The sequence below is a fragment of the Sphingomonas larreae genome, from assembly GCF_051400595.1.
Taxonomy (GTDB): Bacteria; Pseudomonadota; Alphaproteobacteria; order Sphingomonadales; family Sphingomonadaceae; genus Sphingomonas.
This window is the reverse complement of record NZ_JBLFFI010000008.1, coordinates 1-57671: the sequence shown is the minus strand read 5'-3', so window position 1 is coordinate 57671 and position 57671 is coordinate 1. Positions and strand designations below refer to the sequence as shown.

Below are 57671 nucleotides of genomic sequence, written 5' to 3'. Positions count from 1 at the left end.
CGCGGCATCGACCACCGGGCGCGTGTCGTCCGTCGCGGGCTCGCCACCGTCCGCGACACCGGCATCGGTAAAGGCTCCCCAAAGCCGACCGCGATCCTTCGAACGCTGTGCCCGATCTTCGACCTCGTCGGTCGCGCGGGAGGCGCGACCAAGCCTCCAGCTCCAGTCTATGTCGCGCTCCTGCCAATAGCCGGCGACGGTCGGTAGGTCGTGCGTGCCGGTCATCGCGGCGGCATCGGTCGACCACTTTGCGGGCGGAATCACGTCGCCGTTCTCATCGCGCTCGAACCACAGCACGCGCATGCCGAGCACGCCCTTCTCGTCCATCGCAGAACGAAATCCCTCTGGCACGGTGCCGAGATCCTCGCCGATCACCACCGCCTTCGCTCGCTGCGATTCGATCGCGAGCACTCGCAGCATGTCGTCCAACGGCATCGTCAGGTACGCGCCGTCCTTGGCTGAGGCGCCTTCGGGCACGACCCACAGGCGGCTTAGGCCAAGCGCATGGTCAATGCGAATGCCGCCCGCATGGTCGAGCGCAGCGCGCAGGGTGGCGATGAACGGTTCAAATCCGGTGCGGCGAAGCGCCTGGGGCGCAAAGCTGGTGATGCCCCAGCTTTGCCCGTCTGGTCTGAGCAGGTCGGGTGGCGCGCCGATCGACAGGTCGGTCAGCAGGTTCTCGGGCCGGCTCCAGGCGTGACTGCCGCCCGGATCCATGCCAACTGCCAGATCGGCGATTAGCCCCAACGCCATGCCGCCATCCTTCGCGGTGCGCTGCGCGGCGTCGAGGCTCTGCTTCGCCAGCCATTGCAGGAAGAGATAAAAGTTGACCTCGTCTGCGTACTCGGCGGCAAAGCGAGACGCCGCCACGCCGGCAGGGTTGTGGAGCTCCGCCGGCCAGCCCTGCCACCCGGTGATTCCGGCAGCGGCGAAGAAGTGCGCGTGAAGCGCGTCGAAGCGGGCGTGGCGCTTAAGCTCCTCGCCGCCCTGTTCGGCGTAGGTTGCGAAAGCGGCGGAAACGGATTCGCTGCGGGCGTCATACGCCTGCCGGAGAAGGCGCAGGCGTTCCGGGATCGCCTCGGGCCAGGCGATCAACTCGCCGAGCGGCTGTGTGGGAACAGGAAAGCCGGCTAGCGCCGGGTCGGCGTACAGGACGTTGAGAAATAACCGACTGGACGGCGCATAGGGGCTATATCGACTGGGATCGGCTGGGAACAGGGCGTGAACCGGGCTGATCGCTAGCGCGTCGGCACCGCGCTGCGCAAAGGCGCGCGCCGTGTCGGCTAACGTGCTGAAGTCGCCAAAGGCGGTGGCGCGGCCATCCTTAAGCGCGGCGATCTGCACCGCGGGGCCCCAGATGCGCTTGCCCTGTGCCGCGTCGCCGACCCCGAAGCAGCGCCGCGGCGCTATGGCGAGGCGAATCTCCCGATTGGCCAAGATCAAGCGGTGGTAGCCGACCGTATCTATCGGGGGCAGAGTGAGGCCATGGGCTGAGGCAGTCAGCGCGAGTTGCCGTTGGCCGCCGTCTTCGAGGATCAGTTCAGCAACGTCCACCGTTCCGAAAACGGGCGGCAGAGCGATAAACTGGCCGAGCTCGGCGGACACGAAGGCGCAATCGCCCGCGTCACGCGCGAGCGTCTCTCGGCTCGCGGCGATCGCATCCTTGCTGTCGGCGGGCAGCCCAAGCGCGGCGAGGATCGAGACGAGCGCATCGTCTTCGACCCGCTGTTGCTCGCCCAGCGCGTCTTCCCACTTCACGTGAAGGCCCGCCGCGATGGCGAGGTCGTGCAGGTCGGTCATAGATCGGCCCAGACGGCAGCGCTGACGGAAGCAGCCGCATCGCCTTCAGCGGAGCGGAAGCGGCAGAAACGCCGCAAGGCGAGCGCGTCAGACCTCAGATTGATCGGGATCGTCAGCCGCGCGCCATCGCCCGCCGACCAGCGCGCCACAACGGCGACTCCGCCGATCGGCTCCGCGCCTTTGCTGAGCTTAGCCTCAAGTCGTGGCATGTGGGTCTCGCGGCCGAGCCCGAGCAGTTGCTCATAGGTTCGCGGCAAAGAGTTCAACGCCCGCGCCCCTGGTATCGCAGTATCACTGCGCCGAGCGGCGGCAGGACGACCTCGGCGCTGGCCGGCTGGCCATGCGTCGGTGCCGCGTTCGCGTTAACCATTCCGGCGTTACCGATATTCCCGCCACCGTAGATACTGGCATCACTGTTAAAAATTTCCTTCCAGGCACCTAGCCGGGGGAGGCCGACGGTGTAGCCGTAATGCGGCTCGGGGCTCATGTTCAGGCACACCACACAGGGCACGCCGTTGCCGCCGTGGCGCGCATAGACGAACACGCTGCGGGCTGCGTCGTCTCCGACGATCCACTCAAAACCGCGCGGGTCGGCATCTCCCGCGTGAAGCGCAGGCTCGGCCGCGTAGAGGTGGTTAAGGTCGCGCACCAGGCGTTGGATCGCAGCATGCTCGGGTCGGCTCAGCAGGTCCCACGCGACCTGGCCGTCATGGTCCCACTCCCGTTCCTGCGCGATCTCGCAACCCATGAAGAGCAGCTTCTTGCCTGGATGCGTCCACATGAAGCTGTAGTAGGCGCGCAGGGTGGCGAACTTCCGCCAAGCGTCGCCCGGCATTTTGTCGAGCAGCGAACCTTTACCGTGTACTACTTCGTCGTGGCTGAGCGGAAGGACAAATTTTTCCGACCAAGCGTAGACGAGGCCAAAGGTCAGCTCGCCATGATGCCAGCTTCGATACATGGGATCGCGTTCGCAATACTGGAGCGTGTCGTGCATCCAGCCCATGTTCCATTTATAGTTGAAGCCGAGGCCGCCTTGAACCACCGGCGCAGTGACGCCTGGCCAGGCCGTTGATTCCTCCGCCAGCGTAATCGCTCCGGGGCAACGTTCCGCCACGACGGCGTTCAGGCGCTTCAAAAACTCGACGGACTCGAGATTTTCGCGGCCGCCGTGCACGTTCGGCAGCCACTCGCCCGCATTGCGGCTATAGTCGCGGTAGAGCATCGAGGCGACGGCATCGACGCGCAAGCCGTCGACGTGGAAGGACTCCAGCCACCACAGCGCGGACGCGACGAGGAAGCCCGCCACTTCACGCCGTCCGAGATTGAAGATCAGCGTGTTCCAGTCCTGATGGAATCCCTCCCGCGGGTCGGCGTGTTCGTAGAGGTGCGTGCCGTCAAAATGCGCGAGCCCGTGCGGGTCGGTTGGGAAGTGCGCGGGCACCCAGTCGAGGATGACGCCGATCCCAGAACGGTGGCACTGGTCGACGAAGCGGGCGAACTCCTCCGGGCTGCCATAACGGGCGGATGGCGCGAACTGGGATAGCGGTTGATAGCCCCAGGATCCGCCGAAGGGATGCTCCATGATCGGTAGCAACTCGACATGGGTGAAGCCCATTTCGACCACGTAGGGGATCAGCCGATCAGCGAGCCCATACCAATCAAGCGTGCCGACGCCGTCACCCTCCGGGCGAAGCCATGAGCCGGCGTGAACCTCGTAGATCGATATCGCTGCATCGGCGCGGTGGCGCGCTTTCCGCTCGGCCATCCAATCGTCATCGGTCCAGCGGAAATCGGGTGCTGCGGCCACGACGGAGCAGGTCGCTGGCGGGCGCTGGGTCTGGCGAGCGAGCGGATCCGCCTTCTGGACGACGCTGCCGTCGGCGCCCAGCACCTCATATTTATAAAGCGTACCGGCACCAAGGCGCGGCACGAACAGCTCCCACACTCCCGCCTCGTGATGCCGACGCATAGGGTGACGTCGGCCATCCCAGCCGTTGAAGTCGCCGATCACCGAGACCCGGCGCGCGTTGGGCGCCCAAACGGCGAAGGAAACGCCTTCGACGCCTTCAACGGTCCGTGGTTGCGCACCGAACACGCGAGCAAGGTCCCAATGTCGCCCCTCATTGAAAAGGTGCAGGTCGAGGTCGCCGAGTACAGGACCGAAGACATATGGGTCCTCCGTCTCCTGTATCACCTCACCGGGCCATGTAATGCGCAACAGGTAGGGCACGTTCTGCGACAGCGCCCCGACGAACAATCCTTCGCCCTGCTCCTCAAGCCGGGCGAGCTCGCGACCATCGTCACGGGCGACCAGTGCCACCCGCTCCGCCCCCGGCTGAAAGCTCCTGACCACTCGGTTGCCGCCGTCGGAATGGATGCCGAGGAGTGCGAAGGGATCATCAAGCCGGCCGTCGAGAAGGGCAGCGGCAAGGCTGTGCATGTTCCGCTCGCTCACGCGGCATCCTCCTCGAGCAGGCGTTTGGCCGCGCTCGCGAGCCCCGCTAGCGGTACAGCCACCCATCCCGGCCGATTGGCAGCCTCATAGGCGATCTCGTATGCTGCCTTTTCGAGCACGAAGAGGTCAAGCAACGGCTCGACGCCGACGTCCTCCGCACCCGCATAGCCATCCAGGAACGCGCGAACAGCACTGTCGCGGAACGCCGCATAGCGTTCGCTGGCGCGATCCTGATCGGTTTCGGAGGAGGCTGGTAGGTTCTGCCTCCCGACAACTGCGGCATAGTCAAATGAGCGCAGCACACCGGCGACATCGCGCATCGGCAGGTCCTTGCTCCGCCGCTCGGCAAGCGGTTTCGCGGGTTCGCCTTCGAAGTCAATGATCATCACGTCGCTGCCGGTCACCAGCACCTGGCCAAGGTGAAGATCGCCGTGAATGCGGGTCCGGGTGCGACCTTTGGCGCCACGCGCGACGGCGCGAACCCGATCCATCAGTTGCTGACGATGCTCATGCAGGAAGGTTGCATGTTCACGCGCCTCCTCACCGTCGAGCGTCGCGCCGGCGAGCAGACCCAATGCCTTGTCGAGTTGGCCCTCGATCCGGCCCGAAAGCTGGTTCGCGTCGATCGAGGTCATCGACTCGGGAGCGAAGGCAGCGTTATCGCTCGGCTGAGCAAGGATCGCGTGCATCTCTGCAAGCCGTCGGCCAAAGTTATTGGCGAAGTTCTCGTAGTTGGAGAAGCTGGACTCGTCGTCGGTCGCCAGTCGCTCCAGGATGCCCAGCGTCCAGGCCCACCCGTCGCCCTGATTGTACACGAAGCGCTGGACGAGCATCATCAAGCTCGTCTCGTCGCCCTGATGAAGCTGGACTTCACCAAGAATCGCCGGAGTGTTCGCAAACCCGTGACCGGTCAGATAGCGGACCATCTCCGCATCTGGATGGATCCCTGGCTCGATCTTGCGCAGCAGCTTCAGCACCGCCGACTGGCCAAGAACCAGCGAACTGTTCGACTGCTCGGCGGATAGCCACTCGGGACTAGCATTCGCTTCGATGTCCAGCGCTGCCGTGGCCGCGAAGCGCAGCTCCCCGCCGTCGACCGCCACGACTTCCTGGTCGCGCATGGCACTGATCACGGAAGCGGCGAAGCCGCCTAGCGTGAAGCCGTCGGTGAGAAGGCCAACGGTGCGGCCCCGCCGGATGCGGGCGATCGCCAGGTTCGACGCAAAGGGGCCGTGCGGCTCACCTTCCCATGCGATGCCGAGCGGTAGCATGTACGTCGCCGTGCCGGTCGCGGTGGAAACTTCCACCTGCGTCAGCAACAGGTCTTCGGCACCCGGCATCGCGAGCATTCGGGACAAGCGGACGCCCGTGATCGCCTCGTCTTTTGCGGCAAACCAACGGCGCTGCGCAACGTAGTCGGGCAGAATATCTCGCTCGAAGACGTCTCTGTTTTGACCTTGGGCGACGTCCGACAGGGCAGGGCGAAGCACAAATGTATGGCGTTCAACGTCGGCCCCCGGTGCTCCGCTGGACCAGCTGGGCGAAGCATCGGCTGTCGACAGGCAGAACCATGAGAAGCCATAGGGCGGCAGCGTGAGCAGATAGGGTAGCTGGCCGATCTTGGGGAAAGACGTGCCCCCCGTAAGCTCCACGGGCGTTCGACCTTCGAACTCGTGAAGGTCCAGCTCAACCGCCTGCGCGGTGCGACCGAGATTGGCAACGCACAGCATCGTCTCGTCGCCATGTTCGCGGAGGTAGGCGAGGATCTTGCGATTGGCGGGGCGCAGGAAACGCTGGGTCCCGCGGCCGAAAGCCTGGTGCTCGCGTCGCACCGCTAGCATCCGCTTCACCGTGTTCAGCAACGAATGGCGGTCGCGCTCCTGCGCCTCCACGTTCACCGCCTGAAATCCGTAGAGCGGATCCTGGATCGCGGGCAGGGTAAGGCTGGCGGGATCGGCGCGCGAGAAGCCGCCGTTGCGATCGGGCGACCATTGCATTGGCGTGCGCACGCCGTCGCGGTCGCCGAGGAAGATATTGTCCCCCATGCCGATCTCGTCGCCATAATAAAGGACCGGCGTGCCCGGCATGGTCAGCAGCAGCGCGTTCATCAGTTCCACCCGCCGCCGGTCCCGCTCCATCAGCGGTGTCAGACGGCGACGGATGCCAAGGTTGATGCGCGCCCGCTTGTCAGCGGCATAGGTATTCCAAAGGTAATCGCGTTCGGCGTCGGTTACCATCTCGAGGGTCAGCTCGTCATGGTTGCGCAGGAAGATCGCCCACTGATTTTCCGGTGCGATCTCGGGCGTCTGGCGCATAATGTCGGTGACGGGGAACCGGTCCTCCTGCGCAACGGCCATGTACATCCGCGGCATCAGTGGAAAGTGGAACGCCATGTGGCATTCCGGCCCTTCTTCGCCGAAATACTGCTGAGTATCCTCCGGCCACATGTTCGCTTCAGCGAGCAGCATGCGATCGGGATAATGCGCGTCTAGATCAGCCCTGATCTTGCGCAAAACCTCGTGCGTCTCGGGCAGGTTCTCATTGGAGGTACCGTCTCGTTCGATCAGATAAGGAATGGCATCGAGACGCAATCCGTCCACCCCGAGATCGAGCCAGAAGTGCATCACCGCGAGCACGGCTTCGAGCACCTTGGGATTGTCGAAATTAAGATCTGGCTGATGTGAGTAGAAACGGTGCCAAAAGTAGGCTCCCGCTTCCTCGTCCCACGTCCAGTTAGACTTTTCTGTGTCAAGAAAGATGATGCGCGTGCCGGAATACAGCTTGTCATTGTCCGACCATACATAGAAGTCGCGCTCGGGACTTCCCGCCGGCGCCTTTCGAGCGGCTTGGAACCAGGGGTGCTGGTCTGACGTGTGATTGATGACCAGCTCGGTGATGACGCGGATGCCGCGCGCATGGGCGGCGTCGATGAAGGCACGCGCGTCGTCCATGGTGCCATAGTCAGGGCTGACGTCGAGGTATTCCGCGATGTCGTAGCCGTCGTCGCGTCGGGGGGAGGGGTAGAAGGGCAGCAACCAGATCGCCGTCACGCCGAGATCGGCTATATAGTCGAGCTTCTCCATCAGCCCGGCGAAATCGCCGATGCCGTCATTGTCCTTGTCAAAAAAGGATTTGACGTGAAGCTGGTAGATTACGGCGTCCTTGTACCACAGCGGGTCCCGGTCGGTCGGGGTCATGCGAAATCTCCAGGCGCGATGCGCCAGATGCGGTAGGGTTCGTCAGGGGCGAGGTGGATGTGCTGCGTCTTTCCCTGCCAATGGAAGCGATAGCCGCCGGCTAGGTCCTCCACCGCGATGCTGTCATGGTCGCTGAGGCCAAACTCCCAGAGCGGCACCTCAAAGTCGCATTCCTGAGCGGCGTGCGGGTCGAGGTTGACCATGACCAAGATCATGTCGGTCCCATCGTGCGCAGGCTTCGCGTAATAGATGATGTTGTCGTTGTAAGCCGGATAAAACCGAGTGTTCAGATGCGTCTGCAACGCTGGATGCGCGCGGCGTAGGTTATTCAGCAGAGTGATGTCGGCGATGATGTTGCCTGGCGCCTGCCAGTCGCGCGGCTTTACGACGTACTTCTCGGAATCGAGGTACTCCTCTTTACCGGGGACGGGCGCTGCTTCGCACAGCTCGAACCCCGAGTAGACCCCAAACAGGCCTGATAAGGTCGCCGCCAATACCGCGCGGATACGGAAACCAGGTCGGCCCGAGGTCTGCAAGAACACCGGATTGATGTCCGGCGTGTTTACAAAGAAGTGCGGGCGGTAGAACTCCTTCGGCGCCGTGGTGGTGAGCTCGGTGATGTACTCGATCAGCTCGTCCTTGCGGTCTCGCCAAGTGAAATAGGTGTACGACTGCGAAAAGCCGATCTTAGCCAGCCGGTACATCATCGACGGACGGGTGAACGCCTCGGCCAGGAAGATCACCTCCGGATGAGCCGCGCGCACTTCGCCGATCATCCACTCCCAGAACGGCAGTGGCTTGGTGTGGGGATTGTCGACCCGGAAAGTCTTGACGCCCTGACCGATCCACAACAGGATGACGTCACGAAGCGCCAGCCACAGGTCCGGCACCGCTTCCGACCCGTAAAAGTCGACGTTGACGATGTCCTGGTATTTCTTGGGCGGGTTCTCCGCATATTTCATCGAGCCGTCGGGGCGCCACGAGAACCATCCGGGGTGCTCGGTCAGCCAGGGATGATCCGGCGACGCCTGGATCGCGAAGTCGAGCGCGATCTCTAGTCCGTGGTCGGCTGCGGCGGCGACCAGCCGGCCGAAATCCTCAAAGCTGCCCAGCTCGGGATGAATCGCGTCGTGGCCACCGTCCTTGCTCCCGATTGCATAAGGACTGCCGGGATCGTCCGGACCCGCTATTAGCGTGTTGTTCGGCCCCTTGCGGTGAGTGCGCCCGATCGGGTGGATGGGCGGAAAGTAGAGCGTGTCAAAACCCATTTCGCGGATCGCGGGCAGGCGATCGAGCACATCGATGAACGTGCCGTGCCTGGCCGGATCGTCGGTGATCGATCGAGGGAACAGCTCGTACCAGCTCGAGAAGCGAGCCTGCAGCCGCTCGGCATCTACCGGTTGAACATTGGAGCGAATGCGATGCGGGCGATCATCCGCCGCGTCCATTGCTGCTGCCAGCTCGGGCGACAGCAGCAGGCTGGCGCTCTCGTCGCCGTCGCCCGCGGCAGCAAGGCGGGCCGGCCAGTCGCCGAGGTTAGCGCCGCGCGCGACAGCGGCGTCGACCAGGACGCGCCCTTCGGCGTGGTCAACGGCTTGCGCGACTCCTGCGTCGAGCTTTTTTCGGAAATCGCGGCGAAAGCCGCCGAAGCGATCCAGCCAGCCCTCGACCGCGAATTCATGCCTCCCGAGCCGCGCAAGCGGGAAAGCGGCACGCCAGCCGTCGTTTGGCAGTTGCTCCATACGCACCGCGTTCCACGTCTGCGCGCCCGCCTCGCGCCATAACAGCTCGGCGGCGAGTTGCTCGTGCCCGTCGGCGAAGACCGTTGCGTCGACAGCGACGCTTTCGCCCACGACGCGCTTAACAGGGAAGTTGCCGTCGATCCCGGGCCGCACATCCTCGACCACAAGCCGGTTCGCCGAACCTGCGGCAAGGGCGCTGTCACTAGGCTCGATAATGGAAAGCGTAATCGACTGGCTACGAGCGGCCGTCAGCGCACGCACTTCGCCGCCCCTCATTTGGGCGAACGCATCAGACGATCCGTCCACCCTCTCGAAAGAAGCGAATGCAGCACCCGCGCCCGGAAGCAGCAGCGCAGGGTCTGGGGCGGGCTGCGGCTGCGCGTCGGTGTTGATAAGGATTAGTAGCGCCTCTGCGGCGTCGCGCACGTCCGCCTTGTCCGCGCGCAGCAGCGCCGTGACGCCGGCAGCGGACCCGCTCAAGCGCCGCATTTCTCCGGCGAAGTGGCTCACCGTCCCCGTGAGTTCGAGCACGCGTCGCACCGCTTCTCGCGCTTCATCGCCCGTGCCGAGAAGCGTTGCGGGCAAGATCACGCCGTCGCCGACCGCGGCCGCGGCCGCGAGCCGCTGCTGCAGGAGCGCCGGATCGTCGGCTCGCGTCAGCGTATCCGGTCGGATCTCGGACAAGAGGGGGGCGATCGGGCGGAGCGCGCGATACTCCTCCACAAGCCAGGGCGCGCGCAGATCCCACCAGTTGAACGACGACACCACCGCGTCCAGTCCAGCGTGAGCCAGCGCCAGTGTCCGGGCACGGGAAAGGTCAGGCGTTCCGGCGATGAACATCACGTCAGGGGCCCGCTGTCGCACGGTATCGATCAGCTCGCCCACAAACGATGGCAAGTTCCGATCGGCACCGATGAGACGGAAACCGCCCGCACCACGATCCACCAACCCAGTCAGCGCATCTGTGAGCGGCTGGCGGAGCAAGGCGACCGTTTCTGGCGAACGCAGCCGCGCCCTGGCTTCGCCGGCGATTACTAAGCGCGCGCGCGGATCGACAGGACTTTCGAGCGTTCCCGAGCGCCGGACCGCAAACGCATCGGGGTAACTCGCCACAAGCGAGTGACCGAGCGAAAAACGGCTTAGGTCCACCTCCAAAATGGGACGCAGCCGCGCGTCCCTGCATCGTGTCAGTAAGGCATCAGGGACCGGGTCGATGTCGAGCAGCGGCCGATCGATCCGCCATATCGCCGCATCGAACCCCGCCGCGGCAGCCGTGGAGAACGTCTCCTCGGCCGCGTCGCTGGGCGCCGAAACCAGATCAGTATGCAAAGAAACAATGCGGAGATCGGAGCGTGGCAAGGATACCTCCAGTCGTCGACGAGAGGGTGAACCGCTGCTGCGAGGCATCGTTCCGATCGCGCCGCGAACGTCCAACGTAGGTAAGTGGCGGAAAGCGGGCACCTTTGGCCCGGACGAGGGTTCTACCTTAACAAATCGTCAGGAAGAGGACCCATGGGCAGGCTGTTGGTAGTGTCGAATAGAGTCGCGCAAGTCGAGGGGCGCGGTCAGGCATCCAAGGGTGGGCTCGCCATGGCGCTATCCGCTGCGCTTCGCGAGCACGGTGGCCTGTGGTTCGGGTGGAGCGGCAAGGCGGCAGACAAACCGACAGCGGCGGCCAGCGTGCGGCATCACGACGGCATCGACATCGCCACAATCGACCTCGCTCCGCAGGATGTGGAGGAGTATTACGACGGCTTCGCTAATCGGACCTTGTGGCCGCTTTGCCACTATCGAACCGACCTGATTGTTCATGAGCGCTCGTTCGCGACGGCATACCGACGAGTTAATGAGCGTTTCGCTGATGCGCTGATCCCGCTGCTGCAAAACGACGACACGCTGTGGGTGCATGACTACCACCTCATTCCGCTCGCTCGTGCGTTGCGTGAGCGCGGCGCGCGCAATCGCATCGGCTTCTTCCTCCACATTCCGTGGCCGGCCCGACAGGTTCTTTCCACTCTGCCGCGCCATCACGAGCTAGTGCAGTCGATGTTCGACTATGACCTGCTGGGGTTCCAGACTGAGAGCTTCCTGGCCGCGTTCCAAGACTATGTCACCGACGAACTGAAGGGCGAGGTGAGGGACGATGGTTTGGTCACGGCGCTCGGCCGTGAAGTCCGGGCCAGCGCGTATCCGATCGGCCTCGACCTCGACGAGATGCGCGTTCTCGTCGCGTCAAAGGCAGCCCGCAATACTTGCGTCACAATGAAGGGAGTTGGGGATCGTAAGCTGCTGATCGGTGTTGACCGGATCGACTATTCCAAGGGTTTGCCCCAGAAGTTCGCCGCCTACGAACAATTCCTAATCGATCACCCTGAATGGCGCGATAGGTTAACACTGCTTCAGATCGGTCAGCCGAGCCGAACGGATGTCGACGCCTATCAGGCGCTGAACGACAGCCTGCTGTCAGAGGCCGGCCGGATCAACGGGGCGTTTGGAACATTGGATTGGAGCCCGCTCCGATATCGCGCCCAGTCAATGCCCCGGGACGTGCTGACCGGCGCTTATCGTGCGGCTTCGGTAGCGCTGGTCACTCCGCTTCAAGACGGAATGAATTTGGTGGCAAAAGAATATGTCGCCGCACAGGATGCGGAAGACCCGGGCGTTCTCATCCTCTCACGCTTCGCGGGGGCCGCGGCGCAGATGCGTGAAGCGTTGCTGGTGAATCCGAACAGCCGCGAGGATCTGGCCGACGCTATCTGCCGCGCGCTGGAGATGCCGCGGGCCGAACGGATTGCACGCTGGAAGGCGCTCTATGCGGGCGTGATCCGCGACGATCTGACGGCTTGGCGCGAGAGTTTCCTTAACGACCTGCTTCAGCAGAAGCCGACCGACCGAAAGGGTCGGGCGCGCGCGCCTGCGCTCGCTTGCTGAGGGGAAGCACCGCTAGGCGCAGCCGCTGATGCCTTAAGGACAGCGCCGTCTGACAAGCGCTGATCGAGGCCGCACAGGGGAACGCCGCGGCAGGCTGAGCGGGACGCCGGAGGCAGACAACATCGCTAGACTGACAACAACATTCGACCTGCACACAGGCTGGAGGGAACGTCCGCTTCAGGTACAGCTGAACGGAGCCGCTATGGAGCGTACAGTCTCAGCGATCTCGCTGGTGCGGGGCAGTCGCGCTAAGGCTGGTTCGCTGGCGCTGCGCGGCGTTCATCGCCTCGGTCCCGGTCAGGTCGATGACATGAACCGTCATGTTGCCGTGCCGTTGCTTGATCCGGCTGCCCGGGACGGAGCCAAATTCGTCGCGCACCGTGAAGCGGTCGATCCGGTACAGGCCGGGATCGCTGGCCGCGACATCAATGGGAACGTAGCGGCGTTGCCTCACCTGGCGCAGAATGCCGATCTCCCATTGCCCGAGCCCGGAGGTGCGCAGCACCTCTACTTCGGCGGTCCGGCCATTGGGGCGGATCCAGTAGCCGACGTCGGCGAACCGCACCGGATCGCTGTTGCCGCGATCGGAGGGGCTGGGAGTCGGATTGATGTCCTCGATCGCTGGCGCGAACAGCAGGGCCGGAGTCCGCGTCGCGGACTGACGCAGCCGCGCGGCGAGCGCATCCACCGCGCCACTATCGCCGCGCCTCACGGCGATGCGCGCGAGCAGGATGTCTCGTAAGTCGGCGACGTCACCCGGATCGCGGCCGGCCAGCGCGACCGCATTGGCGATCAGCCGCTCGGCGTCCCTCGTTCGATCGCGCGCCAACGCCAGCCACGCGCGGCGGAAGACCGCACCTACTGCGATAGCGCGGTGCCCGCCAGCGGTGGCAAGGCGTTCGACCTTGCGGTAGAGGCCGTCGGCGACCCCGGGCATACGCAACCCAATCATGTCGTCGGCAAGCTGGAGTTCCTCAATCAGCGTAGTTGGGTTGTCGATCCCGAGATGCGTTCGCAGCACCTCGACATCGCTACGCGCGGCGTTCCTCCACAATGTGGTGTTGCCATTGTGTTCGGCGACCGTCGCCAGCGTCGCGTAGAGGCTAGACACCGGACCGGGCATTGTCGCGGCATAGCCACGATTGCGGTGAATGGCGCGTTGCAGCGTTCGTCGTGCATCATCGTAGCGCCCGCCCGTGAACTGCTCAACTGATGCCTGCAGCGCGGCCTCGACCTCCTGCGCGGGCGGGCAGTGCCGCGCCAGGCACTCGGCCAGATCGCTCTCCGCCTGCCGTCCAATGACGACGACCTCGCGCGAGCCCTTAGGTGGGGCGGCGGAGGGAGTAGCCTGCGTCAGCACGAGCAGGATTGGGACAAGCATAAGGGAAAGGTCACGCCGAAAAAGGAACCTGTCAAGCGATGGATCTCTTCGCTGATGAGAGGATCCAACTCAGGACCGGATGCACTCGGGGAAGGCGCTCGAACACGCCGGTGGGCTGTGCGGTGCGCGCGGGCTCGTCGTTGTTGCGCTTGGCGTGGTGCGGTCGAGCCCGCTGGATGGTGCGAGTCAGCGCCAGCGCGGCGCCGGTTGCTCGGGCGTCCTCGCTTGCGCGACACCAAGCCGGGCTCGAGCTTACTGTTCCGGCCAAGCCTGATGAACTAAGCGCGATGGAACACGTCGTTTCTTCTAGAACGTGACATCAGGCGGATCGTTGATGCAGGACCTCGAACCACTTTTGATCTTCACGCGGGTCGCGGACATGGGCAGCTTCACCCGCGCCGCCGACAGTCTGGGCATCTCCAAGGGACGTGCCTCCACCGTGGTCCGCGACTTGGAGTTGGCTGTTGGCGCCAGGCTGCTGCACCGAACGACGCGCAGCGTGCAATTGACGGAGGACGGGCGAGCCTTTCACGGCCGGGCCCGGGACCTGCTGGCCGAAGCCGATGATCTGCATTCGATGTTTGCAGGGGACCACGCCGGCTTGCGCGGTCGCCTCCGGGTCGACCTGCCAACGGAAGTAGCGCGCACGGCGATTTTACCAGTCCTGCCGACGTTCATGACAGCTTACCCCGATCTCGAACTGGAGCTGTCGAGCACCGATCGGCAAGTCGATTTGGTGCAGGAGGGCTTCGACTGTGTCCTGCGGATCGGCCCAATCGGCGACGAGAGGCTGGTAGCGCGCCCACTCGGCAAGCTTCTCATGGTCAATGCGGCAAGTCCCGCTTACCTCGCAAGCCTCGGGATTCCACAGTCGATTGCAGACCTTACGCGGCAGGAACACCGGACGATCCACTACAGCCGCACGCTTGGCGCCAAGCGCTATGGTTGGGAATATCCGGACGGCAATGGCGGCTACGCGACGGTGCCTCTGCCCGGCGCGTTGCACGTCAACAGCGTGCAAACCTATGAAGCTGCCGGTCTCGCGGGCCTCGGCTTGATCCAGGCCGCGCTGCTGGGCGTGCGTCACCACCTCGAGAGCGGAGCGCTGGTCGAGGTTCTGCCCGACCTTCGCCCCGAGCCGCTCGACATGACGCTCGTGGTCGCTCACCGGGGCAACCTCTCGCGCCGTGTCCGCACCTTTATCACTTGGGCGGCGACGGTCCTGTCACCCTATTTAGCCTGACGCACAACAAGCGAGAGGCTCCTATCGAGCTAATGCAATTCGCGGGTCGTGCTCCCTGCCTTTCACTACGAGGCTGCATGCAAACCGACTTTGGGTCCTCCGTCCCGAGGGTGGCAAGCGCCGCAACCATATAGAGTCGTTTAACTACCGTGGCGATCAGCCGCTCGCGTTGCGAGCGGCTGATCGCCTTGCATTAGTGCTCGGACTAGAAGCGCAGTTGCGCGCCGGCGTAGAAGCGGCGCCCGACCGGATCATAGATGTCAGCTGCGGTGGTGGTGCCGGTTATGGTGCCGTAGTAGACCGTGTCCTCCAGCTTCGGAGGCTTGCGGTCGAACAGGTTGTTCACGCCAACGAAGAACTCCATTGACGAAGTTTCGCCAGCGCGCGCGCGCACCTGCACGTCGTGGTAGAAGTACGATTTAATACGATTGTGCCCACGGATGTCGTCGGCAAGCTCGATTGAGTCGGCATATTCCGCGAACTCGTCGCTTACCGTGTCGAGCATGGGGCTGAGATAAGTCGTGGTCCAATTGATGCTGTAAGGGCCTGCGCTGTACGTGGCCGTCGCGTTTACCTTATTGCGGAAGACGCCGCCGTACTCGAGGTTGCTCACGCCACTGTAGCGCGGCGCCGACGGGTCGGACTGCGTCTCATAGCTCAAGGTATGCGTGTAGAGCACGTTTAGGTCGAGCCGGTCCTCCGCAGCCAGGCCGAGCGCCCGGCCATAGGCGAAGTTCACGTCGATGCCGCGGGTCTTGGTCGCGGCCACGTTGATGTTCTGGGCGTTGACCGTCTGGATTCGACCGGTGTTGTTGCGGAGGACGTTGTCGCAGAACTGCGGCAGCCCGCTCAACAGGCACTGCTGGATCGACGTCGAGCGCGGTACGATGTCGATGGCATTCTCGAGCCGGATGTCGAAATAGTCCACGGTCAGGCTAAGGCCGCGGATCTGATCCGGCGCGATCACGGCGCCCAGCGTCAGGGTCTTGCCCTTTTCCTCGCTAAGGTTGCGATTGCCGCCGTTGAAGCCGTTGATGCTTTGGATGTCCGCCAGCGAGTAGGAGAAGGTCCCGCCGTTCTGCACCGCCGTGGCGATTGCCGGGATGGCACGGCACGCGGCTGCGTAGGTGCCGGTCGACGTTGCCGTCGTGCCGTCGCAGGGATCCTGCACCGACGGGAAGGTCTCAGAGGCTGACGAGAAGAGCTCTCCGATGTTAGGCGCACGGTTGGCGATGGCATAGAGGCCGCGGAAGCGCAGCCCGCGAACGGGCGAGTACTCGCCGCCCGCGTTCCAGCTGAAGACGTGTCCGATGGTCGAGTAATCAGAGTAGCGGGCTGCGCCTTGGATCGAAAGGGATTCCGCAAACGGCAGCCCCTTCAAGATCGGAATGTTGAGTTCGCCGAACGCTTCCTTGACGTTGAAGCTGCCAATCGTGTCCGGCGTCTGATTGCCAGAGTTCTGCCCGGCGTTGGTCAGCGCATCCCAGTCCTCGGTGCTCTTCTCGCGACGGTATTCCCCACCGACCGACACCTGCACGTCACCGTAGGGCAGGGTGAAAAGCGAACCGCTGACGTTTCCGGTGACCACGAACTGAGTGTTCTTGATGCGCACGGCGCGGGGCTCCGCCGCGAGGACGTACGCCGAAGCCTCAGGAGTCGCAGTGTTGTAGCCGAACAGGTTGATCGGTACGCAGCCGGCAGCCCGCGCCGCGGGATCGGCGCAGACGATGTTGCCGCTGCCGTCAGTGATCGCATTGACCGCTTGAGCATATCGGGTGATGTCGATGTCCTGACTGCTCGTGCGGTCACGCAGTTGGCCATAGACGGCGCTCAGCTCGTAGTTCCACTTCTCCGAGAGGTCCCCGCGCACGCCTCCGGCGATGCGGAACGTGTCGCGGTCGTTGCGATTGCTCCGGCTGAAGACCTCGTTCTGACGGCGGCGGAAGGCAATCGATGTCACGTCGTTGCTGGCGATGCCGTCGCTGTTGCGTGCGATGATCTGCTGCCTGATCGCGGCGGGCAGCAACGGATTGTCGATGTTATAGCCCGTACCAACGCCATCATTGATTGAGTCCAACGCCAGCGCCTCGATCTGCGAACTCGAACGCGTCTTAGCGTAGGTGCTCTCAAGGAAAAGCGTCGCACTATCAGCGACTTCATACTGCGCATTGAGCGAGCCGATGATCCGCTCGACCGGTGTGGTTATCCGCCGCACAGCGTTTCGATTGAAGCCGTATCCGGTTGGAAAACCAAGCTGTAGGCTGTTGTCAGGGTTGAAGGTGAAAAGGTTGCTGCCGAATCCGCCCGCGTTGGTCGACGCTGAAGCGCCATTGCGGAGTTCGAAACGGCCCTGCGGCGCATAGCTGCTGTATGACTGCGGGCCGCAGCCTGCTGCCGAGCAGTCCTCCGCTGAAATCGCGCGATTGCGCGAGAGCAGCCCTTCTTCCTTCGAGTAGGTGACGTTGGCCATGATCGAGCCGCGGCCGTCCGCCCCGAACTTCGTGCCGCCGCTAAGGCTTGCATTGTAAGTCGCGTTGTCGCCGCGATCTGTTATGCCGTATTGACCTCGAGCGATGATGCCGTCGATGTCCGTCCGCAGGATGTAGTTGACCACGCCCGCTATCGCGTCGGACCCATATACCGCCGAGGCGCCGCCGGTGACGACCTCAAACCGCTCGATGAAGTCTGCGGGGATGTTGTTGATGTCGACGATCGACGTGCCGGCGACGCCCGGCACGAAGCGACGACCGTTCACCAAGACGAGAGTCCGTGAATCACCCAGATTGCGCAGGTTGATCGTCGCGATGCCATTGCCGCTAGTTAGAAAATTGCTGTTTGCGCGGCTGAGACCAGGAATGCCGACCTGCGGCAGCTTCTGTAGCAAGTCCTGCGTGTTAACGATGCCCTGCGATTGGATCTGCTGCTGTCCGATCACGGCCACCGGAGAAGCCGACTCCAGATCGGGACGGCGAATGCGCGAGCCGGTGACGACGACGTCACCGGTGGGCTCCTCTGCACCGTTCGCATCAGTCTGTGCTGGTGCTGCGTCACCGCTCGCGGCGGTTTGCGCGGCCGCCAAGCCCGGAAGCGACACCATCGCCCCCATCAGTGCAGTGGCGGTGAGGAAGCGCGACAATCTCATGATCTTGGACCCCTTTTCATATTGCCGTCATGAAACCGGTCGCCGGCAGCCATTTCAAGCGCGCGCTGGCGATCCAGATGCCGAAAACAGGTCTTTTGATCACGACTGTGTCGTCAAAGGCACAGTTTTATGCATAAAAGACCCCGCTTCGCGCAACATTCGTTTCCCCGTGTTGGTCCACTCCAGCGCCCTTGTATGGGGTGTGTTGCTCGGCTAAGGCGCCGGGACGCGTGCGATCTTGCACGGGCGCTCACATCGAGCGCCAGTCGAGCTGCTATGTATGCGAGGGCGCTTAAACCATGAGTGCAGTGTACGGCTACATAAGCTCCATGCTGAGCCGCCAAGCAGTTGAACATGAAATTGTGTCGCTTGAGAGAGCTGGCGCTTCGGTTGTGTATTCTGAGTCCTCGTTTGAGGAATTTAATCTGAGGCCGGCGCTTGCTGACCTTATTAGCGACTGCACCTCGGACGACCTAGTGATAGTGATGCACCTAAATCGGCTTGGGTCTAAGACAGACCTTATAATTGAGACCGTTAGTTCAATTCTAAGCGCAGGCGCTCATCTTATTTCCCTTGGTGATGGCCTTGATACCAGGAAGGATAAAGGCATCGGAATGGCGTTTGCAGCATTAAATAGTGCCAGAGATCAGCTCATTGGCAAAGGTGAGCCTGGCTTGGCAGAGGCCTCTGCCAGGTCGCGCCGTCCGGTGGGAAGACCATCGGTCTCAAGCGCCAGGCTTCAATACGCTCTGAGCTTGGTTGCTAGAGGAGGGTCGTTCTCGGAGGCGGCAAGCCGAGTTGGATGCTCGGTCTCTACTATACATAGGTTCCACGCCGCAGCAAAACAAAGCTGAAGCGCAGAAGCGTGGTGTTTTGGTGGACCAGAGGAACAACGGAGAAAACAACGATAGCCGCTCGATATATTCGACAGAAAGCGTCAAAGCTTATGACTTAAAAGCACATCCGCCGGTGGCTGAATGCCTCCGCGAGGTTGGCAGGGGATGACCGCGACTGGTGGGGCGGCGATGCGAGCGTCGCCGACCGGCGGCTTGACGTGCCCCGCAAGTGGTTTCAGTCTCGCCGCAGGGCACAGGGAGTGCGGCAGATGAGCTTGAGGTATTTCGGTGCGCCGATAATCCTGCTGCTAACGGTCCCTGTGGCGCCCGCCCAGACGGTGCCCGCACAAAGCTTGCCGCCGTCGCGGCTGGTTGAAAATGTGGGTTTCTCCGGGTCGGAATGCGCGCGCTATGATGATCGAGCCGACGAATACCTGGTGGCCAATATGGGGCCGGCTCAAGGGCAGGGCTTCATCTCGCGCGTCTCCCCCAACGGGCAAGTGACCAATCTCAAATGGATCGAGGGAGGGCGCGATGGTGCCGTACTGGCTCGCCCCCTGGGACTCTTCATCAAGGGTGACATTGTCTATGTCGCCGATCCTACGGCGGTGCACATGTTCGACCGGCGGACGGGCGCGCCACGGGGGACAATCGCGGTCTCCGGTAGCGAGCGACTGAACGACCTGACCGTGGACGATGACGGTACCATCTACGTCACCGATTCCGGCAGTGATGCGGTGAGCGGCGCGCTTTGGGTGATCCGCGGCGGCCGTACAGCGCCGTGGGTCGCTCGTGACGATGCGCTCGAGCGTCCCAACGGAATCGCCCTGACGCATGCCGGTGAGATCGTTCACGGAGGCCGAGGTGTGAATCTGGTGTTCCGCGACAAGAACGGCAGGATCCGGCGCGAACGATCGCTGCCGGTCGGACGGATCGACGGCATCGTGCCGTTGGCCGACGGCAGCCTGCTTGTTGCGAGCCAAGACGGGCACGCCGTCTACCATGTTCCACCCACCGGACCGGCCAGGGCCGTTGCGAGCGACATCGCCGTACCGGCGGCGATCGGTTATGATCCGAAGCGCCATCGTCTGCTGGTGCCGCAGATCCGGCTCGCGTCGCTCGCGTTCTACAATCTACCCCGCTGAGAGGCAGATCCCTCCCGCTATCGGCCGCAATTCTACGGAACCCGCCTTTCGCACGGACGTCTCTGGGCATGGCTATGAACGAGACGGGTCTGGCAGCTTTCGACCGGGTGTGCGCCATGTTGTTGTTTGCCCTGCTTCCCAGCCCGGCGGCCGCCTGCACTCTCTGTCATTCGGCGCCGGCGATCTCGGTTCGAGAGCGCTTGCTGAGCCCTGATCTAGCGTCGAACCTGGCAGCCATCCTGCTGCCCGTCACCGCGCTGCTGGCGATCGTCGCGCTGGTCGCCCGTGACCCAGAAAGACCAACCTCGCTATGACCTCACGATCCCGCCCACTACTCGCGGCTGGCCTCGCGCTCGGGATCGGCATGGGCGGGTTTGTTGATGGCATCGTGTTTCACCAGATCCTGCAGCTGCACAACATGATGTCGGGTCGGATCGCGAACACCGACTACGTGGGCGCGAAAGTGAATATGGTCTGGGACGGTATCTTCCATGCCGGCGTCTGGACAATCACGGCCGCCGGCATTCTTCTGCTGTGGCGGGCCGGCAGGACCACGGGCGCGAACATGTCGGGGCGTCTTCTCGCTGGCTCGCTCCTGGCGGGATGGGGCCTGTTCAATCTCGTCGAGGGCGTGATCGATCACCACCTTCTTCAGCTCCATCACGTTTACGAGCCCCTAGGCCTTTCCATTTGGGACTATTTGTTCCTGCTGTGGGGCGCTGCGATGCTGGTGGGAGGAGGGATGCTTGCCCGTTCGCCGCGATAGCAGCTGACGGGCGCTCTTAATCATCACTCCGCCCGCCTCGTGGAGACGCCGGCGTACCGCTAGCCGGCTTTGCTGTAGGGCGGCGCTGTTACCCGCGATCGGCAGGCTTGGCCACGGCACCGGTGACCCAAGCGACAGCTCGCTTAGCAGTAAGTAGTGAGCGACGCCGGGCTCGTCCTGCGCCGCGACCATCAGCGTGCCCCTTCCTTGCCATATCGGAGATCGCCAAGCGGATTGACGCGCCGGCTATCGCGCAGCCTGACAAGGCGACGGGCGGATAGTGAACGAATGGCCGGTCCTGAAAAGCGCCGTAGTGCCGCGGAATGGCAGGAACTGGGTCGAACCGAGGGGCGACGCCTGGTGAGAAGGCGTCTGCTAGTTTTCGGCTACACGCATACGAAAGCGCACCGCCCTATTTGAAGGGTTGCTGTCGAGCGTTATCTGCTTGCCCGTCGCAATCTCAAGCGGTCGCTGCTTGGCAACCGCCTCTTACACCTGCCGCGGTGCGGGAAGGTCCGCGAAGGAAGGGAAGCTGCGCCGTCACAATTTCATGCCGGGGAGAGTGGTTCCTTGGCGTATGCGACGCCAAATTGAGGGCGTGGCGCACCGCCGCCTCTTGGTTCTCGGTTAGGCGTGCCATCGCGACGCTGCGCGGCGTCGCGGCGATCGCCGGCGGTCTGATCGGCCAGATGGTGCTCCGAAATGCCGTGCTGGTTCGCCAGCTCGTGCATGCGGTCGCGGATCTCGGGTATCCTCGTGCCTACCGCTCCGACGAACTCGGACCCGAGAGATCGTCCGGCGCGTTCGCTCTTCGAGCTTCACGCTCGAGGAGTTCGCCATGACCGATGATGATTGGAAACGCGCCACAGACTTCTACGGCCCGCGCGACGCGTATGCCCAAGCCAACGCTCTCGCCGACTCTGTCAGAAAATTTGCGGCCCTTACAGGCGAAGACCGCGAAGACGTGGTTGTGGAGGTTTCTGGTGACCTCGTCGATTTTCCCTACATCGGAAGAAAGCGACGTCTCTACTCCGCTGATTTGGAGGCTTTGGTGGCGATCAACCCCGAGCACCAAGATTAAGTCGTGGGCTCGAGACCAAGCTTGACGGTGGGCCACGCGATTGAAGTGTGGCGCAGTCACGCCGCCGGCGGTACCGCGAGCTTCACGCGCCCGACCTCCTGAGGGATGTAAGGATCCCCCGAATTTTGTTCAAAACAAAAGGCACGACGGCCGTACGCTGATCTCAGCATTTTGCCATACGGGCGGAGGTGCTGGTTGGGCTCGGACCCCCGCTGAAGGCGAGGAGTTGTGATCGACGAGGTTCAAGCTATCCTCGACGGCGACGGAGGCCACCTTGAGCAAGAAGACCATGCAGGAGAGTGCCGGCGCTATGGCGGCACCTGCAACCGCCGTCAGCAGCAGCGACCCGGACGTCGCCGACCTGGACGCGGAATACGAGCTGAAGCTCGACGTCGACCCGGCCCAACTCGACCCGCTTCTCGCTGCAGCACCGCTGAACAGCGACAGCGCGCTCGATCGCGAACAGCAATCGGTCTACTTCGACACGCCCAGCCAAGCGCTGCACAAGGCCGGCTTTTCGCTGCGCGTTCGCACGGTCGGTGAAAGACGGATCCAAACCATCAAGGCCGAGAGCGAGGCTGCGGCAGGCCTGTTCGTCCGACCGGAGTGGGAGCGCGAGGTCAGTAGTGATCAGCCAGTACTCGACGATGATGACGGTCCGCTTCGGCGCATGATCCCAGACGCCGATCTCGCACGCATTGAGCCTCTCTTCCGCGTCGTGGTGACCCGCAGGACCGTTCTGGTCGAGCGGACCGAGGCGGCCATTGAAGTCGTGCTCGACCGCGGAGAGGTACGTGCGGCGGAGCGCTCGGAGCCGGTCTGTGAGGTTGAACTGGAACTCAAAGGCGGCGACCCCGCTGCGCTGTTCGCCATCGCTCGGGAGCTGGACCGATCAGCTCCGGTACGGCTCGGTGTTCTTACCAAGTCGGAGCGCGGCTACAGGTTGGCCGCTGCTAATATGGACAAGCCGGTCAAGACTGGGCCGCTGCAGCTGCAATCAGGGATTTCGGCTGCGGCCGGCTTTCGCGCGATTGTGGGAACCTGTCTGCGTCAGTTCCGCCTCAACGAAGCAATCCTTACGCGAAGCGGGGATGCCCGCGCGCTCCACCAGGCACGGGTCGCCCTACGCCGGCTGCGCTCCGCCTTGTCGACTTTCAAGACCGTCGTTGCGGACGACCGGTACGATCATCTCCGTACCGAACTGCGCTGGATCGCAGGCGAGCTTGGTCATGCCCGCAACCTGGATGTCATGCTCGAGCGGCTCTCAGGTCGCGAGATCGTCGAGCCACTACGGGCGGCTCGCAAGGATGCGTATGCTGCCGTACAGATAGCCTTGGCGTCGACACGGGCACGCGCGCTGATGCTCGACTTGGCCGAATGGACAGCGATCGGTGCTTGGGCTTCGGACACCACTGATGCGGTGCGTGAGCGATCAATCGAATCGTTCGCCGCCGAGGCGCTCGAGAAGCACCGCCGGCGGCTCAAGCGGCTTGGGCGCGGGCTCGAGTTGGTGAGCGACGACCGGCGGCACGAAGCCCGCATCGAGGCAAAGAAGCTCCGTTATGCGACCGAGTTCTTCGCAAATCTGTTTCCCGGCAAGAAGCCGACGCGCCGGCACCAAGCGTTCCTCGCGGCCTTGGAGGCGCTGCAATCAGTTCTTGGCGATCTGAATGACCTAGCGACCGCTCCGATGGTGATCGCGAACCTGGCTCTGAATGGCACGCCAACCGCAAAGGCCCTTGAGCCCGATCTGTCGCGACGTCGTCCTTTGCTTGAGGAAGCGGCAAATTCCTATGCCGCATTGATGGACAGCAAGCGCTTCTGGCGCTGAGCAGCGTTAGCGGCCGTCCCTGGCGAGTGTCGTGCCGAGAATGCACGCGCGATCGGCAGCGCTCCTCACGGGTGAAATAGTCCCGCATTGGAGGACTCCTCCGCCGCGATTAGGGGCGCAATCGGGGCGGAGATCACGTCGTCTCTGGCAAGCCGGCCGAAAGGCCGATACGCCCGGAATTGATGGTCGACTGGCGGTGCAGGCGAACCGCTTCCTGCTCAACCTGGGCTCGGGCCGGCTTGTGGCGACCGACGAGTATCGCAACGCAAGCAGAACGTCGACTGCGCACAGGCGATGCGCCGATCGGGCTGGAACGTTCTTACGATCCACTATCGTGGCGCATGGAGTGGTCCCGGCAGCTTCAGCTTCGCGCATTGTCTCGACGATGCCGAGGCGGCGCTCGCGTGGCTTCAGCAGAAAGGGCGTGAGGGCAGACTACGTATCGATCCGGCTAGAATCGCTCTGGTGGGCCACAGCATGGGTGGGTTCGTCGCGGCAAACGTGGCGTCCTCTCATCCGGAGGTTCTCGGCGCTGCGCTTCTGTCTGGCGTTGATCTAGGCGAGGCGTTTGGACAGGGAGCAGCCGCGACATCGGCGCGATCGACGCGAACGTCGGGGTCGGCGCCGGACTGCATATCCTTGCCGGCACCTCGCCGGGATCGCTAGCGCGAGAGGCGCGGGATCGCGCGAGCGACTGGGCGCTCAACTCCTATGCAGCGGCACTGCAAGCCCGGCCAGTCCTCCTGATCAGCTCCGACGATGGCTTCGCGCACGGAAGCGATGCGCTTGCCGGCGTAATCGAGGAACGCGGCGGCGCCCTGTTGCGATGCGCGCATATAGCCGACGATCACAGCTACTCGAACTCCGGGATCGTGCTTCAGGAGACGCTGCTTGATTGGCTTGGAGCATTCGAGAGTCGGCGTTAGCTCTCGTGCGCTGCAGCTTGGCCGCGTTAGAGGCGCCTCATCGGGAGCGTTCGGACCCCGCATAATCATCCTTGCCGCGGGTCGTAGCATTTGCCGTCGTGCCGCCGTTATCGCCGGCCTGCTCGCCACCATGGTACCCGATGTCGGTCTGCCCACCATGCCCCATGAAGCCACTGTTCGTCCCCGCCTTGCCAGACTTGGGATTGGGGTAGGCTCCGCCGCCACTCTCGCCGCCAGCTGATCGCCCCTGGATGTTGGCGCCCTCGGACCCGCTGGGTGACGCGGAGACACCGTCCGGCGCGCCCTTGTTGGTGCCGTAACCGCTGGCCTGGACAGTCGACTTGTTGGCGCCGGGGCTCGTGCCGCGGCGGTTCTTGTCAGCGTCCTTCGGTTGAGAGAACGTGGAGCGGAAGAATCGAGAAAGGAGTGCTCGTGCCGCCTCCATCGCCATCAGTCAGCGCCCGCATCAGGGTCGATGTCGCGGCCTGCCTTGGTCAGCTTCTCAGTTTTGTTTGGATCGTCATCATCGACCGCGTCCGCACCGGATTGCTGTCGATCTAAGGGCTTTCGATCGCCGTGGAGGTGCCGCTCGTCACCGTCCTGCGATGTACTAGCTTCGTCCTCCCCACCATCGGGATTGAAGGGCCGTGCTGCTGAAGCGGCGCCGCTTGGAGCTCGAGCGTCTGAATTGTCGATTGGCATGTCGGTTCTCCAATGATCATCAACGCGAATTATCCAGGTTTTGCTGCCAGAAAAAACATAGATCATGGCAAAACAGAAAAGCATGGCGGCAGATCAATGACCGGCTATTCACCTAAACAGACTTATTTGCTCATTTGCAATCTGGCGAAAGCTATCGGCTTCTCGCGCAAATTAAAGTTTACATCGGCGGCCACTTATCGAGCCGGGGCCGACCGACACGGGCTTCGGCGCAGCTTTGGATCGTGCGCCGGAAAGCGAGGTGTATGACGCCACGCCTGCGGGTGAGGTTCGACGTGCGATCGCCAGCGGCGACTTCACCTTGACCGGCGACGCCGATCGCACCGTGGCGGCGATGATCGAGGCTGGTGACATCGCGCAGCCAACAGCTCGGGTGACGCTTGGCGGTACCGCGTACATCAGTATCGAGAGGGCTCTCACGTCGCGGTTAGACGCGCTTCGTGCGCAGCGGGATGTTGCGTTCGCTGCAGACCGGTCGTGATGACCGCGCGCGCGACGGCGCTTGCGCTGACGCTTGCCGCCTCTGGGGGTTGCGCGGGCCAGGGTGCGAGTTCGTCAAACGAGCCGGTCGGCACGTGGCGGATGATCTCGGCGACCTTGGAAGAGGATGGACGCGAGACGCGGCCCTACGGACTTCAGCCGGCCGGGATGCTGATCTTTACCCCGGATATGCACTTCGTGGAGGTCCTGACGAACTCGGAGACGCGGCGTTTCGCGTCGGGGCGGCGCGGCGAAGGTACCGACAGCGAGAACCGGGAGGCGATGGCAACGGAATTGGCTTCTATGGCGCTTACTCCGTCCACGGAAACGGGACATTCTCCGGCAACGTAGTGGAGGGCGCGACCTTTCCGAATTGGGTCGGAAGCGTGCGGACGACCCATGAGCTCTTACTTGAGGTTCGGAGCTCCCGGCTGACCGAGACGTTCACGCGGCCAGGTGGTGGCGTGCTGCGCGCCGCGTTCGTCCGGGTAAGAGCGCCTGCTGGTGCGCGGAACACCTGAAAGGCTCGAGCGCCAAGATGAACGGGCGGTGGAAGTTGGGCGCGAGCAGATGGCTTTGAATGACCGCAACTGGGTCATCCAACGCGGGTACTCAGTTATGGCTTCGTCGAGAAAGGTCTAAGCGGAGCGACCCGGCGCTGCTGCTCCGAGGACCCGGGGAGGAAGGATGACTGTCTTGCTCGAAGAACGGCCTCGTTTTTCCTTGGTTGAGGCGCCGACGCCGGTCCAGCGCTTGAGGCGGCTTGAGGAGGCTCTGGGACGTCGGGATTGCCCGCCAATCTACGTCAAACGCGACGACCTGATGGGCCTTGGCGTGGGCGGCAACAAGCTCCGGAAGCTCGAGTTCCTGATCGGCGAGGCGCTGGAACAGGACTGCGACACCTTCATCACCACGGGTGCCCGGCAATCGAACCACGCGCGGCTGAGCGCGGCCGCCGCAGCGCGCGCGGGTTTGGCTTGCGAGCTGGTGCTGACCGATACCGTCGCGCGGGATGACGAGGCCTACCGGCGCAACGGAAATGTGCTGCTCGACGACCTGTTCGGCGCGATCGTCCATCGAAGGTCAGGCGGTGTCGACGCCCTTGAGATTGCCCGGGAGCGCGCCGCACAGCTCGCGGCGGCCGGGCGCCGCGCCTATGTCGTGGGTGCGGGCGGGTCGTCGCCGCTCGGCTGCCTCGGCTATGCGGTGTGCGCGCAGGAAATCATCGCACAGGAACAAGCGGCCGGGCTCCGTTTCTCTCGCATCGTGGTGCCGAACGGCAGCTCCGGCACTCACGCGGGGCTTGCCGCCGGGCTCAAGGCCGCAGGCGACGAGGCATCGCGAGTACAATCCTTCACCGTCCTCGCCCAAATCCGAGAGGCAAGGGAGACCACTGCCCGGTTGGCGACCGGGACGTTGGCGTTGCTTGATCCGGCAAGCGTTTTCGCCGAAGGCGAGATCGCCGTCGCAGACGGCCAGCTTGGCGACGGCTATGGCGTGCCCACTGCTGGCATGTTCGAAGCCGTACGACTCGTCGCACGCACGGAAGGGCTTCTGCTCGACCCAGTCTATGGCGGAAAGGCGTTCGCAGGCCTGATCGCCGCTATACGTGGCGGTGCGTGGACTGGCGGCCCCGTATTGTTCATCATGACGGGCGGCCTACCCGGCCTGTTCGCCTATGAGACGGCCTTCAGAACTGCTGATGTCCAACCTGCCTGACCGCATACCCAGCATACATGGACGAGTGGCCGATGTCGGTGCGCGGAACGGCCGCAACTGAGTCTCCTCTCGGGGAGACACGCGTCTAACCGGGAACAGCCTGTGCGATAGCCATGCCGGCGAGGCGGGCGGTTGCCAGCAGTTGATCTAATCCGTGTCCGGCACGGGCTTTAGCGGAGAGCCCGGACATGGTCGTGCTGACGAAATCGGTCAACTGCTCAGCTTTGTCAGGACAGCGAGCCGCAACATAGTCTCGGATCACCCCTTCGGCAGCTAGATTGTACGCTAGCGCCGCCTCGCGGGCTTGCTGGTCATCGCAGCGCACGCCTTCGAGAACGAGGCACCCGGCCGCATCCGGATCAGCGGCATAGTTCCTTGCGGCTTCCTCCAGAACGGCGGCAAGGCAGTCCTTAACCGGGCGATCGTCGCGCAGCAAGGCGGCCAGCGGGACGGCACTGCCGCTGTTATAACGTGTGAGCACGCGGGCATAGAGGCCGGCCTTGCTACCGAAAGCGGCGTAGAAGCTCGGCGGATTGATTCCGAGCGCAGCGGTCACGTCAGCGACGCTGACCGCATCGTAGCCGCGGGCGTGGAACAGCCTTTGGGCCGTAGCGACCGCCTCCGCTGGATCGAAGCGGCGCGGGCGACCCCGGCTCCGCTGCTTATCTGTAGTCACTCGTACAGAAATCCTTGACGATGCTGATTGGCTATTTATGTAGCGTATCGTAAAGTGAACCTCAAGGATGACGACATGGCTGCGTTTCAGGGAAAATCTGTTCTGGTTCTTGGCGGAAGCCGGGGAATCGGAGCGGCTATCGTGCGGCGTTTCGCCACGGCTGGCGCCCAAGTGACCTTCACCTACGCCGGCTCGCGTGAGGCGGCCGAGCGGCTGGCCGCCGAGACGGGCAGCACGGCAGTGCAGACTGATAGCGCCGATCGTGACGCCGTGATCGCGAGGGTCCGGGACAGCGGTCCGCTAGACGTGCTGGTCGTGAACTCTGGCTTTGCACTCTTCGGCGATGCGCTCGAGCAAGATCCGGACGAGGTCGATCGCCTGTTCAGGGTCAACGTGCACGCCCCCTACCATGCCTCGGTCGAGGCAGCCCGGCAGATGCCTGAAGGCGGGCGGATCATCGTGATCGGGTCGGTGAACGGCGACAGGATGCCCGTACCTGGCATGGCGTCCTACGCGCTCAGTAAGTCGGCGTTGCAGGGCATGGCCCGCGGTTTGGCGCGTGATTTTGGGCCTCGCGGGATTACGATCAACGTCGTGCAACCCGGCCCGATCGATACCGACGCGAACCCGGAGAACGGGCCAATGAAGGATCTGATGCACGGCTTTATGGCGATCAAGCGCCACGGTCGGCCCGAGGAGATCGCAGGCATGGTGGCGTGGCTGGCCGGGCCAGAAGCTAGCTTCGTCACTGGCGCAATGCACACCATCGACGGTGCGTTCGGAGCCTGAGATCGCGTGGCCACCATCGGCATCATCGGCGCAGGCGAGGTGGGCAGCCACATCGCCCGCGCCGCGATCGCAAGCGGCTATTCGGTCGTGATTGCGAATTCGCGAGGACCGGAGACTTTGACGGATCTGATCGAACGACTGGGCCCGGCTGCGCGGGCAGCGACTGCAGCGGAGGCTGCAGCCGCGGGCGACTTCGTGATTGTCGCCGTGCCACTCAAGCCGGTCAACGACATGCCGGATCAGGCGTTGGCCGGAAAGGTCGTGATCGACACCAACAACTACATGCCTTGGCGCGACGGGGATTATCCCATCGTGGACTCGGGCGAGAAGACGGAGCACGAGCTCCGCCAAGAACAGTTGCCCGCCTCTATGGTGGTCAAGGCGTTCACGCACATCCAGGCACCGCGCATTCTGACTTGGGGACGGGCACCCGGATCGCCCGACCGACTGGCGCTGTCTGCGTCAAGCGACTTCCCCGAGGCCATAGCCGTCGTGGCGCGCCTTTACGATCAGTTCGGTTTCGACATCGTCGACAACAGCCCGCTCAGCGAGTCTTGGCGCACACGCCCTGGCCAGCCCGCATGGAAGGAGAGTGCGCAGACCCGCTCCGAGCTCTTCGCCAACCTGGCAAGTGCCCGCCGTGAACCAGGGTAAGCACGCGTGTGCTGTGGCTTCGGATGGCATCTGGATCATGCTCGTCGTCAAAGTGCGCGTAGGGAGAGGTCAACTGTGTACTACGCCCGAGAAGGCGACCAATCGAGGGCAAGGTTTCCTTTCTCATGGCCGCGTGGCTGGCGTTCGGTGTGCTGCCAATTCGCCACATGGTACGCACTTATCTGGTCCGCATATCATGCTTCGACGGCGACCTGATTATCCCTTTTCTGCAGGGACTTAGGCGCGCGGGACAGCGCGCCTAAACACCCTCCTGTTCGCTCATCAAAGCGGCACGTTCTCCGTTTGCCCCGCTTTGGGGACCAAATAGCGATCACAGGAAGCCGAACCGTGCGCGATTGCGTCAGGCGATTGAAGCCCGAATTGCCGGGCTTTTGCTGCCGCCGCGACGAGGCAAATCCAGAGCCTTTCGACGCTTTCAGGAAGCGACTGACACACTGCTGGGAAGCTAGCACCTAGGAGCCACTCGGAGGGCGAGAGCACCACGCCCGAACGGCGCTTTCTCAAGCCGGCTTTGTCGCGACAAGCGACGCTATTCGGACCCTGGCTGCCGACCGCAATTCGCGATTGACGACGTTTGCGAAACCCGGATCTAGCGTCGCGCGGTTCCAAGCTCAATGATCCTCAAAGTCCGGTGCTGCGTTACTTTCACCTGCGGTAAGCAGCACGTGCCGGGGATGGGGAACCGTCTCCAGCGTCGTATCGCGATCGATCTCCATCAGCGGTTTGATGCGGCCGTCACGAATGTCGTAGACCCAGCCGTGCAACCACAAATCCTGCTTCTGGGCAAATGCCCTCTGCACGATGGCAGTGCGCGCGAGATTGACAAGTTGGTCCCGCACGTTGAACTCAACCAGCCGATTAATCTTGGCTTCGGGCGTCGCCTGCCTTCCCAACTCTTCCCAGTGATCACTCGCAACGTTGCGCGCGGTTTGGAGCCAAGTGTCGACAAAACCACTTGTGCCGCCCTGGACTGCTGCCTTTACGCCGCCGCAGCCATAGTGCCCGCAGACGATTAGATGCTTAACGCCCAGCACGTCAACGCCATATTGCAGCACCGACATCAAATTGAGGTCGTCCTCGTTGACTAGATTGGCGATATTGCGGTGGAGGAACATACCACCCGGTGGTGACATCGTCATCTGTTCCGGGCTGACACGGCTGTCGGAGCAGCCGATCCACAGGAACTCGGGCTTCTGGCCGTGTGCCTGGCGCTCGAAAAAATCGGATTTCTCCTCCACCAGTTCAAGCGCCCAAGCTCGGTTTGCTAGCAGTAGCTGCTTGTAGTTCCTCACGCGAAACGGACCTCCGAAATAGGCGCATTGATCAACGGCGCGCTGCGCTCCGCGATATCGCCACGAACTGTAACGCTGATGTCGCGGTATTTGGCGCCTTCAATAAAGGCATTGATTACCTCAACATTGTCGAGGTCCACATAATTTGTGGATGACAGATCAATTAGCAAGTTAGCGCTCGTGGGAACCTTGTCCAGCTTACTTTGAAGCTCGTATTTGTGTATAAAGTAGAGGTTGCGCCTGGCTCGGATCAGACAATCGGCCTCGTCGCACACGTAGGTGATCGCAGGCCGAAAGTTGCGCGCCACAACGAAGATGAAGCCCACCACCAGTCCGATCACGATCCCGATCAGTAGATCGGTGAACAGAATAGCCGCGCTTGTAATCACAAAAGGAAGGAATTGTGTCCAGCCCTGCCTATAGCGATCGATAAATAGCTTAGGCTTCGTTAATTTGTATCCTGTCGCGATCAGCACTGCGGCTAGTGCGGCGAGTGGTATAAAGTTCAGCAGGACGGGAATCAGCGCAACGCTCAGCAGCAGCCACAGGCCGTGAAGCATCGTTGAGGTTTTGCTTTGTCCGCCGGCATCGACGTTCGCGGACGAGCGGACGATCACCGATGTGATTGGCAATCCACCGATCAGGCCGGAGATGATGTTTCCGCCGCCCTGCGCCATGAGCTCCCAATTCTTCGGAGTGGTACGGCGCTTGGGGTCTAGAGCGTCGACGGCCTTTACGCTGAGCAAGGACTCTAGGCTGGCCACAATTGCCAGCGTGAGCGCAGTCGTCCAAACCGCGCCGTTATCGATCTGCGAGAAATCAGGCGTCGTAAAGAACGATGCAAACTTACCGGGCGTGGCGGCAACGGGAACCTGGACGAGGTGCGCGGCGCCTAGCTGCCAGCTCGGTCTCAATATGCCGAGCAGCGCATTGCCTCCCACCCCAATCAAAACCACAACAAGCGGGCCAGGCACGAAGCGCAACGGGCCACTCGTCGGACGCGCATTGTCCCACCAAAAAAGGAATGCGAGGCTGACCAGCGCGATCAGCATGGCACCCGGCGAGAGATGCTGACGAATGGCGGTAATGATCGCGGTGAACGTGTTACTCCCGTCGGCTTGGAAAAACTCGAAGCTGCCGTCGAAATCCCCTTGGTATCCAAGCGCGTGAGGCACCTGCTTGAGAATAAGGATTAAGCCTATCGCCGCCAGCATACCGGTGATTACTGAGAAGGGAACGAACTCAGCCGCGATACCTGAGCGGGTCGCAGCCAAAGCAATCTGCAGCACGCCAGCCAGCATCACGGCCAGCAGGAATGCCTCAAAGGATGGCAATCGCTCGATTGCGGCAAGAACGATAACGGTCAATCCCGCCGCAGGGCCGCTGACTGATAGGTGTGACCTCGATAGCGCGCCGACAACGATTCCGCCGACAATGCCGGCGATCACGCCCGAAAAGAGCGGCGCTCCGGACGCGAGTGCAATGCCAAGGCATAATGGCAGAGCCACTAGAAACACGACGATTGATGAAGGGAGATCGGCGCGCAGCGCCTGTAAGCGACGTAAAGCCAAGGCCAGACCTCGAGTCGGTGGCACGGCCGGAAAGGCTGGCTAACACCACACCTTAGCGACATTTGAGATCGAAATGTTGACTATTTGGCATAGCAATGTTTCATTACAGAAAGCGCCATCTGCAGTAATCGAGGCTTTCGGAAATTGTGCTATCCCGCTACTTAACGCACCTCCTCGCAGCCAACCAAGGAGCGGTTTGGCCCGGCGCAAACTATCCGCAAGCGTCCGTCGCGGTCGACGAGGGGACGGTGCTGGCCGAGGCTGAAGCGGCGGCGCGGCACGGCTTCAAGGTGATGATCGTCGATGACGGCTGGCAGACCGGCGACACCAACCGCGGCTACGCGCATGCCGGCGACTGGCGCCCCGAGCGGCTGCGGCGCATGCGAGTCGTCACCGACGCGCTGCACGCGCGCGGGATGAAGGGGGTGCTGTGGTTCTCGGTGCCGCTGGTCGGCGAGGAGGCCGCGGTGCTGCCGCGCTTCCGCGGCAAGATCCTGCGACGCTGGGCGGAGCAGCGCACCAACGGGCTCTGTCAAACCAGACGCACCGGCTCCCCGAGCGCCTGAAGGCTTGCGCATCGCTGGGTGCTTCAGCTACGATCCTAAGGCTGTCAGTACCGCGAACTCTCTCGAGTTGGTTTCGAGATTGCCTTTGTTTGCCTGCCATCGAGCAAGCGAACGGGGTAGAAGATCGCCAATGTCGGGCCAGGTGCGGTTGCTTTGACAACACCTCCAAAGCCGATGAGGGCGCGCATGTCGATGCGCGTGCCCAGAAGGTGCGCGCGCAGCTCGATCTGATTGCCGCGTCCTGGCAGCGGCAAAACGCGCGCTTCCGGCAGGCCTGCTGGCCGCGGTGACTGTATATTGATCACGGCTCATAGCTCCGTCGTCACGAGATAGAAGGCTATTGCTCGATCAAGGCGTTCGTTCGATCCACGTGTCGCCTGTCCGGCTCCATGCCCAAGCGATAACAAGCTGATCTAGCTTAGGTCGATTGTTTATGATCGTGGAGCGATGTCGTCGTGTGCGCGCTTACACAGGAGCGATCGCCAACGAAGCGGCGCATTTTCGTGTCCCGGCGTTCGCGCCGCCTGCTCGCGCCGGGTCATATCCTCAATCATGTCGTTACGCATGTCCGCGGATTACGCCTGACTTGCCGCGGCTGGAAAGGCGCCGATGCCCCAATACCAATTCGCCATCCACGATCGCTCCGCTGAGATCGGAAGCAAAATCGAGGAACTGCCTGGCCCAGGAGAAGCGAAGGTATTGGCGGTCGAAACCGCTGGTCAGGTGCTCAAGATCGTCGACGGCTCTTTTTGGGCAGACGGGCTTCTGAAGGTGGTGGTGACCGATCAAGCGGGCTCGCTGATCTGCGCTATCCTCATCAACGGTATCGACACGCCCGCGATCGGCACGTCGCAGCAGCAAGCGGACGGAGCGAAGAACACTGCCGACACCGGGTAGGGCGGAGTCATCAAAGCCTAGCACGACTGGTGGGAGACATCGATCGTCGGCCATCTTATTGATCGTTCCCGCTTAAGCGGGTCCCCTGATCGCTATCGCTCAGCGCGCAGGTATGTCATTCCAACCCGCGACGCCTCGTCAGATATTTAGGAGCAATGCCACCTTCCAGGGCGGAGCACCCACGGGCAGTGGCAACCGTCGATCCGCCGGTCACCGACATAATCGACGGTAGTCAGCGGACGTCAACTCCGCAGTGAGTAGATCAGTGACTAGACGTCGTTTGCCTAACGTAGGGCGTGTATATTTGGTGGCGAATGGCCGGAACCTGCATCTGGTGATCCGGTATAGGCAGAGCTATTCCATGAGGCTCTCCAATCGCCATGCATCCTCGTTATCACAGGAGAGCTCCCAATGAAGGTCTACCTACTCGTTCTTATGGTCAGCGGCGCGACCCCGAACCTCGACCTAAGCGTAAGTAAAGCGGTCACAGTCATTGATAACATCGCGAGCAAGGCCGACTGCGAAGGGCTGAAAGCGGCTGTTTTCGCCGCTGCAAGCGTTGAGGCCGGCCCGAAAATAGACGCCGCTTGCCTCAGTGTGGAAAAGGCCGCCCTTTGACGTCGAAGCAACAGAGGGATGGACATGCGTCGGTTTATCGGGCGCGGTGATCGGTCGGATTGACTTCGATGGCCCACTTTAGCATCCAACCCCCAGTAGAGCATCAGCGACACTGTGCCGAGCCAAAGAAGCGAGCGCTCATCGGCCCGCGTTTGCTACGCGTCCTCCCTAGAGAGCGGTGTTCGCAGCTTAGCGGGTCGGCCTCATGCCAGCTCTTCGCATCCCAGCCACGGGCTTGAGTCCCTAGTTGTAACCAAGCACAGAGGAACCAAGGGATCCACCGGCTCTCATAGCTTCGTTCCGGACCCGGCCAATTTCAAAGCCCTCCTGCCACGCTATGCGCTGCAAGGACTCGCTGTGCCCATGCGGGCACTCAGCGACCCAAGGCGGCGGGTTGGCTCCTGCGGTCTCGCCGGTCGCCCGTGCCAGTCTCAATTCGATTTCGCTTACCATGTCAGCTCCTTTTTGCGCCACGTCGACGCGGTGTGTACGCAAGCTCGATGCCGTGCGGCGCTCCTTCAGATACGTCGCGGCGATCATCGCCGTCTCTGGCTCGGCGCTAACCGCTGCAAGCTCTTCATCATCGGCGTGGGCACGCCTGCCCCACGACAACGCTTCCGGCGGATGTGCATTGTTTAGTGTAACCCGCAGCCCCGAGGTGCATCCCGCGAGCGCAGCCCGCTGTGGCTGACAAAGACACTGCCGCTTTACACTTCGCGGCCGTGGACCACGGCTCGCCGTGGCCCTTAGAAGAGCGGCCACAGGCACCCCCTTTGCACGTCCGACCGCCAGACAGGCCGCTCATCCCAGCCTCCTCACGAAGCTCGACCATCGACCTCAAGGGTGACGTTTGACCGGATAACAACCTTTTTTGACGCCTCTCTGGCCGCATCATGCGCGCCCCTATTGAGGGCACTTCTGGTCGCCTGTATCAGCTCGTCGATCAATGCATTCGCCTCTTCATATCGAGCCGCACAGATTGTGGTGAGCCGTCCCCGCGGTAGTTAAACAGCACCTTGTTAGGTTCGAAGGTGATGTCGTAAACGCTTGGATAGATCATTTTTAGCCCTTTCTATAGCGTATCGGATTGAAGGATTGGACGATGAAGGGGTGCGCAGAGCCACCAAAGGGTGTCTGGCGCAAAATGCCAAATGTTCCGCGTGATAGATCGTTGCATAATACGCTCCATAACATCGTCGCGGCCGTTCGCTTGCCATTGAGCAAGCTCGCCTGTGGCGCGATCCGCAAGAGTGCCGAGGCTGCGCCTCATCGCACAATTTCGCGCCTATCGTTTTTCAGCCAAAAACAATCGCACTGGTAATGACGCTCAGAACGCCTATGTGATCATTCATCAATTATCCTGCGAGTCGACAAGGCTGACCTCAAGCCAGCAAAAAATGATAGACCGCTTATGATAGGATTCGAGTACTAGGTAAAAGTCGATTAGATTAGGCCTGGCTATGATGAACTGGTATCATGTAGCTGGATGTGCGTTGATCGTCTTGACCATCGAGATCACCCTTTTTGGTGCGTTTACAGCGGCGTCGAAGCGGCGCGTTGTGGTGCTCTCGAAAGTAGGCTTGTCGCATCTAAAGGACTGAGGCACGGCCTTCGTAAACGGAAACGAGTGGACTGCCATATGAAATTGCCCCGAGGTGGCGGGCTCAACCCCTAGTCTGCTTCTTCACGGTTGAGACTGGACTGAAGCGCGTTCCAGCATCGGCGAAGTCGCAGTGCTGACGCCTTACGGCTTATCGGGAATTCCCGGCGGTGACGCTTCAAGGCAGGCGGGCGATTTATATTCCGGATCTCCCGGAGTTCGGGCCTTGAGCGGCCACGAGCACTAGTCGCCACGCCTGATTACCAGGATAATAGCCCGGCGTAATCTTAAAAACATATTGGAAGGTGAAATATAATGATCGAGCAAGTACCTTCGCAGACGCCCTCATTCGTGGAAAAAAAGGAATCCAGGAAAATTGGAGCTCTGGACATCGCTGGTCTTCTTGGAGTATCGCTGTTCTTTTGTTTGATCGTATATTTATGTGTCCCGTAGATTGATGTTCTACTTCGTTCCACTAGGTTAATTTGTGGTCTGTGAACCTCGCTGGCATGGTTCATTTGTGAGCAAGTTTGAAAAACCTGATCTCGGATCGGAGGCAACATGTCTCGGAAAAGCGCAACCTCGACCTATGCACCACCTGAGCCGCTTGTGACCTGGACTGATCAGGAGCTGCTTTTTCACCAAGCGATCGGAACGTGGGGATCGGGTGGTTGGCGAGCTGACACGCTATCGGCTGAGATCAAGCGACGCGGCCTAAACGGCTAAGATCGTTACCCCTTCCTAATCGGCCTGCCTTCCATGAAGACCTCTTCCGGCAGTGTGGCCTCTGTCAAAGCTAGTGCACCTGGCGCGCTCGCCGGGTTAGGGGAGTGGCATGCCTCGCCCGCGCAAGCCAGCCTCGCCGTTCCGCTACTTCAACTCCTCGCCGGAGGTGATCCGGCTGGTGGTGCTGATGTACGTGCGCTTCCCGCTGTCGCTTCGGAACGTGGAAGACCTGCTGTTCGAGCGCGGCATCGACATCTGCCATGGGACGGTAAGGCTGTGGTGGAACAGGTTCGGCCCACTCTTCGCGGGTGAGATGCGGCGCCAGCGGGTGAGCCGATGAAAAAGCGTCTCTTTAGATCTAATCAGCTCGGATCCCGCGTCGGAATAATATCTGGTTCGTAGCCGATCCGGGTGACAACGACCGTCACTTTCACATCGTCACCACTTCGAACACCTAACCCCTCGATCGACTCGCCACCATCCATCTTGACGTCGAGCGATCCCGCTAAGCTCACTTCTGTGAGCGCGGAAGCGATAACGGCCGTCACGTCCTTGATGTCGGCCATGCCAAATTCCTAATTTAGTCAAGCCGCTTGTTTGGCGGCCGCTTAGTTCTAGCGCATCCGGCGCAAGATTGCTCCGACATCATCAACAATTTCGATGTAAGCGCTCAGGGGCAAATCATCTTCGGTAGAGCGATGCCGAAGACGATGTGGCGCCTTGTATTCCGGAGTGTCATATCCATATAGCATGTACCTTGCGCTCTATCCGGGCTTCGCACGGCTGAGAGACCCTGCGCTCCCGCTCTGGTGGGAGACGACCGTGGATCTCAACTACATCCTCGCCCGTGAGCAGGTGTCCCTTTACAACGCCAGCATCGCCTCCAGTGGTCCGGCACGAATTGCACATGAAGGCCTAGCGGCGGCTTACGGTCGACTTCTTGCGGGCCAAGCCTTCCCGAACCGCAAGCTGATGATTGAACCTGACCACCTGCCGATTGTCGTTAGGATCGAGCCTATCTTGAGCGACCGCGCATCTGGTGAAGTTAAGTGAGTCGCGCCGTCAACGTCAACCTGACGGAAGCCGCCGTGCGAGAGCTGGCAGCCGATCAGCAGGCGCAAATAAGCTCTATAGAGGCGCTGCCGGATGGCGGAACGCGAGTGGTATTCACTCGAGCGGCCGCCGCAGACCAGATGCGGGGTGTCTTCTCAGGCGAACTTATACGAGGCGAGATCCCGCGAACCAGGTGGGCAAGTCATGGTCGGTGAAGCTGATGTCTCTCCTCATCGCCGGCGATGGACGCAGACAGACATCACAGCGCTGAGAGAGCTAGTGCGGCAGGGAGCATCGCTTCTTGACATAAGCGCTCGACTAAACCGGCAGTTAGCGGACGTGGAGCGCATGGCGGAACGCCTGCGGCTAGTTCGCATCCATTCGGACTCTCCTAGCCGAACACTGCGTTCTTGGGAGTGGGCTCAATCGTGAGGCGCCGATTGCATCTGCGGACAGGCAAGCGGGTGTCGAGCCGGCACCGACGCCACACGGCTGGCTCGCGGTTTGTCCGATTATTGCAGCGCCGCGCTGAGACTGATCAGCGAACCATTCGTTAGCGTATCATGCTTCGACGCCTGATATACATTAGCCAATCGCTGGTCGGGGTCGACCCTGAGCCCTTGGACGCTATCCTGACATCATCTGTCCGGTGGAACGCCGAATACGACGTAACAGGGGTGCTCTGGGCGCATCCGATCAGCTTCGCACAGGTGTTAGAGGGCACCCCGGACGACGTTGAGAAAACGATGGAGCGCATTCGGGGCGATCCTCGACATCGCGACCTTGAAGAGCTGTTTGATCGTGCCGTGCTGTCTCGCCAATATGGAGACTGGTCGATGCGACTGGCAGCGGATGATGCAGCAACCTCCCACGCGACAGCGTTCATGATCGGCTTTGCGATGGGACAGCGCAGCGCCTCTGCGAAGCGCTTGTACGATATTGTCTTAGAGAGTGGAGGACAGGGGGCGTAAGTCAAAGAACGTTCGCGCCTGAGCGGCAAGCGTAAGCCGATCGTCATCTGGCGGCGCGCGGCAACCCAGGCGTACAGCTTCCGTCGTGCACCTTTGGCACCATGTCGACGGCTCCCGCGGGCAGGCGACATTCTGACGGGCTATGTCGAGGTGCTCTCGCCCACGTCGCCTTAGGTAGGCTTGCGGATGAGGGGCTGGTTGCGCCCACATCCGCTCGCTCCCTTGCGTAAGGAATTAGGCGAAGTCGCCCAGAAACTTCCTCTCCGCGTCAGCCACACCAGAAGTCTCACCCTCGGAGCGACTGTCGCCCTCAAGGTCTTTAGCGGTAAGGTCTTCCTGCTTCTTGCCCAGGATGTCGTGATCTTCGCCATTCTCTCCTGGGCTGTTTGTGCCACCCTGCTTCGGATCGTCGTGCTCGGTCTGCTGCGTCATGTGGGTATCCTCGGCGCTGTCAAAGCTAATGCACCTGCGGCGCTCGCCGGGGTAGGAGAGAAGTATGCCTCGCCCGCGCAAGCCAGCCAGTCCGTTCCGCTACTTCAACTCGTCGCCCGAGGTGATCCGGTTGGTGGTGCTGATGTACGTGCGCTTCCCGCTGTCGCTGCGGAACGTGGAGGACCTGCTGTTCGAGCGTGGAATCGACATCTGCCACGAGACGGTGAGGCTGTGGTGGAACAGGTTCGGTCCGCTGTTCGCGGGCGAGGTGCGGCGCCAGCGGGTGAGCCGGATGCGCGGCTTCCGCCATTGGCGCTGGCACCTGGACGAAATGTACGTGAAGTTGAACGGCGAGATGGTCTACCTGTGGCGTGCAGTCGATCACGAAGGTGAGATCCTCGAGAGCTACGTCACCAAAACCCGCGACAAGGGGGCAGCGCTCGCCTTCATGAAGAAGGCGCTCAAGCGCCACGGCTCGCCTGAGGCGATCACCACCGATGGTCTGCGCTCCTACGGTGCTGCTCTGACCGAACTCGGCAGCCGCGAGAAGCAGAAGGTGGGGCGCTGGGCCAACAACCGAGTGGAGAACTCGCACCTGCCGTTCCGGCGACGAGAGCGGGCGATGCTGAGATTCCGGCAGATGCGAACCTTACAGAAGTTCGCCTCTGTTCACGCCAACGTCCACAACCACTTCAACCACGAACGTCACCTCGTCGATAGGCAAACCTAAAAGCAGCGCCGCTCCGCGGCGCTGGCTGAGTGGCAGGCGCTCGCCAGCTGATCCATCGCGAGCCGGGGGCGAGGTGCATCGTGTAGAGACGAGTTCGCATTAGACTGACAGCACCCGGCCGCGTCACCGCGGGCGATGGCACCCTCTAATCGGGTGTTGAGAGCCAGCACCTGCGCAACCGCCAACGGATGCTCTTGGGCGGCGACCGCGGTCGAAATGAGGGAGACGGCAAAGGCGAGCATGTGGCGCATGGCGGCGAACTCCGAAATGCTACACGGATCTAACATAAGGGAGCGCTCGTGTCCGCTTTCCTCCCCGATTTCAGACGTTCAAGGTGCATCCGGTCGGCGACTTGGGTGGATGGTCGAGATTGGGAGGGAAGCGGAAGCTTCGGATCCCTGTCGGCGCGATCGGCTGGGCCACGTTCCCGCTTAGGCTTCGTTTCAGGGGACGCTAGAACGTCCGATCGCCGGCGCATACGGTGCGCTCGCCCGCAGCGCGGCAAGATCGGCCTGTTTTCCGAAGAGGCCCCAATTTCGCTCCGCAATCTCGTGAATGACGACGTACACCGGGGCGACCGTTGTGCCGTCCGGCCGTCTATCAAGAATGGCGGTTGCGCCTTCAATGAGCCGGCGCTTGCCGGCAGCATCCAGTCCACCGGCCAGCACGTATATCTGGAGCGTCACGACGGGCAGCCGAGCGGGTTCGTCGCCCATGAACACGGCATCTGCCGCATAATCCGCGAAGTAGGTCCATACGGTGCTACGCACCATTGGCGAGGGCGGTAGTGCTTCGCAGGCTAGGCCCAACGCTGTCAGGTCGCCAGCGACACGCTGGCGATCGGCTGCATCGAACGTGCCGGCAGGCGAGTGGATGATGAGCTTCGGCATGGTAGCGCCTTTGACCAGGGGAGCGGGTGCCGCATCGCGACACCCGCATGAGGCGTCAGATCGTCTGGCCGCCCGACACCTCGATGCGCTGGCCGTTGACCCAGCGGTTGTCGGGACCGAGCAGGCTCGCGACCATCGGCCCGATATCGTCGGGCAGGCCGACGCGGCCGAGCGCGGTCATGCCTGCGAAAGCGGTGTTGTAGTCGGGAATGTCGCGGACCGCACCGCCCAGAAAGTCGGTTTCGATCGCGCCGGGGGCGATTGTGTTGGCGGTGATGCCACGCGCGCCCAACTCCTTTGCCATGTAGACGGTCAGCACCTCGATCGCGCCCTTGGCGGCCGAATAGGCTGAGAATCCGGGGAACGACACGCGGGTCAGTCCCGATGAGAAGTTCACGATCCGCCCGCCATCGGCCAGCACGGGAAGCAGTGCTTGCGTCAGGAAGAACACGCCCTTCACATGGACGCTGAACAGCTTGTCGAACTGCTCCTCTGTGGTAGCGGCGAACTCCGCCATTTCGCCGTGGCCGGCATTGTTGACAAGGTGGTCGATCGTGTCGCGCCCGAAGGTGCCGGTCAGTGCTCTGCGCAGCGTCTTCACGAAGGACGGAAAGGTCGAGACGTTGCCGGTGTCGAGCTGCAACGCGGCCGCCTTGCGGCCTAGCGCCTCGATCTCGGCAACGACGGCATCGACGTTGTCCTTGCCGCTATGATAGGTAAGGATCACGTCGCCGCCGTGGCGGGCGATGCTGATTGCGGTGTTGCGGCCAAGGCCACGGCTGCCGCCGGTCACGAGGGAGATGGTGGTCATGCAAGCCTCCGGTTGGTGTTGCCAACCTTATGCATCCGACCGCCACGCCGTTGTTGCGCGATCAGCCCGAAAACTTGCCTGATTGTCCTGACTCGTTGCCGAATCCAATCGCGTGCCGTACCCAGGCGCCCATGACAGGTCTCCTTCTCGACTATGCACGGCGCTATGCCGACGCCCACGTTGACCGTGCTGGCGTCGCGGCGACCCCGGTGGACGGGCTGGTCATCCTGCGCGAAATGGCGCCGACTTTGCTGCAATACGCCGTGTCAAAGCCCTTGGTGGCGCTGGTGCTGCAAGGGAGCAAGCGTGTGACGATGGGCAGCGCCACCTTCGACTTCGGCGGGGGCCAATCCCTGCTTATCACCACCGATGTGCCTACCGTGAGCCAGATCACGACGGCGAGCCGTGCCTTGCCTTATTATTCTCTCGTTCTCGAGCTCGATCCCGCCATCATCGCGGACTTGGTAGGCGAGATCGGCGCGGCGCCGTTCGAGGCGAACGAGCCGGTCAGGGTCGATCTCACTGAGGCCGAGGTCGCGGACGCGGCCTTGCGACTGCTGCGCCTGCTCGATCGCCCCGCCACGCTGACGGTGTTGGGACCGCAGCTCAAGCGCGAGCTGCACTACTGGTTGCTCAGCGGTCGGCATGGCGGCGCGATCCGGGCGTTGGGAGTAATCGACAGCCACGCACAGCGTATCGCGCGCGCTGTCGCCATCCTCCGCACGCACTATGCCGAAGCGGTGAAGGTCGAGGCACTGGCCGAGGCGGCAGGGATGAGCCTGTCCGCCTTCCACGTTCATTTCCGCAGCATCACGTCCCTGTCTCCGTTACAGTTCCAGAAGCAGCTGCGGCTCATCGAGGCTCGGCGCCGAATGCTCTCACTGGGCGAGGCGGTCAGCGATGCCGCCTACGGCGTGGGATACGAGAGCGTTCCGCAGTTCACGCGTGAATATGGCCGCATGTTTGGCCTCCCCCCCGGCCGCGATGTTCGACAGGCGCGGACTCAGATGAGCACTGCTGCGTAAGTGGTTCGATCCTGCCAAATCGTGGTCAGACGAGTTCCGGAAGGCGGTTGGCTTTCCCGTTTCTCGATCGTTATCGGGAAGCCGGCGGGGTCAGCCAACGTCGGCTATGCGCGCTCACTCGCCCGAACGCGGACCGTCCGCAAACTTCCCAGGTAAGGCCAGCCGAACAGCTGCGCAGAACGCCTGGAAGGCTTGAGCACCAGCATGAACGAATGGCTGAAATTGAACGGCCGGCAGGTGACCCTGAATGACCGGTGTTGGGTCGGAGCTAACGCCAGGTACAATGAACGGCCATCTTACTTGATGCTTGTAAGCACCGACTGCCAGTATACGAGTTCGCGGCCAAAGGCGCGAAGCGGGATCCGCTCGTCCGTGCCGTGCGCGCGGCTGTCCTCGGGCAGCACCAAGCCTAGGCTGCCCGCGCCCCACGTGGGGATGCCGGCGCGGCGATACTCTCTACCCTCCGTGCCGCCGGACGACATCATCGGATTCAGCGTCGCACCAGGGTAAGTGGCAGACAGCCCAGCCTGCAGCAGCGCTGTGACGTCCGCCTGCGGCTCTGACACGGGGCTTTCGACGGCCTCGCCGACGAGGGTCACATTCGTCTCCGGTCCAGCCGCGGCAGCCAACTCGCCGCGAACACGCTCGACACCGATCCCCGGTAGGATGCGGCAATTCACGGTTGCACTCGCATTCTGCGCCAGCGCATTAGGTGCATTACCCGCATCAAGCATCGTGGCGACGCAGGTCGTCCACAGAATGTTCGAAATATCGGGATAGCGTCGTACGATCGCTAACGACTTTGGATCGTCCGGCGAGGTTGTCAGTCGCGTCAGAGCTTCCCCCAGCGCGCCCCCGCGCTCTGCCGCAAGCCGCGTCACCATTCCGAACGTCACGCTGTTGAGCTGGACGGGGAAGCGGAGCGCCTCAACGCGCGTCAGCGCACGGGCAAGCTGATAGATTGCGTTGTCATCGCGCGGCACCGAACTGTGTCCCCCGCGGTTCTTCACCGAGAGATTGAAGGTGGCGTTGGTCTTTTCCGCAGACTGCATGCCGAAGGCGATCGGGCGCCCGTCCGCCGTCACCGACCCGCCGCCCGCGTCCGAGTTGAGCGCATAGGCTGCGCGCGCCACCCAAGGATGCGCGATAACCGCGCGGGTCGATAGCATCCCGGTCTCCTCGTCGCCCGAGAAAGCGAGCAGGAGATCGCGGTGCGGGCGCCACCCCGCCCGCCGTAACCGTGCGAACGTCTCCACCAGCACCGCGACGCCGAATTTATTGTCCTGCGTTCCGCGGCCGTAAAGATAACCGTCCTTCTCCACCGGGCGATACGGATCGGTCGCCCAATTGGCTGCGACCGCATCCACCACGTCCATGTGCGCCAAGAGAGCCACGGGTTGGAGCGACGCGTCGCGTCCCGCGTAGCGGACGATCAAACCCATCGTCTGTTCGCCGTCTATCGTCACCGGACGACGCACGATTTCGTCGGCCATGAAGCCCGCCTCGGTCAGACGGGTCGCGATCAGATCCACCAGCTCGGGAACGCGGCCGCGCCCCTTCGCCGTGGGGATCGCCACGAGCCGCTTCAACAGGTCGACAGCGGCGGTGCGATCCGCTTCGGTCGGCGCGGGCGGTGGTACGGTGGCTGCGGCGGCGGGGGACGCCAGGAGGCACAGGGTGAGGGCGATCCGCAGCATCTTCAGCTCCATGCTAGGTTAATCGGCGTGGAAGGCTCGCTCCCGCCCGCACTGGATCGTCAGAAGCGCAACGAGGCGCTGGTGAACAGATAGCGGCCGGCGGCGTCGTAGAATTGCGGATAGGTGTTGCCGTTGCCGCCATCCTCGATCGCCGCGGTGGTGGTCAGCGGCGGCTGCTTGTCGAACAGGTTGTTCATGCCGAGCGTGAAGCGGATGTTCTCCTTCGCATCGAAGGTGAAGGCGAGGTCGAAGTAGCTGCGGCTGTTGAGGCGTTCGTTGAGCGCCGCATAGCTGCCGGCGAGCGCGGGCTGGTCGCTGGTCTGCGCGATTTTGACCGCGGAGATGTAGCGCCACGTCAGGTTCACCCCGACGCCGCCGGGCGAGCTCCAGGTCCCCAGCATGCGATGGCGCCACTCGGGCCGCGGCCGCCCGCACAGGCCGCCGTACAGACCCTTGCAGTCATAGACGTCCGAGGCCGGCGAGCCGGGCAGGGGCACGGTCTCATATTCCGCCAGATAGGTGCCGGCGAGATTGAGCGCGAAGGTGCCGAGCCGATCGGTCGGCACGCGATAGTCCAGCGCGACGTCGATCCCGCTCGTGCTGAGCGAGCCGGTATTGACGTTGAAGCGGCGGAAATAGCCCGTGTCGTTGAGGAACAGGGTGCCGCCGGCGCCGCGGTTGATGAGCCCGCAGAAGAAGGGATCCCCCAACGACAGGCAGTTGGTCATCGCCAGATTGGGGTTCACGCTGCCGACCAGGTTCTTCACCCGGATGTCGAAATAGTCCACCGACAGCGATAGGCGTGGCACGAACGCGGGCTCCAGCACAATGCCCGCGGACCAGGTGTCGGCCTTCTCCGGGTCGAGATCGGGGTTGCCGCCGATCAGCGAGTTGAACTGACCGGCCGGGTTGTCGATGATCCGCCCGTATTGCGCCGCGGTCACGCCGGTGCGCGCGCATTGCTCCGCGGTGGCGAAGGGCGTCTCGCCGGCACAAGGATCGTAGAGGCCGTTGGCGAGCTCGGTCAGTTCGACCTCGAACAGCGACTGCGAGGAGAAGAGCTCGACGACATTGGGCGCGCGCACCGCGCGCTGGTAGCTGCCGCGGAACCGCGCCGACCGGATCGGGGCCCAGTTCAGCCCCAGCTTGTAGGTGTGGGTCTTGAAGCCGGTGTCATAGTCGGAATAGCGGTAGGCGCCCTCGAACGACAGCAGGTGGAAGAACGGCCGCGACTCGATGAAGGGCACGTTGAGCTCGCCGAAGACCTCCTTCGCGGTGGTCGAGCCGCGTACCGGGAACTCGGGCGACACTGAGTTCTGATAGACCTCGTCGGGCAGCAGCTCGAGCGTGTTCTTGCGGTATTCGAGCCCGAAGGCGACGCCGATCCCGCTCTCCGCCCAGGGCAGGATCACACCATATTTGCCCAGGTCGCCGTTGAGCGAGGCGACGATGTTGGTCAGCCCGGTGTCGCCCACGATCCCCTTGGACTCGGAAATGTAGTTCACCGCCGCGGCGCTGGCGGGCTGGCCGCTGAAATAATCGAGCGGCGCGCAATTGGGATCGTCGTTGCCCGACACCGCGTCGGCGTTGATGGCGCACACCGCCTGGCCGGCGGTGGCGGAGCCGGTGCGTCGGTCGATCACCGCGTTCAATGCGTTGGCGACGCGCTGAACGTTGGCGTCGCCAGTGAAGCGGCTGCGATATTCGACGCGCGCGTAGCTGGCATAGACGTCGTAGCTGAACGCGGGGTCGAGCTGGCCGCGCAGCCCGCCGACGAGGCGGAAGGTGGAGTGCCGGATATCGTCCTGGCGGTTGCCTCCCTCGACATTGCGTCGGCTGAGCAGGATGCCCGGCGCGATCGCCCCCGACCCGACATAAGCGCCGGCCGCGTCGTAATTGCCCGCGGTCGACAGGCCGGCCGCGCCGCAGACGAACTGGCGCTGTTGCGCGCTCAGGAAGGCGTTGTCGCAGTTGAGCCCGCCGCCGCTGCCGAGCACGCCGCCCGATACCGTTCCCGGCGCGATCTGCGCGGTCGATCGGTCGTTCATGTAGCTGAGCTCGAAATAAGGGATGAGCCGCTCGCTCAGCTCGATATGGCCGATCGCACCGAGCGTGTAGCGCTCGTCGGGGCGCTGGTAGTAATTGGACGGTGCGAAATTATAGGTGCGGCGGCCGGAGACGAACTGGCCGTTGTCGACGCGGAACTGCGTCGGCACGTTGGCGACCGCCGCCGTATTGGCGATATTGGCGGGATCGTTGAAGCCCGAGCCGCTGCACGAATAGGTGTCGCCGCCGGTTCCCGTCGTGCCCAGAGCGCAGGCGCTGTAATCGTAATCGGCCTGCAGGATCGGGCGGATCTTGCGATAGGTGGCGTAAGCGGTGATGTTGCCGCGCCCATCGGCCATGTTAGTGCCGAGCACCGCGGAATAATCCTGCGTGAAACCGTTCCAGACCGAGGTGTCGGGCTTGGGATAGGCGCCCGGCACCAGCCGGTCGTTCGCGTCCAGCAGGTCGCGGAAGCCGCGGTTGCCGTTGCTGTGCTGATAGATGCTGAGCCCGGCGTTGAGCTTCACGCCCTCGAAATTGTCGATCAGGTTGAAGTTGACCACGCCCGCGATCGCGTCCGAGCCATAGACCGCGGAGGCGCCGCCGGTCAGCACCTCGACGTTGCGCACCAGCGCGGCGGGCACCTGGTTGAGATCGGACGGGACCGACTTGGGGCTGCCGTAGGGAAGCCGCTTGCCGTTTACCAGCACGAGCGTCCGCACCGGCGTGAGGCCGCGCAGGTCGACCTGCGCGGTGCCGGTCGCTTCGTTGGAATTGGCCGAACCCTGCGCGGCGAACACCTGGGGCAGCTGGTTCACCAGGTCCTCGCTGCGGGTCGCGCCGCGCGTGACGAACTCCTCGCCGGTCACCTGGATCACCGGGCTGATGCTGGTGGCATTGGCCGAGCGGATGCGCGATCCGGTGACGACGATGGTGGCGCCCTCCGCCTCTGCGGCGGCCTGGGCGGGGTCGGCGGCGGGAGGGGCGACCGAGGCGGTCGCCGGCGCGTCCTGCGCCGCGGCGGGAAGCGCGACCGCGCCCCAGATGATGGTGGTGGCCAGCAGGGCCGAGCGATGCCTGATGTTCACGTCCCTTGTCTCCCTCTTGGGCGCGCATCGTCGCGAGCGACGGGCACGCGTCTGTCCGCGCCGCGCCGCCCCGCGCGGACGGGCGCCTGTTCCTCCGGTGGTCGCGGCCGTTGTCGGCCGTCGTCAGTGGGTGTTCAGTATCGCCAGCTGGTGAGGTCGGCGCCCTTGGGGGCGCTAGCCTCGATCCGCTTCAGGATCTTGGGCAAGTAGAAGCTATTGTAGCGCAATCGGCCGATCGCGTTGGACGTGGCATGGTCGCCGTTCCAGCAATGTTCGCGACGATCGCCATAATCCACCTCGCCGCCATAGGCCGGCTTCGTCGTCTTGAGGAAATCCTCCATCAGGTAGACGGCATTGTTGAGGTAGAAATTGTCCATGTCGCCGACATAGATGTGGATCTTGCCCTGAAGCTTCGGGGCCAGCGTCTTCCAGTCGCGTTGAAGGATGTAGCGCAAGTCGTAATGCTCGCGCCAGTAAGCGGCGACCTCCTTGTCGATGACGCCGGTGCGCTTGTCCCAGATGCGCTTCGGATAGCCGTCGGCACCCTGCGGCGAGTAGACGGCTTCCCAGATGTCCCATTGACCGCCCGAACGCGACTTGTCACCGAGCACGAGCTCGAGCCGGTTCTCCTGCTCGATGGTGTAAGGGACATGGCCGAGCCAGTCGCGCTTGCCCGGATGCTCGACGCTGCCGAACGGCCCTTCGTAGCGATAGGCGTTGGCGTCGCGGTAGATGTCCACCGTCATGGTCTGGCGGAAGTCGATCGGGTCCGGGCAGGCGGCGAAGGCGCCGTTATACTGGTCAGGGTATTTGACCTGCACGCCCAGCGCCTCCCACCCGCCGGTCGACCCGCCGTAGAGGAACCGCGCCCAGCCCGCGCCGAGGCCGCGATAGCGGCGCTCCAGCTCGGGAATGAAGTCATAGGTGATGGCGTCGCCATACGGCCCGAGATTGGCCGAGTTCACCGCATAGCTGTCGTCGTAATAGGGGTTGGAATGGTCGATCTCGACGACGAGGTAGCGCGGGAACTTGTCCGACACCCATTTCCTGTAGAAGTCGTAGGCCTCCTGCTGTTCCTCGCGATTGTAGCAGGGAAGGCCGAAGCGCTCGCTCGGCTCGCACTTGAGGTTCGGATCGGGCGGCGTGGTGCGGAAGCCGCCGAAATCGTCCGGGAAATGCCCGTGGAAGATCATCAATGGGTAATGCGCTTCGGGATGCCGGTCGAAATCGCGCGGGACCAGCACGTGGCCGCGGATGTAGATGTCGCGACCCCAGAATTTGGACAAGCGCTCGCTGCGCACCTTGAAGTGGCGGACGAACTCGGTGTCCTTCGGCTCGGCGATCGGCGGGTTCACGCGGTCCAGCTCGAGCGCGATGGTCGCGCTCCCGGCGGGATCAAAGTCGATCTCGCGCGGGGTGCCGACGAGATTGCCCGGCTCCAGCCGCCAGTTCTGACCTGCCCCGCGCGGGGCGGGAAGCTTGACGGTGCGGCCGTTGGCCAGCTTGTACGTGTCGTAGCGGTGCAGCACCGGCTGCGCCCAGTAGCGCCCCTTGGGGACCTGCGCGGTGCTGAGCGCGGGGAAGCCGAGCACGTCGGCGCCGACGGTGGCGGACTGGCCGCGCCGCAACCCGTCGACGGTGACGCCGAACACCTGCGCGCCAACATAATCGGGGCGGACCTGAAAGCGCGGCTCGGTCTGCTTGTCCTTCGTCAGGATCACCAGCACGCGGCCGTCGACCTGGTCGGCCGTGGCGCTCGCCGGCAAGGTGACGCGAAAATCATCCGCCAACGCCGGCGCGGTCGTCGCCAGCAACATCGCCCATCCCGCCGCCCACCGCTTCGCCATCCGCCGTCCCCCTCTTCAAGCCTGCCCGCGTCCCCCGGTCACTCCGATGGGATCAGCGTGATCTCGGTCTGTCGCCCGTCGATGAAGCGCACCCGCCGCCCGTCGTAGAAGGCGTTCTCCTCCGCGCGGAACTGCACCTCCTGTCCGCCCCACTCGGGGACCGGGGCATAGGCCGCGAGTTCGATCGACCAGGCGGTGTCGGCGTGGATCGGATATTCACCGCGCTCGTCGCCGCTCTGCTTGTCCCAGAAACCGATCGCCGTGCCGGCGGCATGGCCGTGATAGCCGAGGGGATGCGTGTAGATGCTCGGCTTCAGCCCGGCGGCGATTGCCTTGGCGCGGGCCGCGGCCAGTACCTGGTTGCCGCTCTTGCCGACCTCGAAGGAGGAGAGCAGCGCGTCCTGCACCCCGTTGGCCGCCTTCAGCCCCGCGGCCAGACCCGCGGGTACCGCGGTCTCGCCGGGCTTGAGAACATAGGCGAGATGCTGCGTGTCGGTGTTGAGACGGAGATAGGTGATGCCGAAGTCGGTCCACAGCAGGTCGCCCGGCCGGATCACGGTGTCGCCCTCCAGCATGGTGGGCGAGCCCTGCCGGATGATGCCGACCGAGGGCTGGAACCAGGTGGCGAGCCCGAGATCGGAGACACGCTGACGATACCACCACACGACGTCGTCGCTCGTCGTCCGCCCCGGCGTGATCGCCTTGCGCGAGAAGGCCTCGCCGATGATCCCGTGCGCGAGCCGCAGGATGCCGGGGTAGATCCGCGTCTCCGCGGGGATGCGCGTCTCCAGCCAGCCGATCGCCAGCCGGTCGCCGGGCACGATCCGCTCGCGCAGGTCGGGGCGGAGCGCCGCCTTCATCTCGTCATATTGGCTCAGCGTCATCCCGTCGGCGAAGGCGGAGACGGCCGAGGTGTTGATCGCGATCTTGCGCGGGTCGCGCGCGGCGATCAGCTCGGCCACGGCCTTCCATTGGTCGGGCTGCTTGTCGGGGTCCCAGGCCGGGCTGAACAGGCCGCCGAGGCCGTAGCGGCTCACCGTCAGCCGCTCGATCGGCTTGCCCGCTCCGGGATCGAAGAAGATCAGGATGGTGCGGCGGCGCGCGTGCAGGCTTTCCGAGTTGAGCATGGTGGCGACCACCGGCTCCTCGAAATATTCGCGCGCCATCAGCACCCACATGTCGATGCCCTGCTGCCGCATCAGCCGCGGGACGATCGTGTCCAGCCGCTCGGCGAGGATCGCGTTCTGCAGCTTGGCCCGATCGCGGATCGACAGCACGGGGGGCAGCGCCGGCGCGCGCTGCTCGGTCTCGCTCATCGGCAGGATCGGCACCGCCACCGGCGCCTGCGCCATCCGCTGCCCCATCTGCGCGCGCGACGGCCCCTGCGCGGCGGCGTCGCTCGCCGGCCCCGGCATGCCCAGCAGCAGCACTGCCGCGCACCCCAGAAGCGCGGATCGCCTGCCCGGTCCCATCGTCTACCCCCTGATCTCTGCCCTGTTGCGTGAAAGTGAACGCAATTCTATGCACGTGTCAACCCGCCAATTCGGCGCCGTGCCCGCCGTGCCGATTGTCGGCGCGAGGCGGAGCGGCCATGGGGGCACGCGGCGTGATCGCGACCGGTCGGCCGGGTCGGCGGTCGGGCGGACAGGTCGCAGAGAGAGGATGCGCAGTGACCAGGAACCGGATGTTCGATCCGACCAGCGAGGCGTTTCGCCTGGCCACGTCGCCTTTCTATCTGATCGCCCACGCCGATTACATGTATCACCGCAACATGGACGCGGTGCTGTCCGCGCATGGCGCGAACAAGGCGATGTACCGGATCATGACGGTGCTGCGCGATCACCAGCCGTGCCGGATGACGGACCTGGCTGACATGGCGCTGATCAAGCGGCCGACGGTGAGCCGCATCGTCGAACGGATGGGGGAATTGGGCCTCGTCGACACCGCGCAGAGCGAGGAGGACAGCCGCGCCACCGACGTGCGCATGTCGGCCGCGGGCCGCGCGCTGCTCGACACGCTGACGCCGCTGGTCGCGCCGCTGTTCGTGGAAGCCACGAGGGGGCTCAGTCACGACGAGCTGCAGCGCTTCGTCGCGACGCTGCAGATCATCGGCAGCAATCTGGCGCACCCGCGCGACAAGGACTCGCCGCCCGGTTGACAGCGGCCACCTTCGCGCTCGATACGTTCATTTGAACGCGATACGGGCATTCGGGGGCGCTGGGGGCGGCATGACGGAGCGATCGGACACGGGCCCGTGACCCGCGGGCGTGATCGCGCGCCGCCTTGGGGCGGCGCCGACACCGCGTCCTTCTGGCAGGCGGAGGCCGCCGACGTCGTGGCGCATCCGCCGCTGCGCGGGGTGGTCGAGGCGGAGTTCGCGATCGTGGGCGCGGGCATCGCGGGCCTGTCGCTCGCGCTCCAGCTCGCGCTGGCAGGTCGCGAGGTGGTGGTGGTCGAGGAGAGCGTGCCAGGGGCGGGGGCGCTGGGCGCCTCCGCGGGCATCGTCGCGCCCCAGCTGGTCCGCACCACGCCGGCGCGGGTTCTCGCGCGGCTCGGCCGCGAGGTCGGCGGCGGCTGGCTTCGACTGATCGGCGAGAGCGGCGGCCACCTGTTCGACCTGATCCGCGAGCATGCGATCGCCTGCGACGCGCGGCCGCAGGGGTTCGTGGCGCCCGCGCGCGGAGAAGACGCGCCGCGCCGGTTGGCAATGGTGGTCGAGCAATGGCGTCCCTTCCGCCGCGATGTCACCGTGCTGGACGCGGCGGCGGTCGCCGCGCTGACGGGCACCGCCGGCTATACCGCCGCGGTGCTGGACGCTAGCGGGGGCGGAGTGGATCCGGTGCGGCTGGCACAGGGGCTCGCGGAGCGGCTGGTCGCGGCAGGCGGGCGCCTGTTCCATCATAGCCCGGCGACCGCGCTGAACCGCGAACCGCAGGGCTGGCGCCTGCTCACCGCGGGCGGGACGGTGCGGGCGGCCGGCGTCGTGCTGTGCGCCAATGGCGGCAACCACCGCCTTCATCCGATGTTGCACGAGACGGTTTTGCCGATGCGCATCCATGAACTCGTCACGCGGCCGCTGTCGAGCGCGATGCGCGCCGCGGTGCTCCCGCACGGGCAGGCGCTGACCGATCTAGAGCGCGATATCTTCTCAATCCGCTGGATCGCGGGGGATCGGCTGCTGACCTATTATCCCGTGTCGGCGCACGCGACCGCTGACGCTGTCGAGATCGCGGTGAACGATCGGCTGCGCGCGATGCTGCGCTATCATGAGCCGGTCAGGATCGCACACCTGTGGCAGGGCGTGGCGTGGATGAACAGCAGTCTTCTGCCAAGAGTGGTGCGGCTCGACGACCGTCTGCTTGCGGTGCAGGCATGCAATGGCCGCGGCATCGCCACCAACGCAATCGTCGGTCGCGAAGTGGCGCGGATGCTCTTGGCACCGCAGACCTACCGGCCACAGATCGCGCTGGACGTACCGCGTGCAATCCGCGGTTTCGCGCTTGCCCGGCACCTACCAAACGTGCTGTTGCATGGTGCTCGGGCCGTGGCGCGATGGACGCGACGATGAGCCGTCGATCCAGCCGGGGGGCGGGGGCGAATGGTCGAGAATGCGATACTGCCGGTGGTGCTGGCTCTGGCGATGCTGGTGGCCGGCCTCGACATGGATCTGCGCCGGCTGCCCAACAGACACGTCGCGGGGCGCACGCTGATCGCGGGTCTGATAGCGTCGGCGGTCCTGCTGCCGACGGCCGGGCTGGTGATCGCCGCCTGCTTCCGCGATCAACCAGCTTTTGCATTCGGGCTGGCGTTGCTCGCTGTGTCACCAGCGGGCCTCCTAGCGGGGCCGATGACGAGCGCGGCCGGGGGCGCGGCTGGGGCCGCGGTAGCACTGACCACATCCTCCAGCCTGCTCTATCTCGCGGTGGCGCCTCGTCTTATTCCTGCTTTGGCGACCTGGCTTGATGTATCCGTAGGGGTTGTCGACGTGCCTGGCCGCGACATTCTAACCAGTGTTTCCAGCATCTGCGTCTTGCCGCTCGTTCTCGGCGCCGCCCTCCAACGGATTGCGCCGAGGCATGCCCGCTCGGCAAAGCGGATTATCACTCCGCTTGTCCGGCCACTACTAGCCTGTGTGTTGACGTACATTCTGCTCGACAATTTTGACGCACTCTGGCGCTGCTCGGTGAGCCTGTTAGGCGCCACGCTCCTCCTCAATGTGATAGCTGTATTGATCGCGGGCGGGATGGCCGCTGTCGCAGCATGCCGTCACGTCGATCGGCTCGCCATCGAGAGTTCTTGTCTTATTCGGCAGGAAGGTACGGGCATCTTCGTTGCTGCCGTCATTTTTGATGAGACTGCGGCGGCACTGCCATTGATTGTAAACAGCATTACCGCACTTTTTGTCGCGTATCTGCTGCGATCCCATCGGCGCGCCAGTCACCTAACGTACACTAATCAAGCGGTGGTTTAGCTTGACAGGGTCCTTACCAGAAATTGGGGCGGCGTGCTCCGGCTGTATGAATGACCGCTCTCGGGGAGCCATTATGCTAGCTTGAACGACGGGTTTTTGGGTCCTCGGCACGAGAGGGAGGGGCTGCAAGCGCCCATAAATAGACGCTTAGCCGTTCGCAGAGGGAACCGAAAACCGACGATCGTTCATGATCAGCAAGCCGATCCCCGCAACTTGAGGGGGTAGCTCAAAACTGCCATTGTACGGCATGTTCCGAGCTACTGCGACTCGCGCCCTTGCTTCGGCTTCAATCTGCCTTTTAGCGACCGCCTGCGAGTGGACGTGGATGGAACAAACAGTCCGATTCCAAGATGGTCTGGTACTGACCTTTCAGCATCGCTCAAGTGGCACATTCCGCACCGTCGCTAGGAATGAGAAGGGTAGCTTTACTTCCGACTTTAATACTGGCCGAGATGCCCGGCATGTCAGCCTATACCGTTCGCCAAGTGGAGGAATCATTGTGGCTGATTATGGCGAGACTCCGCTGGTTATTACATTTGATGAGTCGGGTTCTCCCCTGATGGCCGGAGTCGAAATTCTGAGGAAGGAATTCGAGATTGCGGGCCAGTGGCGATATATTGGCTCGGTGCACCGCAATACCGAAAATCATTTGGTGTTCTATCCAAACGATACAGAGTGCCAAATCTTTGACGATGGACCGCTCGGACGAGTGGCTCGATCCCCTCCTCCATGTTCTGGATTATACTCTTGAGCCTGGTGCCGACTATGTAGGCATGCGTCGCCATTGCCAGCTGGCGCTTAGGGAATACCGGTCCAGCGCCGAGCGCTGGGATGAACAGAAAGCAGCTCACGCCCCGTTGCGGCAATGAACGTGCCCGTCCGCTTTCCTGCCAATCAGGCCAGCCGGATAGCTGCGCAGATTGCCCAGAAGGCTCGGGCGGCGAGATGAACAAGCGTCCGGAGTCGGGTGGCCGACAGGCGGCCCTGAATGACCGCAATTGGGTCTCGGCGCAGTGGGGAAGGGGCGAGAACGCCCAATAATCAGGAAGGCCGTTGCCCTCAACTTCGGACGTTCGGACGCCAATGCAGGTGGGCCGAGCTGTAAACGAGTTGAATCGAGGCGGAAAATCCCTGCGTTACGATGGCTTCCTTCCGCTGGGGTATCGCTTCCGTTAGGAACCGCTGTACCCGTTGTACCCGTTGTACCCGCTGTACCGGCTGTAACCACTGTACCCGCTATACGGCGCCTTCGACTGCGGCGACGCCTGCCGGCCCTCTTCATGTTCCCGACAGCCTTAACGCCGCGCCGACACGATGCCCGCCGACCGCAAGCAGCGAGGTAGTCGTCTGCGGAGGCGGAAGGGCAGGTTCTGAGCGGCGCTGCGCGCCGGGTCGCTGAGGCGTAGCCGAGGCTGGTTCATGGGTCGTGTCCGGGGTTGGCCGCAGATGCTGCGAGGTGGCTTCCAGAGAGCGACAGTGGCCGGTATAACAACGCCGTTCAGAAGCCGATGAGCCTGACCGAAAGGCAACACTATGGCGAAGTCACTGGACGCTGAAATGGCCGCGATCGAAGCTGACGAGCGGAAGATCGCCGAGCGCCGTCAGGCGCATGCGGCGAGGCTCCGCGAGGCGGCTGTCGGGACGGTCGAAAGGGCAGGGCTGCTTAAGCTCCCGCTCGATCGACTTGAGGGGCTGATGAAGGCGGTGAAGACGCTGGGCGTCGACGAGGTGGAGAAGCGGCTCACGGCGACAGCCTGAGCCGGTTCGAGACCGATGGTCACGGCGATGGCCGCACGGGGCTGCTACCCTGTGCGGCCATTCTCTTTTCAGTGAGGATCCAGGCGCAGCCGGCTTGAGATTCGCAGGCAAAAAAAGGGACGCGCCAGCCATCAGGCTGGGCGTCCCTGTGGGTTGCTCTGAGTGCCGAGCGGGGCCGTTAGGCCCATGCGAGATGGTACTCGCCGTCGATGGGTTTCAGGGCCGCCATGGTGGTCAGCGCTTCGACGTAGCGGGTCATGTGCGGATCGTCGTCCAGCCTTCACCGGATGCCCCGGGTCCATGAGCCGGTCGCGCAGCTCCGACATGGGCACGGCACCGCAGCTTTCCTCGTCCAGTCCGAGGCTGGCGAGGATTGCATAGGCATTGCCGTTGGCGACCTCCAGCTCGAGCGCGGCGTCGGGGTTGAGGCCGAGGCCGAGCTTGATGTCGCCGCCCGGTTCAGCCTGCCAGATGCGCGCGCGACGGCCGAGGAATTGTGCCTCGTCGACGACGGTCATGACGGCGGGATCCCAGTCGAAACAGCGCGCGATCGACGCAAGCGCAAGCGGACAGACGCGGACCTCGATCTCGAACGTCCTGGAGGCCGGATCGCCGTGGGTCGGAACCACCATGGCGACGCCGCTGCGCACGACATGGCGGCCGAGCAGATCGCGCAACGCGCCGAGCTGGTCAGGGGTGATAATAGCAGGGGAGGACGACAGAATGTTGTGGCCGTCGTCGACGCGGAACGTGATGGTCATCTCGACCTCCTTCGTTGAACCCGCGTCTCCCCTTCTCCCTCTTCTCCGGCGAGGTTGTACCGCCCGGCGACCGGGGTGGTTCGGCTGCTTCCATCCCCGGCGAAGAAGGCTCTCTAGAGGGGGCGTCAGCAGCGCCAGGGCGGGCTCGATGCCCGCACTGGCGCTTCCCCGGCCGAGGCGTAGCGAGGGCGGCCGAAGGGGCCGTACGATGCGAGCGAGCCGGGGCGGGGGCAGGGTGCAGGGGGCATTGTGCAACAGAAAAGGGCCGCCCGGTTGCCCGAGCGGCCCTTGGTTTCCGTGGCGGTCAGCGGGGCCTTACGGCCCCGCGTCGTTACTTTACCAGCTGCACGTAGCTGGCGATACCGACCAGTGCGGTGCCCTGCAGGATCAGGAACCACTTGAGGTCGTCGATCGAGGTCTGCATGCCCTTGAGGCCTGCCTCCAGCTTCGCTTCCATAGAACCGAACCGCGCATCCATAGTGGTGCGCATCGCTGCGACCTCGGCTTGCAGTGGCTTGATGGCGTACCCGACGTTCATGTCGATGTGTTCCTCGACAGCGGCGACTGCGCGCGCAGCCACATCCTCGACGACATTAGCCGAAATCAGGGCCTGAAACAACGTGACCTGCATGTCTGTTCCTCCTTCGTCTCTGTGACGGTGCTCACGCGTCGGTCGGGGCGGCGAGGGTCAAGGACCGCGTAGCGGCCGCGTCAGCGGCGGTGGGGGTCACGATTTTGCGTAGCAAAATGGCGGGGCCCCGCCGTCCTTGAGGCTCGCCGTGCCGGCCGACAGACTGGGACGACTTGAAAGAGAGTTTACCCCCGCGGCAGCAGCGCCGGGGCGGGCTCGATGCCCGCACCGGCGCTTCCCCGGCCGATGCGTAGCAAGGGTAGGCCGAAGGGCCGGACCGAAGCGAGCGAGCGGGGTGGCGCGCCGGGTTGTTCACGGCCGACCCGAAACCCCTTTCAGCGGGGATGCGGACGCCAAGCGGCCGGGCGCGTGCTTGGAATCGCGCCGCCGAAAGGCCGGGCCGCCACCCCTCGATCGGCCGTGAACAAACCGCCTCTACTGCCGGGACGCTACGCGCAGGTTAGCCGGCGTGGTTAAGCTCGCCAGCCGCCGCCAGAAACCTGCGTCAGCGCCTTACCGGAAGGGGGAAGGTGATCGAGCGCGCGGCGACCAGGTGCGGCCCGCCGGGGCCGCGCCAAGGCGTCGCGCGCGCGGTCACGCCCGAGGATCGCCTCTGGTACCGGCGCCAGTTCGCGGTTCCGGCCGACTGGCAGGG

General features: G+C 63.4%; 49 protein-coding genes and 1 pseudogene (1 of these 50 running past the window's edge). 26 read left to right on the top strand and 24 right to left on the bottom strand.

The genetic code is table 11. From position 1 onward, the window contains the following. From malQ to ACMGDM_RS18935, 5 genes are all read right to left on the bottom strand, one after another. Nucleotides 1-1800, bottom strand: partial view of a 4-alpha-glucanotransferase gene (malQ, locus tag ACMGDM_RS18955; protein ID WP_436805689.1) — the 5' portion only. It extends 207 nt beyond the left edge of the window; the window shows 1800 of its 2007 coding nt (coding positions 1-1800); it begins with the start codon at nt 1798-1800; the stop codon falls past the left edge of the window. Continuing rightward, the gene (locus ACMGDM_RS20675; protein ID WP_496047874.1) at nt 1797-1949 is read right to left on the bottom strand and encodes a hypothetical protein; all 153 of its coding nucleotides are present in this window, start codon (nt 1947-1949) and stop codon (nt 1797-1799) included. Before ACMGDM_RS20675 ends, malQ begins: the two co-directional genes overlap by 4 nt. A gap of 113 nt (nt 1950-2062) precedes the next feature. After that, complete coding sequence (gene glgB / locus ACMGDM_RS18945; protein WP_436805742.1) at nt 2063-4240, bottom strand: 1,4-alpha-glucan branching protein GlgB; 2178 nt, start codon at nt 4238-4240, stop codon at nt 2063-2065. A gap of 11 nt (nt 4241-4251) precedes the next feature. Then, nucleotides 4252-7452: a maltose alpha-D-glucosyltransferase gene (treS, locus tag ACMGDM_RS18940; protein ID WP_436805688.1), complete on the bottom strand. Its 3201-nt coding sequence runs from the start codon at nt 7450-7452 to the stop codon at nt 4252-4254. Then, nucleotides 7449-10553: an alpha-1,4-glucan--maltose-1-phosphate maltosyltransferase gene (locus ACMGDM_RS18935; protein WP_436805687.1), complete on the bottom strand. Its 3105-nt coding sequence runs from the start codon at nt 10551-10553 to the stop codon at nt 7449-7451. The genes treS and ACMGDM_RS18935 overlap by 4 nt, the downstream gene beginning before the upstream one ends. Nucleotides 10554-10706: 153 nt before the next feature. Here ACMGDM_RS18935 and ACMGDM_RS18930 point away from each other — a divergent pair, with 153 nt between their 5' ends. Then, nucleotides 10707-12125 carry an alpha,alpha-trehalose-phosphate synthase (UDP-forming) gene (locus ACMGDM_RS18930; protein ID WP_436805686.1) on the top strand — a complete coding sequence of 473 codons (1419 nt, stop codon included), beginning with the start codon at nt 10707-10709 and terminating at the stop codon, nt 12123-12125. Between the two features lie 217 nt (nt 12126-12342). Here ACMGDM_RS18930 and ACMGDM_RS18925 read toward each other — a convergent pair whose 3' ends face one another. Continuing rightward, the gene (locus tag ACMGDM_RS18925) at nt 12343-13506 is read right to left on the bottom strand and encodes a hypothetical protein (RefSeq protein WP_436805685.1); all 1164 of its coding nucleotides are present in this window, start codon (nt 13504-13506) and stop codon (nt 12343-12345) included. A 334-nt stretch (nt 13507-13840) separates the two neighbouring features. Between ACMGDM_RS18925 and ACMGDM_RS18920 the strand changes: the two genes are divergently transcribed. Further along, nucleotides 13841-14749 (top strand): LysR substrate-binding domain-containing protein, encoded by a 909-nt coding sequence (locus ACMGDM_RS18920; RefSeq protein ID WP_436805684.1) that lies wholly within the window; start codon nt 13841-13843, stop codon nt 14747-14749. A gap of 205 nt (nt 14750-14954) precedes the next feature. On the opposite strand, the gene ACMGDM_RS18915 is transcribed toward ACMGDM_RS18920, so the two are convergent. After that, nucleotides 14955-17885 carry a TonB-dependent receptor domain-containing protein gene (locus ACMGDM_RS18915; protein ID WP_436805683.1) on the bottom strand — a complete coding sequence of 977 codons (2931 nt, stop codon included), beginning with the start codon at nt 17883-17885 and terminating at the stop codon, nt 14955-14957. 305 nt (nt 17886-18190) lie between these two features. Between ACMGDM_RS18915 and ACMGDM_RS18910 the strand changes: the two genes are divergently transcribed. From ACMGDM_RS18910 to ACMGDM_RS18880, 7 genes are all read left to right on the top strand, one after another. After that, nucleotides 18191-18745 carry a recombinase family protein gene (locus tag ACMGDM_RS18910; RefSeq protein ID WP_436805682.1) on the top strand — a complete coding sequence of 185 codons (555 nt, stop codon included), beginning with the start codon at nt 18191-18193 and terminating at the stop codon, nt 18743-18745. Nucleotides 18746-18996: 251 nt separating this feature from the next. Continuing rightward, complete coding sequence (locus ACMGDM_RS18905) at nt 18997-19872, top strand: SMP-30/gluconolactonase/LRE family protein (protein WP_436805681.1); 876 nt, start codon at nt 18997-18999, stop codon at nt 19870-19872. Between the two features lie 68 nt (nt 19873-19940). Then, nucleotides 19941-20186, top strand: a complete 246-nt coding sequence (locus ACMGDM_RS18900; RefSeq protein WP_436805680.1) for a hypothetical protein — start codon at nt 19941-19943, stop codon at nt 20184-20186. After that, a complete protein-coding gene (locus ACMGDM_RS18895; protein WP_436805679.1) occupies nt 20183-20638 on the top strand; it encodes a DUF2243 domain-containing protein in 456 nt (151 codons plus the stop codon). Before ACMGDM_RS18900 ends, ACMGDM_RS18895 begins: the two co-directional genes overlap by 4 nt. 838 nt (nt 20639-21476) lie before the next feature. Next, nucleotides 21477-21719 (top strand): hypothetical protein, encoded by a 243-nt coding sequence (locus ACMGDM_RS18890; RefSeq protein ID WP_436805678.1) that lies wholly within the window; start codon nt 21477-21479, stop codon nt 21717-21719. Between the two features lie 274 nt (nt 21720-21993). Further along, nucleotides 21994-23550 carry a CYTH and CHAD domain-containing protein gene (locus ACMGDM_RS18885; protein ID WP_436805677.1) on the top strand — a complete coding sequence of 519 codons (1557 nt, stop codon included), beginning with the start codon at nt 21994-21996 and terminating at the stop codon, nt 23548-23550. A gap of 294 nt (nt 23551-23844) precedes the next feature. Next, a complete protein-coding gene (locus ACMGDM_RS18880; protein WP_436805676.1) occupies nt 23845-24216 on the top strand; it encodes an alpha/beta hydrolase family protein in 372 nt (123 codons plus the stop codon). Here ACMGDM_RS18880 and ACMGDM_RS18875 read toward each other — a convergent pair. The 3 genes from ACMGDM_RS18875 to ACMGDM_RS18865 all read right to left on the bottom strand — a co-directional run bounded on the left by ACMGDM_RS18875 (nt 24213) and on the right by ACMGDM_RS18865 (nt 25244). Further along, nucleotides 24213-24401: a hypothetical protein gene (locus ACMGDM_RS18875; RefSeq protein WP_436805675.1), complete on the bottom strand. Its 189-nt coding sequence runs from the start codon at nt 24399-24401 to the stop codon at nt 24213-24215. The genes ACMGDM_RS18880 and ACMGDM_RS18875 overlap by 4 nt on opposite strands. A 112-nt stretch (nt 24402-24513) precedes the next feature. Beyond that, entirely contained in the window at nt 24514-24927 is a 414-nt protein-coding gene (locus tag ACMGDM_RS18870; RefSeq protein ID WP_436805674.1) for a hypothetical protein, read from the bottom strand. After that, nucleotides 24927-25244, bottom strand: coding sequence for a hypothetical protein (locus ACMGDM_RS18865; RefSeq protein WP_436805673.1), 318 nt, complete (start codon nt 25242-25244; stop codon nt 24927-24929). Before ACMGDM_RS18865 ends, ACMGDM_RS18870 begins: the two co-directional genes overlap by 1 nt. Before the next feature lie 193 nt (nt 25245-25437). Here ACMGDM_RS18865 and ACMGDM_RS18860 point away from each other — a divergent pair, with 193 nt between their 5' ends. The 3 genes from ACMGDM_RS18860 (at nt 25438) to ACMGDM_RS18850 (ending at nt 27395) form a co-directional block, all read left to right on the top strand. Beyond that, nucleotides 25438-25677, top strand: a complete 240-nt coding sequence (locus ACMGDM_RS18860; RefSeq protein WP_436805672.1) for a Rossmann-fold NAD(P)-binding domain-containing protein — start codon at nt 25438-25440, stop codon at nt 25675-25677. Beyond that, nucleotides 25677-26027 carry a lipocalin-like domain-containing protein gene (locus ACMGDM_RS18855; protein ID WP_436805671.1) on the top strand — a complete coding sequence of 117 codons (351 nt, stop codon included), beginning with the start codon at nt 25677-25679 and terminating at the stop codon, nt 26025-26027. The genes ACMGDM_RS18860 and ACMGDM_RS18855 overlap by 1 nt, the downstream gene beginning before the upstream one ends. A gap of 336 nt (nt 26028-26363) precedes the next feature. Further along, complete coding sequence (locus ACMGDM_RS18850; RefSeq protein WP_436805670.1) at nt 26364-27395, top strand: D-cysteine desulfhydrase family protein; 1032 nt, start codon at nt 26364-26366, stop codon at nt 27393-27395. An 85-nt stretch (nt 27396-27480) separates the two neighbouring features. On the opposite strand, the gene ACMGDM_RS18845 is transcribed toward ACMGDM_RS18850, so the two are convergent. Next, nucleotides 27481-28071, bottom strand: coding sequence for a TetR/AcrR family transcriptional regulator (locus ACMGDM_RS18845; protein ID WP_436805669.1), 591 nt, complete (start codon nt 28069-28071; stop codon nt 27481-27483). 75 nt (nt 28072-28146) lie between these two features. Between ACMGDM_RS18845 and bdcA the strand changes: the two genes are divergently transcribed. Together bdcA and ACMGDM_RS18835 are read left to right on the top strand one after the other, a co-directional pair. Beyond that, the gene (bdcA, locus tag ACMGDM_RS18840; protein WP_436805741.1) at nt 28147-28860 is read left to right on the top strand and encodes an SDR family oxidoreductase; all 714 of its coding nucleotides are present in this window, start codon (nt 28147-28149) and stop codon (nt 28858-28860) included. A gap of 6 nt (nt 28861-28866) precedes the next feature. Beyond that, nucleotides 28867-29514 carry an NADPH-dependent F420 reductase gene (locus ACMGDM_RS18835; RefSeq protein WP_436805668.1) on the top strand — a complete coding sequence of 216 codons (648 nt, stop codon included), beginning with the start codon at nt 28867-28869 and terminating at the stop codon, nt 29512-29514. A gap of 632 nt (nt 29515-30146) precedes the next feature. Here ACMGDM_RS18835 and ACMGDM_RS18830 read toward each other — a convergent pair. Next, nucleotides 30147-30827, bottom strand: a complete 681-nt coding sequence (locus ACMGDM_RS18830; protein WP_436805667.1) for a carbonic anhydrase — start codon at nt 30825-30827, stop codon at nt 30147-30149. Continuing rightward, on the bottom strand, nt 30824-32398 hold the full coding sequence (locus tag ACMGDM_RS18825; RefSeq protein WP_436805666.1) for a SulP family inorganic anion transporter: 1575 nt from the start codon (nt 32396-32398) through the stop codon (nt 30824-30826). Before ACMGDM_RS18825 ends, ACMGDM_RS18830 begins: the two co-directional genes overlap by 4 nt. 248 nt (nt 32399-32646) lie before the next feature. Here ACMGDM_RS18825 and ACMGDM_RS18820 point away from each other — a divergent pair, with 248 nt between their 5' ends. Further along, nucleotides 32647-32964, top strand: a complete 318-nt coding sequence (locus ACMGDM_RS18820) for an alpha-amylase family protein (protein WP_436805665.1) — start codon at nt 32647-32649, stop codon at nt 32962-32964. A 44-nt stretch (nt 32965-33008) separates the two neighbouring features. Here ACMGDM_RS18820 and ACMGDM_RS18815 read toward each other — a convergent pair whose 3' ends face one another. Next, nucleotides 33009-33269 carry a hypothetical protein gene (locus ACMGDM_RS18815; RefSeq protein WP_436805664.1) on the bottom strand — a complete coding sequence of 87 codons (261 nt, stop codon included), beginning with the start codon at nt 33267-33269 and terminating at the stop codon, nt 33009-33011. Nucleotides 33270-33573: 304 nt separating this feature from the next. Here ACMGDM_RS18815 and ACMGDM_RS18810 point away from each other — a divergent pair, with 304 nt between their 5' ends. The 3 genes and pseudogenes from ACMGDM_RS18810 to ACMGDM_RS18800 form a co-directional block, all read left to right on the top strand. Beyond that, nucleotides 33574-33861: a hypothetical protein gene (locus ACMGDM_RS18810; RefSeq protein WP_436805663.1), complete on the top strand. Its 288-nt coding sequence runs from the start codon at nt 33574-33576 to the stop codon at nt 33859-33861. A gap of 411 nt (nt 33862-34272) precedes the next feature. Further along, nucleotides 34273-34479 (top strand): hypothetical protein, encoded by a 207-nt coding sequence (locus ACMGDM_RS18805; protein ID WP_436805662.1) that lies wholly within the window; start codon nt 34273-34275, stop codon nt 34477-34479. Nucleotides 34480-36914: 2435 nt separating this feature from the next. Further along, nucleotides 36915-37142: pseudogene (locus ACMGDM_RS18800) on the top strand (IS6 family transposase); the annotation flags it as partial. Nucleotides 37143-37167: 25 nt separating this feature from the next. Here ACMGDM_RS18800 and ACMGDM_RS18795 read toward each other — a convergent pair. Then, complete coding sequence (locus ACMGDM_RS18795; protein WP_436805661.1) at nt 37168-37371, bottom strand: hypothetical protein; 204 nt, start codon at nt 37369-37371, stop codon at nt 37168-37170. Nucleotides 37372-37555: 184 nt separating this feature from the next. Between ACMGDM_RS18795 and ACMGDM_RS18790 the strand changes: the two genes are divergently transcribed. Next, nucleotides 37556-37858, top strand: a complete 303-nt coding sequence (locus ACMGDM_RS18790) for a hypothetical protein (RefSeq protein ID WP_436805660.1) — start codon at nt 37556-37558, stop codon at nt 37856-37858. Nucleotides 37859-38421: 563 nt separating this feature from the next. Further along, entirely contained in the window at nt 38422-38829 is a 408-nt protein-coding gene (locus ACMGDM_RS18785; protein ID WP_436805659.1) for a BLUF domain-containing protein, read from the top strand. 234 nt (nt 38830-39063) lie between these two features. Here ACMGDM_RS18785 and ACMGDM_RS18780 read toward each other — a convergent pair whose 3' ends face one another. After that, entirely contained in the window at nt 39064-39261 is a 198-nt protein-coding gene (locus tag ACMGDM_RS18780; RefSeq protein WP_436805658.1) for a hypothetical protein, read from the bottom strand. 64 nt (nt 39262-39325) lie between these two features. Between ACMGDM_RS18780 and ACMGDM_RS18775 the strand changes: the two genes are divergently transcribed. Further along, on the top strand, nt 39326-39991 hold the full coding sequence (locus ACMGDM_RS18775) for an IS6 family transposase (protein ID WP_436805657.1): 666 nt from the start codon (nt 39326-39328) through the stop codon (nt 39989-39991). A gap of 443 nt (nt 39992-40434) precedes the next feature. Here the strand turns inward: ACMGDM_RS18775 and ACMGDM_RS18770 are convergent, their stop codons facing one another. Together ACMGDM_RS18770 and ACMGDM_RS18765 are read right to left on the bottom strand one after the other, a co-directional pair. Then, nucleotides 40435-40881 carry a tautomerase family protein gene (locus ACMGDM_RS18770; protein WP_436805656.1) on the bottom strand — a complete coding sequence of 149 codons (447 nt, stop codon included), beginning with the start codon at nt 40879-40881 and terminating at the stop codon, nt 40435-40437. Between the two features lie 55 nt (nt 40882-40936). Continuing rightward, nucleotides 40937-41692 (bottom strand): SDR family oxidoreductase, encoded by a 756-nt coding sequence (locus ACMGDM_RS18765; RefSeq protein WP_436805655.1) that lies wholly within the window; start codon nt 41690-41692, stop codon nt 40937-40939. 131 nt (nt 41693-41823) lie between these two features. Here ACMGDM_RS18765 and ACMGDM_RS18760 point away from each other — a divergent pair, with 131 nt between their 5' ends. Continuing rightward, entirely contained in the window at nt 41824-42717 is an 894-nt protein-coding gene (locus ACMGDM_RS18760; protein ID WP_436805654.1) for an AraC family transcriptional regulator, read from the top strand. A 296-nt stretch (nt 42718-43013) separates the two neighbouring features. On the opposite strand, the gene ACMGDM_RS18755 is transcribed toward ACMGDM_RS18760, so the two are convergent. From ACMGDM_RS18755 to ACMGDM_RS18740, 4 genes are all read right to left on the bottom strand, one after another. Further along, nucleotides 43014-44414, bottom strand: coding sequence for a M20/M25/M40 family metallo-hydrolase (locus ACMGDM_RS18755; RefSeq protein ID WP_436805653.1), 1401 nt, complete (start codon nt 44412-44414; stop codon nt 43014-43016). A gap of 59 nt (nt 44415-44473) precedes the next feature. Beyond that, nucleotides 44474-47548: a TonB-dependent receptor domain-containing protein gene (locus ACMGDM_RS18750; RefSeq protein ID WP_436805652.1), complete on the bottom strand. Its 3075-nt coding sequence runs from the start codon at nt 47546-47548 to the stop codon at nt 44474-44476. Between the two features lie 134 nt (nt 47549-47682). Beyond that, the gene (locus ACMGDM_RS18745) at nt 47683-49395 is read right to left on the bottom strand and encodes an alpha/beta hydrolase (RefSeq protein ID WP_436805651.1); all 1713 of its coding nucleotides are present in this window, start codon (nt 49393-49395) and stop codon (nt 47683-47685) included. Nucleotides 49396-49433: 38 nt separating this feature from the next. Beyond that, on the bottom strand, nt 49434-50825 hold the full coding sequence (locus ACMGDM_RS18740; RefSeq protein ID WP_436805650.1) for a M24 family metallopeptidase: 1392 nt from the start codon (nt 50823-50825) through the stop codon (nt 49434-49436). Nucleotides 50826-51166: 341 nt separating this feature from the next. On the opposite strand from ACMGDM_RS18740, the gene ACMGDM_RS18735 reads away from it, so the two are divergent. The 4 genes from ACMGDM_RS18735 (at nt 51167) to ACMGDM_RS18720 (ending at nt 55624) form a co-directional block, all read left to right on the top strand. Then, nucleotides 51167-51553 carry a MarR family winged helix-turn-helix transcriptional regulator gene (locus ACMGDM_RS18735; protein ID WP_436805649.1) on the top strand — a complete coding sequence of 129 codons (387 nt, stop codon included), beginning with the start codon at nt 51167-51169 and terminating at the stop codon, nt 51551-51553. A gap of 96 nt (nt 51554-51649) precedes the next feature. Beyond that, nucleotides 51650-52963, top strand: coding sequence for an NAD(P)/FAD-dependent oxidoreductase (locus tag ACMGDM_RS18730; protein WP_436805648.1), 1314 nt, complete (start codon nt 51650-51652; stop codon nt 52961-52963). A 30-nt stretch (nt 52964-52993) separates the two neighbouring features. Next, nucleotides 52994-53866 (top strand): bile acid:sodium symporter family protein, encoded by an 873-nt coding sequence (locus tag ACMGDM_RS18725; protein ID WP_436805647.1) that lies wholly within the window; start codon nt 52994-52996, stop codon nt 53864-53866. Between the two features lie 1557 nt (nt 53867-55423). Further along, entirely contained in the window at nt 55424-55624 is a 201-nt protein-coding gene (locus ACMGDM_RS18720; RefSeq protein ID WP_436805646.1) for a hypothetical protein, read from the top strand. Nucleotides 55625-55755: 131 nt separating this feature from the next. Here ACMGDM_RS18720 and ACMGDM_RS18715 read toward each other — a convergent pair whose 3' ends face one another. After that, on the bottom strand, nt 55756-56385 hold the full coding sequence (locus ACMGDM_RS18715; protein WP_436805645.1) for a hypothetical protein: 630 nt from the start codon (nt 56383-56385) through the stop codon (nt 55756-55758). A gap of 331 nt (nt 56386-56716) precedes the next feature. After that, complete coding sequence (locus tag ACMGDM_RS18710) at nt 56717-57016, bottom strand: hypothetical protein (RefSeq protein WP_436805644.1); 300 nt, start codon at nt 57014-57016, stop codon at nt 56717-56719. Nucleotides 57017-57671 lie beyond the last annotated feature (655 nt).

Bases quoted from the DNA above. Each gene is read 5' to 3' on its own strand.
- ACMGDM_RS18725 (WP_436805647.1), top strand. From the start codon at position 52,994: ATGGTCGAGAATGCGATACTGCCGGTGGTGCTGGCTCTGGCGATGCTG.
- ACMGDM_RS18765 (WP_436805655.1), bottom strand. From the start codon at position 41,692: ATGACCACCATCTCCCTCGTGACCGGCGGCAGCCGTGGCCTTGGCCGC.
- ACMGDM_RS18900 (WP_436805680.1), top strand. From the start codon at position 19,941: ATGGCTATGAACGAGACGGGTCTGGCAGCTTTCGACCGGGTGTGCGCC.
- treS (WP_436805688.1), bottom strand. From the start codon at position 7,452: ATGACCCCGACCGACCGGGACCCGCTGTGGTACAAGGACGCCGTAATC.
- ACMGDM_RS18755 (WP_436805653.1), bottom strand. From the start codon at position 44,414: ATGCTGCGGATCGCCCTCACCCTGTGCCTCCTGGCGTCCCCCGCCGCC.
- ACMGDM_RS18775 (WP_436805657.1), top strand. From the start codon at position 39,326: ATGCCTCGCCCGCGCAAGCCAGCCAGTCCGTTCCGCTACTTCAACTCG.
- ACMGDM_RS18910 (WP_436805682.1), top strand. From the start codon at position 18,191: ATGAGTGCAGTGTACGGCTACATAAGCTCCATGCTGAGCCGCCAAGCA.
- bdcA (WP_436805741.1), top strand. From the start codon at position 28,147: ATGGCTGCGTTTCAGGGAAAATCTGTTCTGGTTCTTGGCGGAAGCCGG.
- ACMGDM_RS18720 (WP_436805646.1), top strand. From the start codon at position 55,424: ATGGCCGCGATCGAAGCTGACGAGCGGAAGATCGCCGAGCGCCGTCAG.
- ACMGDM_RS18780 (WP_436805658.1), bottom strand. From the start codon at position 39,261: ATGACGCAGCAGACCGAGCACGACGATCCGAAGCAGGGTGGCACAAAC.
- ACMGDM_RS18785 (WP_436805659.1), top strand. From the start codon at position 38,422: ATGCTTCGACGCCTGATATACATTAGCCAATCGCTGGTCGGGGTCGAC.
- ACMGDM_RS18735 (WP_436805649.1), top strand. From the start codon at position 51,167: ATGGACGCGGTGCTGTCCGCGCATGGCGCGAACAAGGCGATGTACCGG.
- ACMGDM_RS18905 (WP_436805681.1), top strand. From the start codon at position 18,997: ATGAGCTTGAGGTATTTCGGTGCGCCGATAATCCTGCTGCTAACGGTC.
- ACMGDM_RS18710 (WP_436805644.1), bottom strand. From the start codon at position 57,016: ATGCAGGTCACGTTGTTTCAGGCCCTGATTTCGGCTAATGTCGTCGAG.
- ACMGDM_RS18880 (WP_436805676.1), top strand. From the start codon at position 23,845: ATGCGCCGATCGGGCTGGAACGTTCTTACGATCCACTATCGTGGCGCA.
- ACMGDM_RS18925 (WP_436805685.1), bottom strand. From the start codon at position 13,506: ATGCTTGTCCCAATCCTGCTCGTGCTGACGCAGGCTACTCCCTCCGCC.
- ACMGDM_RS18790 (WP_436805660.1), top strand. From the start codon at position 37,556: ATGTACCTTGCGCTCTATCCGGGCTTCGCACGGCTGAGAGACCCTGCG.
- ACMGDM_RS18760 (WP_436805654.1), top strand. From the start codon at position 41,824: ATGACAGGTCTCCTTCTCGACTATGCACGGCGCTATGCCGACGCCCAC.
- ACMGDM_RS18745 (WP_436805651.1), bottom strand. From the start codon at position 49,395: ATGGCGAAGCGGTGGGCGGCGGGATGGGCGATGTTGCTGGCGACGACC.
- ACMGDM_RS18890 (WP_436805678.1), top strand. From the start codon at position 21,477: ATGACCGATGATGATTGGAAACGCGCCACAGACTTCTACGGCCCGCGC.
- ACMGDM_RS18930 (WP_436805686.1), top strand. From the start codon at position 10,707: ATGGGCAGGCTGTTGGTAGTGTCGAATAGAGTCGCGCAAGTCGAGGGG.
- ACMGDM_RS18770 (WP_436805656.1), bottom strand. From the start codon at position 40,881: ATGCCGAAGCTCATCATCCACTCGCCTGCCGGCACGTTCGATGCAGCC.
- ACMGDM_RS18850 (WP_436805670.1), top strand. From the start codon at position 26,364: ATGACTGTCTTGCTCGAAGAACGGCCTCGTTTTTCCTTGGTTGAGGCG.
- ACMGDM_RS18810 (WP_436805663.1), top strand. From the start codon at position 33,574: ATGCCCCAATACCAATTCGCCATCCACGATCGCTCCGCTGAGATCGGA.
- ACMGDM_RS18855 (WP_436805671.1), top strand. From the start codon at position 25,677: ATGACCGCGCGCGCGACGGCGCTTGCGCTGACGCTTGCCGCCTCTGGG.
- ACMGDM_RS18795 (WP_436805661.1), bottom strand. From the start codon at position 37,371: ATGGCCGACATCAAGGACGTGACGGCCGTTATCGCTTCCGCGCTCACA.
- ACMGDM_RS18895 (WP_436805679.1), top strand. From the start codon at position 20,183: ATGACCTCACGATCCCGCCCACTACTCGCGGCTGGCCTCGCGCTCGGG.
- ACMGDM_RS18870 (WP_436805674.1), bottom strand. From the start codon at position 24,927: ATGGCGATGGAGGCGGCACGAGCACTCCTTTCTCGATTCTTCCGCTCC.
- ACMGDM_RS18865 (WP_436805673.1), bottom strand. From the start codon at position 25,244: ATGATCTATGTTTTTTCTGGCAGCAAAACCTGGATAATTCGCGTTGAT.
- ACMGDM_RS18715 (WP_436805645.1), bottom strand. From the start codon at position 56,385: ATGACCATCACGTTCCGCGTCGACGACGGCCACAACATTCTGTCGTCC.
- ACMGDM_RS18805 (WP_436805662.1), top strand. From the start codon at position 34,273: ATGAAGGTCTACCTACTCGTTCTTATGGTCAGCGGCGCGACCCCGAAC.
- glgB (WP_436805742.1), bottom strand. From the start codon at position 4,240: ATGCACAGCCTTGCCGCTGCCCTTCTCGACGGCCGGCTTGATGATCCC.
- ACMGDM_RS18920 (WP_436805684.1), top strand. From the start codon at position 13,841: ATGCAGGACCTCGAACCACTTTTGATCTTCACGCGGGTCGCGGACATG.